50 protein-coding genes, 1 tRNA gene and 1 pseudogene are annotated in these 56,146 nt (G+C 72.2%); 27 read left to right on the forward strand and 25 right to left on the reverse strand.

What is annotated here, in order from left to right:
• Nucleotides 1-244, reverse strand: a 244-nt coding sequence (locus QCN29_RS22050) for a homocysteine S-methyltransferase family protein (RefSeq protein WP_279930247.1), incomplete at its 3' end; no start/stop codon positions are given.
• A gap of 274 nt (nt 245-518) precedes the next feature.
• On the opposite strand from QCN29_RS22050, the gene QCN29_RS22055 reads away from it, so the two are divergent.
• The 6 genes from QCN29_RS22055 (at nt 519) to QCN29_RS22080 (ending at nt 7,769) form a co-directional block, all read left to right on the forward strand.
• Nucleotides 519-1,283 carry an IclR family transcriptional regulator gene (locus tag QCN29_RS22055; protein ID WP_240136600.1) on the forward strand — a complete coding sequence of 255 codons (765 nt, stop codon included), beginning with the start codon at nt 519-521 and terminating at the stop codon, nt 1,281-1,283.
• A gap of 295 nt (nt 1,284-1,578) precedes the next feature.
• Nucleotides 1,579-2,337 carry an MIP/aquaporin family protein gene (locus QCN29_RS22060; protein WP_279930249.1) on the forward strand — a complete coding sequence of 253 codons (759 nt, stop codon included), beginning with the start codon at nt 1,579-1,581 and terminating at the stop codon, nt 2,335-2,337.
• A gap of 34 nt (nt 2,338-2,371) precedes the next feature.
• On the forward strand, nt 2,372-3,907 hold the full coding sequence (gene glpK, locus QCN29_RS22065; protein ID WP_279930252.1) for a glycerol kinase GlpK: 1,536 nt from the start codon (nt 2,372-2,374) through the stop codon (nt 3,905-3,907).
• 16 nt (nt 3,908-3,923) lie between these two features.
• Complete coding sequence (locus QCN29_RS22070) at nt 3,924-5,534, forward strand: glycerol-3-phosphate dehydrogenase/oxidase (RefSeq protein ID WP_279930254.1); 1,611 nt, start codon at nt 3,924-3,926, stop codon at nt 5,532-5,534.
• Nucleotides 5,535-5,716: 182 nt separating this feature from the next.
• Nucleotides 5,717-6,391 carry a FadR/GntR family transcriptional regulator gene (locus QCN29_RS22075; protein WP_279930256.1) on the forward strand — a complete coding sequence of 225 codons (675 nt, stop codon included), beginning with the start codon at nt 5,717-5,719 and terminating at the stop codon, nt 6,389-6,391.
• 355 nt (nt 6,392-6,746) lie between these two features.
• A complete protein-coding gene (locus QCN29_RS22080) occupies nt 6,747-7,769 on the forward strand; it encodes a PAC2 family protein (RefSeq protein WP_240136590.1) in 1,023 nt (340 codons plus the stop codon).
• A 91-nt stretch (nt 7,770-7,860) separates the two neighbouring features.
• Here the strand turns inward: QCN29_RS22080 and mshC are convergent, their stop codons facing one another.
• The 6 genes from mshC to QCN29_RS22110 all read right to left on the reverse strand — a co-directional run bounded on the left by mshC (nt 7,861) and on the right by QCN29_RS22110 (nt 14,025).
• Nucleotides 7,861-9,090, reverse strand: a complete 1,230-nt coding sequence (gene mshC / locus QCN29_RS22085) for a cysteine--1-D-myo-inosityl 2-amino-2-deoxy-alpha-D-glucopyranoside ligase (protein WP_279930257.1) — start codon at nt 9,088-9,090, stop codon at nt 7,861-7,863.
• Nucleotides 9,091-9,417: 327 nt separating this feature from the next.
• A complete protein-coding gene (locus tag QCN29_RS22090; protein WP_279930258.1) occupies nt 9,418-10,257 on the reverse strand; it encodes an SCO1664 family protein in 840 nt (279 codons plus the stop codon).
• Entirely contained in the window at nt 10,221-10,811 is a 591-nt protein-coding gene (locus tag QCN29_RS22095; protein ID WP_279930259.1) for a DUF3090 domain-containing protein, read from the reverse strand. Before QCN29_RS22095 ends, QCN29_RS22090 begins: the two co-directional genes overlap by 37 nt.
• A 60-nt stretch (nt 10,812-10,871) precedes the next feature.
• Nucleotides 10,872-11,579 carry a histidine phosphatase family protein gene (locus tag QCN29_RS22100; RefSeq protein ID WP_279930260.1) on the reverse strand — a complete coding sequence of 236 codons (708 nt, stop codon included), beginning with the start codon at nt 11,577-11,579 and terminating at the stop codon, nt 10,872-10,874.
• Between the two features lie 329 nt (nt 11,580-11,908).
• Nucleotides 11,909-12,694 (reverse strand): ferritin-like domain-containing protein, encoded by a 786-nt coding sequence (locus QCN29_RS22105; protein WP_279930342.1) that lies wholly within the window; start codon nt 12,692-12,694, stop codon nt 11,909-11,911.
• Nucleotides 12,695-12,975: 281 nt separating this feature from the next.
• Nucleotides 12,976-14,025 carry an LLM class F420-dependent oxidoreductase gene (locus QCN29_RS22110; protein ID WP_279930261.1) on the reverse strand — a complete coding sequence of 350 codons (1,050 nt, stop codon included), beginning with the start codon at nt 14,023-14,025 and terminating at the stop codon, nt 12,976-12,978.
• A 137-nt stretch (nt 14,026-14,162) separates the two neighbouring features.
• Between QCN29_RS22110 and QCN29_RS22115 the strand changes: the two genes are divergently transcribed.
• A complete protein-coding gene (locus QCN29_RS22115; RefSeq protein WP_240136583.1) occupies nt 14,163-15,146 on the forward strand; it encodes an aldo/keto reductase in 984 nt (327 codons plus the stop codon).
• Nucleotides 15,143-17,446 (forward strand): helix-hairpin-helix domain-containing protein, encoded by a 2,304-nt coding sequence (locus QCN29_RS22120; RefSeq protein WP_398859683.1) that lies wholly within the window; start codon nt 15,143-15,145, stop codon nt 17,444-17,446. Before QCN29_RS22115 ends, QCN29_RS22120 begins: the two co-directional genes overlap by 4 nt.
• A gap of 143 nt (nt 17,447-17,589) precedes the next feature.
• Here QCN29_RS22120 and QCN29_RS22125 read toward each other — a convergent pair whose 3' ends face one another.
• Nucleotides 17,590-18,228 carry a hypothetical protein gene (locus QCN29_RS22125; RefSeq protein ID WP_279930262.1) on the reverse strand — a complete coding sequence of 213 codons (639 nt, stop codon included), beginning with the start codon at nt 18,226-18,228 and terminating at the stop codon, nt 17,590-17,592.
• 48 nt (nt 18,229-18,276) lie between these two features.
• Between QCN29_RS22125 and QCN29_RS22130 the strand changes: the two genes are divergently transcribed.
• Nucleotides 18,277-18,465 (forward strand): DUF5703 family protein, encoded by a 189-nt coding sequence (locus QCN29_RS22130; RefSeq protein ID WP_137990344.1) that lies wholly within the window; start codon nt 18,277-18,279, stop codon nt 18,463-18,465.
• An 81-nt stretch (nt 18,466-18,546) separates the two neighbouring features.
• Here the strand turns inward: QCN29_RS22130 and QCN29_RS22135 are convergent, their stop codons facing one another.
• The 4 genes and pseudogenes from QCN29_RS22135 to QCN29_RS22150 form a co-directional block, all read right to left on the reverse strand.
• Nucleotides 18,547-19,326: a chaplin gene (locus tag QCN29_RS22135; RefSeq protein WP_279930264.1), complete on the reverse strand. Its 780-nt coding sequence runs from the start codon at nt 19,324-19,326 to the stop codon at nt 18,547-18,549.
• Nucleotides 19,263-19,871, reverse strand: a pseudogene (locus QCN29_RS22140) (chaplin); the annotation flags it as partial. The gene QCN29_RS22135 and the pseudogene QCN29_RS22140, both read right to left, overlap by 64 nt.
• A 147-nt stretch (nt 19,872-20,018) precedes the next feature.
• Nucleotides 20,019-20,252 carry a chaplin gene (locus tag QCN29_RS22145; RefSeq protein WP_279930265.1) on the reverse strand — a complete coding sequence of 78 codons (234 nt, stop codon included), beginning with the start codon at nt 20,250-20,252 and terminating at the stop codon, nt 20,019-20,021.
• A gap of 187 nt (nt 20,253-20,439) precedes the next feature.
• On the reverse strand, nt 20,440-21,810 hold the full coding sequence (locus tag QCN29_RS22150; RefSeq protein ID WP_398859686.1) for a M20/M25/M40 family metallo-hydrolase: 1,371 nt from the start codon (nt 21,808-21,810) through the stop codon (nt 20,440-20,442).
• A 161-nt stretch (nt 21,811-21,971) separates the two neighbouring features.
• Between QCN29_RS22150 and QCN29_RS22155 the strand changes: the two genes are divergently transcribed.
• Nucleotides 21,972-22,059 (forward strand) — tRNA-Leu (locus QCN29_RS22155).
• A gap of 116 nt (nt 22,060-22,175) precedes the next feature.
• A complete protein-coding gene (locus tag QCN29_RS22160; RefSeq protein WP_279930267.1) occupies nt 22,176-23,120 on the forward strand; it encodes an RluA family pseudouridine synthase in 945 nt (314 codons plus the stop codon).
• Nucleotides 23,121-23,210: 90 nt separating this feature from the next.
• Here the strand turns inward: QCN29_RS22160 and QCN29_RS22165 are convergent, their stop codons facing one another.
• Together QCN29_RS22165 and QCN29_RS22170 are read right to left on the reverse strand one after the other, a co-directional pair.
• Nucleotides 23,211-25,892 carry a SpoIIE family protein phosphatase/ATP-binding protein gene (locus tag QCN29_RS22165; protein ID WP_279930268.1) on the reverse strand — a complete coding sequence of 894 codons (2,682 nt, stop codon included), beginning with the start codon at nt 25,890-25,892 and terminating at the stop codon, nt 23,211-23,213.
• A 156-nt stretch (nt 25,893-26,048) separates the two neighbouring features.
• Nucleotides 26,049-27,134 (reverse strand): S-(hydroxymethyl)mycothiol dehydrogenase, encoded by a 1,086-nt coding sequence (locus tag QCN29_RS22170; RefSeq protein WP_279930269.1) that lies wholly within the window; start codon nt 27,132-27,134, stop codon nt 26,049-26,051.
• Nucleotides 27,135-27,142: 8 nt separating this feature from the next.
• Between QCN29_RS22170 and QCN29_RS37155 the strand changes: the two genes are divergently transcribed.
• Entirely contained in the window at nt 27,143-27,478 is a 336-nt protein-coding gene (locus tag QCN29_RS37155; RefSeq protein WP_398859705.1) for a hypothetical protein, read from the forward strand.
• 20 nt (nt 27,479-27,498) lie between these two features.
• On the opposite strand, the gene QCN29_RS22180 is transcribed toward QCN29_RS37155, so the two are convergent.
• The 3 genes from QCN29_RS22180 to QCN29_RS22190 form a co-directional block, all read right to left on the reverse strand.
• Complete coding sequence (locus QCN29_RS22180; protein WP_279930270.1) at nt 27,499-28,182, reverse strand: cytochrome b/b6 domain-containing protein; 684 nt, start codon at nt 28,180-28,182, stop codon at nt 27,499-27,501.
• Entirely contained in the window at nt 28,124-28,813 is a 690-nt protein-coding gene (locus tag QCN29_RS22185; RefSeq protein WP_279930347.1) for a molybdopterin-dependent oxidoreductase, read from the reverse strand. The genes QCN29_RS22180 and QCN29_RS22185 overlap by 59 nt, the downstream gene beginning before the upstream one ends.
• 125 nt (nt 28,814-28,938) lie before the next feature.
• A complete protein-coding gene (locus QCN29_RS22190) occupies nt 28,939-30,594 on the reverse strand; it encodes an FAD-binding dehydrogenase (protein WP_279930271.1) in 1,656 nt (551 codons plus the stop codon).
• Between the two features lie 107 nt (nt 30,595-30,701).
• On the opposite strand from QCN29_RS22190, the gene QCN29_RS22195 reads away from it, so the two are divergent.
• The 8 genes from QCN29_RS22195 (at nt 30,702) to QCN29_RS22230 (ending at nt 37,224) form a co-directional block, all read left to right on the forward strand.
• On the forward strand, nt 30,702-31,292 hold the full coding sequence (locus tag QCN29_RS22195) for an NUDIX domain-containing protein (RefSeq protein WP_279930273.1): 591 nt from the start codon (nt 30,702-30,704) through the stop codon (nt 31,290-31,292).
• A gap of 18 nt (nt 31,293-31,310) precedes the next feature.
• Nucleotides 31,311-31,703 (forward strand): YidH family protein, encoded by a 393-nt coding sequence (locus QCN29_RS22200; protein ID WP_240136561.1) that lies wholly within the window; start codon nt 31,311-31,313, stop codon nt 31,701-31,703.
• Nucleotides 31,700-32,041: a DUF202 domain-containing protein gene (locus QCN29_RS22205; RefSeq protein WP_240136560.1), complete on the forward strand. Its 342-nt coding sequence runs from the start codon at nt 31,700-31,702 to the stop codon at nt 32,039-32,041. Before QCN29_RS22200 ends, QCN29_RS22205 begins: the two co-directional genes overlap by 4 nt.
• A gap of 505 nt (nt 32,042-32,546) precedes the next feature.
• Nucleotides 32,547-32,843 carry a hypothetical protein gene (locus QCN29_RS22210; RefSeq protein WP_279930274.1) on the forward strand — a complete coding sequence of 99 codons (297 nt, stop codon included), beginning with the start codon at nt 32,547-32,549 and terminating at the stop codon, nt 32,841-32,843.
• A gap of 168 nt (nt 32,844-33,011) precedes the next feature.
• A complete protein-coding gene (locus tag QCN29_RS22215) occupies nt 33,012-33,944 on the forward strand; it encodes an MBL fold metallo-hydrolase (RefSeq protein WP_279930275.1) in 933 nt (310 codons plus the stop codon).
• A gap of 152 nt (nt 33,945-34,096) precedes the next feature.
• Complete coding sequence (locus QCN29_RS22220; RefSeq protein ID WP_279930277.1) at nt 34,097-35,122, forward strand: phosphotransferase family protein; 1,026 nt, start codon at nt 34,097-34,099, stop codon at nt 35,120-35,122.
• Nucleotides 35,123-35,131: 9 nt separating this feature from the next.
• Nucleotides 35,132-36,346, forward strand: coding sequence for an acyl-CoA dehydrogenase family protein (locus QCN29_RS22225; protein WP_279930279.1), 1,215 nt, complete (start codon nt 35,132-35,134; stop codon nt 36,344-36,346).
• Nucleotides 36,347-36,633: 287 nt separating this feature from the next.
• Complete coding sequence (locus tag QCN29_RS22230; protein WP_279930280.1) at nt 36,634-37,224, forward strand: TetR/AcrR family transcriptional regulator; 591 nt, start codon at nt 36,634-36,636, stop codon at nt 37,222-37,224.
• Nucleotides 37,225-37,247: 23 nt separating this feature from the next.
• Here QCN29_RS22230 and QCN29_RS22235 read toward each other — a convergent pair whose 3' ends face one another.
• Nucleotides 37,248-37,847: a TetR/AcrR family transcriptional regulator gene (locus tag QCN29_RS22235; protein ID WP_279930281.1), complete on the reverse strand. Its 600-nt coding sequence runs from the start codon at nt 37,845-37,847 to the stop codon at nt 37,248-37,250.
• Between the two features lie 40 nt (nt 37,848-37,887).
• A complete protein-coding gene (locus QCN29_RS22240) occupies nt 37,888-38,691 on the reverse strand; it encodes an SDR family oxidoreductase (RefSeq protein ID WP_279930282.1) in 804 nt (267 codons plus the stop codon).
• Nucleotides 38,692-38,868: 177 nt separating this feature from the next.
• Here QCN29_RS22240 and QCN29_RS22245 point away from each other — a divergent pair, with 177 nt between their 5' ends.
• From QCN29_RS22245 to QCN29_RS22260, 4 genes are all read left to right on the forward strand, one after another.
• A complete protein-coding gene (locus tag QCN29_RS22245; protein ID WP_279930348.1) occupies nt 38,869-40,116 on the forward strand; it encodes an exo-beta-N-acetylmuramidase NamZ family protein in 1,248 nt (415 codons plus the stop codon).
• Nucleotides 40,117-40,315: 199 nt separating this feature from the next.
• On the forward strand, nt 40,316-40,789 hold the full coding sequence (locus tag QCN29_RS22250) for a hypothetical protein (protein WP_279930283.1): 474 nt from the start codon (nt 40,316-40,318) through the stop codon (nt 40,787-40,789).
• A 224-nt stretch (nt 40,790-41,013) separates the two neighbouring features.
• Complete coding sequence (locus QCN29_RS22255; RefSeq protein ID WP_279930284.1) at nt 41,014-43,344, forward strand: MMPL family transporter; 2,331 nt, start codon at nt 41,014-41,016, stop codon at nt 43,342-43,344.
• A complete protein-coding gene (locus QCN29_RS22260; protein WP_279930285.1) occupies nt 43,341-44,108 on the forward strand; it encodes an LmeA family phospholipid-binding protein in 768 nt (255 codons plus the stop codon). The genes QCN29_RS22255 and QCN29_RS22260 overlap by 4 nt, the downstream gene beginning before the upstream one ends.
• A 356-nt stretch (nt 44,109-44,464) precedes the next feature.
• On the opposite strand, the gene QCN29_RS22265 is transcribed toward QCN29_RS22260, so the two are convergent.
• Both QCN29_RS22265 and QCN29_RS22270 read right to left on the reverse strand, forming a co-directional pair.
• The gene (locus QCN29_RS22265) at nt 44,465-45,148 is read right to left on the reverse strand and encodes a TetR/AcrR family transcriptional regulator (RefSeq protein ID WP_279930286.1); all 684 of its coding nucleotides are present in this window, start codon (nt 45,146-45,148) and stop codon (nt 44,465-44,467) included.
• A gap of 69 nt (nt 45,149-45,217) precedes the next feature.
• A complete protein-coding gene (locus tag QCN29_RS22270) occupies nt 45,218-48,046 on the reverse strand; it encodes a penicillin acylase family protein (RefSeq protein ID WP_279930287.1) in 2,829 nt (942 codons plus the stop codon).
• Between the two features lie 279 nt (nt 48,047-48,325).
• Here QCN29_RS22270 and QCN29_RS22275 point away from each other — a divergent pair, with 279 nt between their 5' ends.
• Together QCN29_RS22275 and QCN29_RS22280 are read left to right on the forward strand one after the other, a co-directional pair.
• Nucleotides 48,326-49,012, forward strand: a complete 687-nt coding sequence (locus QCN29_RS22275; protein WP_279930288.1) for a hypothetical protein — start codon at nt 48,326-48,328, stop codon at nt 49,010-49,012.
• Between the two features lie 153 nt (nt 49,013-49,165).
• Nucleotides 49,166-49,627, forward strand: coding sequence for a MaoC family dehydratase (locus tag QCN29_RS22280; protein ID WP_240136545.1), 462 nt, complete (start codon nt 49,166-49,168; stop codon nt 49,625-49,627).
• A gap of 43 nt (nt 49,628-49,670) precedes the next feature.
• Here QCN29_RS22280 and QCN29_RS22285 read toward each other — a convergent pair whose 3' ends face one another.
• Nucleotides 49,671-50,294, reverse strand: coding sequence for a TetR/AcrR family transcriptional regulator (locus QCN29_RS22285; RefSeq protein ID WP_279930290.1), 624 nt, complete (start codon nt 50,292-50,294; stop codon nt 49,671-49,673).
• Between the two features lie 145 nt (nt 50,295-50,439).
• Between QCN29_RS22285 and QCN29_RS22290 the strand changes: the two genes are divergently transcribed.
• Nucleotides 50,440-51,084 carry a TetR/AcrR family transcriptional regulator gene (locus tag QCN29_RS22290; protein WP_279930291.1) on the forward strand — a complete coding sequence of 215 codons (645 nt, stop codon included), beginning with the start codon at nt 50,440-50,442 and terminating at the stop codon, nt 51,082-51,084.
• Between the two features lie 113 nt (nt 51,085-51,197).
• Here QCN29_RS22290 and QCN29_RS22295 read toward each other — a convergent pair whose 3' ends face one another.
• The 3 genes from QCN29_RS22295 to QCN29_RS22305 all read right to left on the reverse strand — a co-directional run bounded on the left by QCN29_RS22295 (nt 51,198) and on the right by QCN29_RS22305 (nt 56,036).
• Nucleotides 51,198-52,277 (reverse strand): Zn-dependent alcohol dehydrogenase, encoded by a 1,080-nt coding sequence (locus QCN29_RS22295; RefSeq protein WP_279930292.1) that lies wholly within the window; start codon nt 52,275-52,277, stop codon nt 51,198-51,200.
• A gap of 17 nt (nt 52,278-52,294) precedes the next feature.
• Nucleotides 52,295-53,689 carry an aldehyde dehydrogenase family protein gene (locus tag QCN29_RS22300; RefSeq protein WP_279930293.1) on the reverse strand — a complete coding sequence of 465 codons (1,395 nt, stop codon included), beginning with the start codon at nt 53,687-53,689 and terminating at the stop codon, nt 52,295-52,297.
• A gap of 136 nt (nt 53,690-53,825) precedes the next feature.
• A complete protein-coding gene (locus tag QCN29_RS22305) occupies nt 53,826-56,036 on the reverse strand; it encodes a molybdopterin oxidoreductase family protein (RefSeq protein WP_279930294.1) in 2,211 nt (736 codons plus the stop codon).
• Nucleotides 56,037-56,146: the final 110 nt, after the last annotated feature.

Below are 56,146 nucleotides of genomic sequence, written 5' to 3' on the forward strand. Positions count from 1 at the left end.
CCTCATGCACCGACCGCACAATGTCCGGCCGCGTCACATTCAAGATCTCATTACAGCCCTCAAGCCCCTGGAAATCCTCCAGCGACGGATCCTGCGCCTGCAACATCGTGCCCATCGCACCATCAGCCACCACCACACGCGAAGCCAACGCTTCACGGAGGGCTGCTGCTCGGGTCCTGCTGTCCGCGGAGGCAGAGGCGGCGGAGGCAGAGGCGGCGGGGGACGGGGTCGGCGACGAGGCCATGGAATGTACTCCCTGGGATGCGACGGCTGTCGGCTTTGCGTCTTCCTGTGGAAGTCGCACGAGGCCAGAGTAGCCGGGCAGCCCCCTGGAGGGTCGAGTGCGTCCAGCGGGCGGACGCCATCCTGTCGTGCGGGTTTACCGTTCCAGCGGTCCCGGCGGACGCGTGGTGCGGTGACAGAAGGTCGACATGGACCGATACTGTTCAGCATTGTCGAACCCTGCCGGGGCCGTCATGAGTCCTGCAGTTGAGAAGCGGAGAGAAGAGGCCGAGCCGATGGCGAAGAACATCCAGTCGCTCGAGCGTGCCGCAGCGGTGCTGCGTCTGCTCGCGGGCGGGGAACGGCGACTGGGCCTGTCCGACATCGCCTCCTCGCTGGGGCTGGCCAAGGGCACGGCCCACGGCATCCTGCGCACCCTCCAGGCCGAGGGCTTCGTCGAGCAGGAGGAGATCTCCGGGCGGTACCAGCTGGGCGCGGAGCTGCTCCGGCTCGGCAACAGCTACCTCGATGTGCACGAGCTGCGGGCGCGCGCCCTGGTGTGGACGGACGATCTGGCCCGCTCCAGCGGCGAGAGCGTCCATCTGGGCGTGCTGCACCAGCACGGAGTGCTGGTCATCCACCATGTCTTCCGCCCCGACGACAGCAGGCAGGTCCTGGAGGTGGGGGCCATGCATCCGCTGCACTGCACCGCCCTGGGCAAGATCCTCTCCGCCTACGACCCCGTGGCGCACAGCGAGGCGATCGAGGCGGACCGCAAGGCCCTGACCCCGCGCACCGTCACCGGGCTAGAGGAGTTCGAGCTGCTGCTGGACGAGACGCGCGCCCGCGGCTACGCCTCCGATGTGGAGGAGACCTGGGAAGGCGTGGCATCCGTGGCCGCTCCGATCCACGACCGACGCCGGATGCCGGTCGGGGCGGTCGCCATCACCGGCGCCGTGGAGCGGGTGTGCAACTCCGGCGAGCTGCGTTCCGAACTGATCGCAGCGGTGCGGGAGTGCGCCAGAGCGGTGTCCCGTGATCTTGGAGCAGGTCGCTTTTAGGCCAGGTGGGGAGCCCTTGGGGTGTCTGGCGCGACCCCTTGAGGGGATATGCCCGACTTTGGCAGACGATCAGTAACGACGATAACGATCGGGGTTTCAGCCACCGGAACCCTTGACGTCCTGTTAACCCGAGGGCAAAACTTCCGTTCATCGGTCGGCATTGTCGAACACCTACCGGCAATACGCGCTAGAGTGTGGCAACGCCAAGGGCCGGCATCGCCCTCACCTGAGGGCGCGGACCACCGGAGGGACCCGGGGTTCGCCTTCCCCTGGACGAAGGACAAAGGAGTCGCGGGTGTCCAGCTCCGACATCTTCATCGGCGAGATCATTGGTACCGCCGTACTCATCCTGCTCGGCGGTGGCGTCGTGGCCGCCGTCGTACTGAAGCGCTCCAAGGCGCAGAACGCCGGCTGGGTGGCCATCACCTTCGGGTGGGGCTTCGCCGTCATGACCGCCGTCTATATGACGGGAACGCTCTCCGGAGCGCATCTCAACCCAGCCGTCACCGTCGGCATCGCGATAAAGGACGGGGACTGGAGCAACACCCCGGTCTACTTCGCGGGCCAGATGGTCGGCGCCATGCTCGGTGCGGCCCTGGTGTGGCTCGCCTACTACGGCCAGTTCCAGGCGCATCTGCGTGACCCGGAAATCGCGGACAAGCCGGCCGACGCCGGTCCCGGTCCGGTGCTCGGCGTCTTCTCCACCGGCCCGGAGATCCGCAATGTCTGGCAGAACCTCACCACCGAGGCCATCGGCACGCTGGTGCTCGTGCTGGCCGTGCTCACCCAGGGCCTCAACGACAGCGGCAAGGGCCTGGGCCCGCTCGGCGGACTGATCGTCGCGTTCGTCGTGGTCTCGATCGGCCTCTCTCTCGGCGGTCCGACCGGTTACGCCATCAACCCGGCGCGTGACCTGGGCCCCCGGATCGTGCACGCCCTGCTCCCGCTGCCCAACAAGGGCGGCTCCGACTGGAGCTACGCGTGGATTCCCATCGCCGGTCCGCTGATCGGCGCGGCCGCCGCCGCGGGTATCTACAACATCGCGTTTGCCTGAGCCGACCGTCACAGACTTCTGAGGAGCACTTCTCATGACTGCCACCGCCTCGCACGGCACCGGCCCGTTCATCGCGGCCATTGACCAGGGCACCACCTCCAGCCGCTGCATCGTCTTCGACCGCGACGGGCGCATCGTCTCCGTCGACCAGAAGGAGCACGAGCAGATCTTCCCCAAGCCCGGCTGGGTTGAGCACGATGCCACCGAGATCTGGGAGAACGTCCAGGAGGTCGTCGCCAGCGCCATCGAGAAGGCGGGCATCACCGCCGCCGATGTCAAGGCCATCGGCATCACCAACCAGCGTGAGACCACTGTGCTGTGGGACAAGAACACCGGTGAGCCCGTCCACAACGCCATCGTCTGGCAGGACACCCGCACCAACGCGCTCTGCAAGGAGCTCGGCCGCAACGTCGGCCAGGACCGCTTCCGCCGGGAGACCGGCCTGCCCCTGGCGTCCTACTTCGCCGGACCGAAGGTCCGCTGGCTGCTCGACAACGTCGAGGGCCTGCGCGAGCGCGCCGAGCGCGGCGAGATCCTCTTCGGCACGATGGACTCCTGGGTCATCTGGAACCTGACCGGCGGCGTCGAAGGCGGCCACCACGTCACGGACGTCACCAACGCCTCCCGCACCATGTTGATGAACCTCCACACCATGGAGTGGGACGACAAGATCCTGGAGTCCATGGAGGTCCCGGCCGCAGTCCTGCCGGAGATCCGCTCGTCCGCCGAGGTGTACGGGCACGTCAAGGGCGGCGTCCTGGACGGCGTGCCGGTCGCCTCCGCACTGGGCGACCAGCAGGCGGCCCTGTTCGGCCAGACCTGCTTCGCCGAGGGCGAGGCCAAGTCGACCTACGGCACCGGCACCTTCATGCTGATGAACACCGGCGACAAGATCATCAACTCCTACAGCGGGCTGCTGACCACCGTCGGCTACCGGATCGGCGACGAGAAGCCGGTCTACGCCCTGGAGGGTTCGATCGCCGTCACCGGCTCGCTGGTGCAGTGGATGCGCGACCAGATGGGCCTGATCAGCACCGCGGCCGAGATCGAGACCCTGGCCTCCTCGGTCGAGGACAACGGCGGCGCCTACTTCGTGCCCGCGTTCTCCGGCCTGTTCGCCCCGTACTGGCGCTCCGACGCCCGCGGCGTGATCGCCGGACTGACCCGCTATGTCACCAAGGCGCACATCGCGCGCGCCGTGCTCGAGGCCACCGCCTGGCAGACCCGCGAGATTACCGACGCCATGACGAAGGACTCCGGCGTCGAGCTGACCGCGCTCAAGGTCGACGGCGGCATGACCTCCAACAACCTGCTGATGCAGACCCTCTCGGACGTCCTGGACGCACCCGTGGTGCGCCCGATGGTCGCCGAGACGACCTGCCTCGGCGCTGCCTACGCCGCCGGCCTGGCCGTCGGCTTCTGGCCGGACACCGACGCGCTGCGCGCCAACTGGCGTCGGGCCGCCGAGTGGACCCCCCGCATGGACGCGGAGATCCGCGACCGCGAGTACAAGAACTGGCTCAAGGCCGTCGAGCGGACCATGGGCTGGATCGACGAGGACGAGAGCTGACGAGGAGCTAGCGACAATGACCACCCTGCAGAGCGTCCCCGCACTGGGTACGCACCCGGCCTCCGGTTCCCTGCCGAGCCGCGCCGAGACTCGGGAGCAGCTTTCCCAGGCGACCTACGACCTCCTGGTGATCGGCGGCGGCATTCTGGGCATCTCCACCGCCTGGCACGCCGCGCAGTCCGGGCTGCGGGTGGCCCTGGTGGACGCCGGCGACTTCGCCGGCGCCACCTCCTCCGCCTCCTCCAAGCTGCTCCACGGCGGTCTGCGCTATCTGCAGACCGGCGCGGTCAAGCTGGTGGCGGAGAACCACTTCGAGCGCCGTGCGGTCTCCCGGGAGGTGGCCCCCCACCTCGCCAACCCGCTCACCTTCTATCTGCCGGTCTACAAGGGCGGGCCGCACGGCGCGGCGAAGCTGGGCGCGGGTGTGTTCGCCTACTCTGCGCTGTCGGCGTTCGGCGACGGCGTAGGGCATGTGATCTCCCCGGCCAAGGCGCAGCGCGACGTGCCGGAGCTGCGCACGGACAACCTCAAGGCCGTCGCCGTGTACGGGGACGACCAGATGAACGACGCCCGGATGGCGCTGATGACGGTCCGCGCGGCCGTCGAGGCCGGCGCCACCGTGCTCAACCACTCCGAAGTCACCGGCCTGCGCTTCACCAAGGGCCGGGTCACCGGCGCGGACCTCAAGGACCGGCTGGACGGCAGCGAGTTCGGCGTGAACGCCCGGCTGGTGCTCAACGCCACCGGCCCCTGGGTCGACCACCTGCGGAAGATGGAGGACCCAAATGCGGCTCCCTCCATCCGGCTGTCCAAGGGCGCGCACCTGGTCCTGAAGCGGACCTCCCCGTGGCGCGCGGCGCTGGCGACCCCGATCGACAAGTACCGCATCACCTTCGCCCTCCCCTGGGAGGACATGCTGCTGCTGGGCACCACGGACGAGGAGTTCGAGGGCGACCCGGCGGATGTCGCGGTCAATGAGAAGGACATCTCCCAGATCCTGGACGAGGCCGCCTTCTCCGTCCGCGACCAGCAGCTGTCGCGCGATCTGATCACCTATGCGTTCGCGGGTCTGCGGGTGCTGCCGGGCGGCCCCGGCGACACCTCGAAGGCCAAGCGCGAGACGGTGGTCACCGAGGGCCGCGGCGGCATGCTGTCAGTGGCCGGCGGCAAGTGGACGACCTTCCGCCACATCGGCCGCACGGTGATGAACAAGCTGGCCGAGCTGCCGGGACAGCCGCTCACGGACGACATGGAGCCGATGTCCTCGCTGCCCAAGAAGCTGCCGCTGCCGGGCATATCCAACCCGAACGCGGTTGCGCACCGGCTGCTCATCGACGGCGGCACCCCCGGCCCGCGCATGGCCGCGGACACCGCGCGCCATCTGGCCACGCACTACGGTTCGCTCTCCTTCGACATCGCACGCCTGGCGTACGACAACCCGGAGCTGGGCGAGCGCATCCACCCGGACGCGCCGGAGATCTGGGCGCAGGTCGTGTACGCGCGTGACCACGAGTGGGCCGCGACCGCGGACGACGTGCTGCGCCGGCGCACGACGCTGACGATCCGCGGCCTGGCGGACGACACCGTCCGCGCCGGGGTCGAGGACCTGCTGGCCAAGAAGGGCTGACGGCCCGGCCTGACCCGACGGGCCCGCCGGTCCGTCACACCACAGTGGCCACGGGACAAGGTCACGAAAAAGGATCACCATCACGAGGGCGGCTCCTGAGGGGGCCGCCCTCGTTGTACGCTCAGAGATCGACTTAGACATCGGATGTCTAGCCGATAGGTCCGAGCGACAAGGGGGATGCCATGGCCGTAACGGACGAGGCCATCGAGAAGATCAAGGAAATGATCGTCTCCGGTGCGCTGCGCCCGGGCGACCGCCTTCCCAAAGAGAGCGAACTGGCCGCGGATCTGGGCCTGTCGCGCAATTCGCTGCGTGAGGCGGTACGCGCCCTGTCCCTCATCCGCATCCTGGACGTACGCCAGGGTGACGGCACCTACGTCACCAGCCTCGATCCCCAACTGCTGCTCGAGGCCCTGGGCTTTGTCGTCGACTTCCACCGGGAGGACACCGCGCTGGAGTTCCTCGCCGTCCGCCGCATCCTTGAGCCGGCCGCGACCGCGATGGCGGCGCACCGCATCGGCGACCGGGAGTTGGACGCGCTGGAAGCACAGCTGGACCTGCTCGCACGGGCCGCGGCGGCGGACGAACTGGTCGCCGCCGACCTGGAGTTCCACCGCACCGTCGTGCAGTCGTCCGGGAACGGCGTGCTCTGCTCGCTGCTCCACGGACTCTCCGGGCCTTCCACCAGGACCAGGATCTGGCGCGGGCTGCTCGAACAACACGCCGTCGATCGAACGCTGTACGAGCACCGGGCGATCCTGACCGCGCTGCGGGACCGGGACGCGGAGGCGGCCCACGCCTGGGCGACGGTTCATGTCGCCGGGGTGGAGCAGTGGCTGAGGTCCATGCTCGAGTGACGCCCGAGGGCTGGACGAGCACGGCCCGGGAAGTGTCGGAGCACTGTCAAAGCGCTGCCCGAGCGGCGTTCGTGGCGCCGTGGCTCGACCGCAGAGGTCCACTCGCCATCGGATGTGTAGTGGGTTCTGCAATCGGGCCTGCCGTGCGGGAAGCCCCCTCCGTCGAAGCTTTCCGGCCACACTCCAAGGATAGCTCGGATGATTCTAGAGTCGGCTGTCCCAGTTATCCGATGTCTTTTCTCCTTGTGCCCTCCTTCTCGAAGTTCACCCGGGCGTGCACGGGGGCTGCGGAGGGGCCGCGGGTACGCCGTAAGGTTGGGGCGTACGAACAGGGAACTTCGGAAGGAGGCACTGGGTGATCGAGCTCGAGGGGGTTCCCGAGCTGATCGACCCGGTCATGGTGGCCGCGTTCGAGGGCTGGAACGACGCCGGCGACGCCGCCTCCACCGCGGTCGCACACCTGGACCGGGAATGGAAGGGCGAGGTGTTCGCGGCGCTCGACGCTGAGGACTACTACGACTTCCAGGTCAACCGGCCCACAGTGTGGCTGGACGGCGGGGTACGGAAGGTCACCTGGCCCACCACCCGGCTGTCCGTGGTCCGGGTCGGCGGCGACAAGCCGCGCGACCTGGTGCTGGTCCGCGGCATAGAGCCGTCCATGCGATGGCGATCGTTCTGCAATGAGCTTCTCGGCTTCGCACATGAGCTGGGCGTCGAGATGGTCGTCATCCTCGGGGCGCTGCTCGGCGACACCCCGCACACCCGGCCGGTGCCGGTCACCGGCATCACCTCCGACCCGGATCTGGCGCGGACGATGGATCTGGAGGAGACCCGCTACGAGGGGCCGACCGGAATCGTCGGCATCCTCCAGGAGGCGTGCACCCACGCGGGCGTTCCGGCGGTCAGCCTGTGGGCGGCGGTGCCGCACTATGTGTCGCAGCCGCCCAACCCGAAGGCGACTCTGGCGCTGCTCAACCGTCTGGAGGATCTGATCGGGCTGCGGATCCCGCTGGGCGAGCTGCCCGAGGACGCACGGGCCTGGCAGCTGGGAGTGGACCAACTGGCCGCCGAGGACAGCGAGGTGGCGGAGTACGTCCAGACGCTGGAGGAGGCGCGGGACACGGCGGAGCTTCCGGAGGCGTCCGGCGAGGCGATCGCCCGCGAGTTCGAGCGCTATCTGCGGCGGCGGGACGGGGGCCCCGGTCAGCAGGGCCCGGGCCAGCCGCCGGGGCCGGGGCACGCCACGGACGGCGGCGAAGGGGGATCGTATCTCCGGGACCCGTCGAGCGGGCGGACGCGGCCGCCGAAACCGCCGAAGCAGGACCCGGAGCCCGAGCCGCCCGAGTCGAATCCGGACGAGGACTCGTCGGACGACTGAGCGTCAGCAGTACGCAGGCAGGTCAGCACGCAGGCAGAGAGGCAGGAGAGCAGCGGGGCGGCGGCCGGAGCGGCCGCCGCCCCGCTGCACGTCAGAGCGCCACGCCCAGCAGGGCGTCGACGGCCCGGGAGACAAGACCGGGTGCGGACTCGTCCGCACCGCCGTCGGACTGCTGGACGGCGACCCAGCGGTCCACCGCGAGCAGCGCGGACGGGGCGTCCAGGTCGTTGGCGAGGGCCTCGCGGATCTCCTCGACGAGCCCGTCGGTCCAGGGCCCGTCGGGACGGGAGACAGCGGCGCGCCACCGGCCGAGACGCTCGACCGCCGTGTCGAGGACCCGGTCCGTCCACTCCCAGTCGGCGCGGTAGTGGTGCGAGAGCAGGGCGAGCCGGATGGCCGCCGGGTCGACGCCGTCACGCCGCAGGGCGCTCACAAAGACCAGGTTTCCCTTGGACTTGGACATCTTCTCGCCGTTCAGGGCGACCATGCCGGCGTGCACATACGCCTTGGCGAAGGGGTGTTCGCCGGTGAGTGCCTGGGCGTGCGAGGCGCCCATCTCATGGTGCGGGAAGGCGAGATCGGAACCGCCCCCCTGGACGTCGAAGCCCATGCCGAGCCGGTCGAGGGCGATCGCGACGCACTCGATGTGCCAGCCGGGGCGTCCGGGCCCGAGGGCGCCGCCGTCCCAGCTGGGCTCGCCCTCGCGAGCCGCCATCCAGAGCATCGGGTCCAGGGGGTTCTTCTTCCCTGGGCGCTCCGGGTCGCCGCCGCGTTCGGCGGACAGCAGTCTCATCGCCCCCGCGTCGAGGTGCGACACCTCGCCGAAGTGCGGGTCGGCCTCGACGGAGAAGTAGACGTCCCCTTCGAGTTCATAGGCGGCCCCGGCGTCCCGGAGGCGCTCCACGAGAGGCACGATGCCGGGTATCGCCTCGACCGCGCCGATGTAGTCGCGGGGCGGGAGCATACGCAGGGCGGTCATGTCCTCCCGGAACAGGGCGGTCTCACGCTCGGCGAGCTCCGTCCAGTCCTGCCCGTCGCGGACGGCCCGCTCGAGGAGCGGATCGTCCACGTCGGTGACGTTCTGGACGTAGTGAACCTGCCGCTTGGTGTCGAGCCACACGCGCTGAACGAGGTCGAACGCGTTGTAGGTCGCCGCGTGACCCAGGTGGGTCGCGTCATACGGGGTGATCCCGCAGACGTAGATGCGGGCGACGGGACCGGGGTCGAGGGTCACCAGACCACCGGTCGCGGTGTCGTGGATCCGAAGGTCGCGGCCCTTGCCGGGCAGGGCGGGGACCTCAGAAGCGGGCCAGGCATGCATGTCTCGAGCCTAACCGGACGCCAGTTCCGGATACGAACCGGAGGACGCCTGTTGGCCGAATAGGCACGCTTGACCCCACTCGCCCGCCCTTGTATGTGCGGGCTTCGCCCCCACGCCCCCTGGCCGCCCGGTGCTGAGCGTGGCTCTGCCCTACCCGCCCTGCTCCACCGGAGGTGGGGTATCCCGAGCCTGACGGCCCGACGCAGAGCGTCACAGGCTCTCCCCCACCCGCCCCGCCCACACACAACTCCGGCCCGCCCCACACCGCCGGCAGCCGCGCGGGGTCGCCGCCGGTCAGGCTCCGCGACCGGCGCGAGCGCGCAGCCGTCAGACGGGGGGCCAGGGGATCGCCGGCCAGTCGCCGGACGGCGAGGGATGGCGGCCGTCCGCCGTCAGGGAGCTCACACGGGCACGGAGGGCGTCCACCTCGGCGGAGGTGAGGAGGTCGGCGAGGCGTGCGGACAGCCGGGCTCCGGGGCGGAGGGCGGCGGACAGGCCGCGCAGGGCGTCCGCCGCCTCAGCGGGGAGAGGCTCGCCCGCCCACCCCCACAGCAGCGTCCGCAGCTTGGGCTCCACATGGAAGGTGACCCCGTGGTCGATGGCGTACAGATGTCCGTCCGCCGTGGGCAGCAGATGCCCGCCCTTGCGGTCACCGTTGTTGATCACCGCGTCCAGCACCGCCAGCCTCCGCAACCGGGGGTCGTCCGCATGCACCAGCAGGGCGGTGCGCCCCTCGCCGACGTCGGCGAACCCGACCGCCTTCCAGCCGTCCCCCGGCTCGTCCGTCTCCACCAGCTCCAGCAGCGACCCGGCCGGGTCTGCGTCCACCCAGAGCTGGACCATGCCCTCGCCGTAAGGCCCGTCCCGCAGCACTGTCGGCGGGACCAGGTCCCAGCCCAGCGCCTCGGACAGCTCGTACGCCGCGACCTCCCGCTGGGCGAGCGTTCCGTCGGGGAAGTCCCACAGGGGCCGCTCCCCCGCGACGGGCTTGTAGACGCAGCGCACCTCCTCGCCCTCGTATGAGACCGAGCAGTACAGCACGGCGTTCGACGCCTCGCGGACCCGGCCGCGCACGGTCAGCTCGCCCTCGGCCAGCGCGTCGGCCGCGTTCCGGGCGGCGTCGGCCGTCGTCACAGGCCGCGGCGGTATCCGTTCTGACGCGGGCATACATGTCCTTCCGGGTCGAGCGGCAGACTGCACAGCGGACACGGCGGACGCCCCGCGTTCACCACGTCCAGCGCACGCTTGGCGAAGGCCCTGGCCTGCGCGCCCGTGAGCCGCACGCGGAGCATCGGCGGGCCGTTCTCCTCGTCCTGCAGCAGCCGCTCCTCGGCCTCCGCGAGGTCCTCCTCGGAGTCCGCGTCCAGCTCCACCAGCGCCTGCGCTTCAACGATCATGCGCTGCTCCTCGCCGTCCCAGGCCAGCGCCATCGTGCCGACCCGGAACTCCTCCTCCACCGGGGAGTCCAGCGGCGCGGAGTCGGCGATCTCCGCGGGGGCGACCGCCGGCACCGGCGCATTGCCCCCGGTCCGGCGCACCACCTCGTCCAGGAGTTCGTCGATCCGCTCGGCGAGCGCGGCCACCTGGGCCTTCTCCAGGGCGACGCTGGTGACACGTCCCCCGGCGGATGCCTGCAGGAAGAACGTACGGCGTCCAGGCAGCCCCACCGTCCCGGCCACAAAGCGCTCCGGAGGGTCGTAGAGGAACACCTGACGGGACACGTCCTGTCTCCCTTGAGAGTCAGCGGGCTTTCGGCCCGTCCACCCTACTGCGCGAACCGATCACGGTGCGCCCGCACCGCCCCCGACGACGGCGGCCCCGTTCTCTCCGTCCTCCTCACCCTTCTCCTTGGCCTTCCGGGCGGCCAGCGGACGCAGGTCGCCGGTGTCGCCGAGACGCAGCAGAAACGGGCGGGTGCGGGTGTAGCGGACAGCGGTCACGGAGCACGGGTCGACATGAATCCGCTGAAAGAGGTCGAGATGCATCCCCAGGGCGTCCGCGACGATCGACTTGATGATGTCGCCGTGTGAGCACATGAGGTAGACGGCGTCCTCGCCGTGGCGTTCCTCGATGCGGGCGTTCCAGTCCCGCACGGCGTCCACGGCCCGTGCCTGCATGGCCCGCATCGACTCGCCGCCCGGGAAGGCCGCGGCGGACGGGTGGCGTTGGACGACGTCCATCAGCGGCTCATCGGCCAGCTCCGCGAGCTTGCGGCCCGCCCATTCGCCGTAGTGGCACTCGCCGATCCGGTCGTCGGTGTGCAGCGGCAGGCCCGAGCGGGCCTCCAGCAGCGGCTGCAGGGTCTGGACGCAGCGGTCCAGCGGGCTGGTGACGGCGGCGGCGAGCGGCACCTCGGCGAGCCGCTGCGGCAGTGCGGCGGCCTGCTCGGCGCCGCGCTCGTCGAGGGCGACGCCGGGCGTCCAGCCGGCCAGGACGCCCGCGGTGTTGGCGGTGGACCGTCCGTGACGTACGAGGATCAGGGTGGCCATGACGGCCAGCCTAGTGCCGCGATGGGCAGTGTCTGCCCGTCGAGGAGCCTCGTCCGGCGCCGGGGCGACCCCGCGCCCGAAGGGCTGCGGGGGAGATCGCAAGACGGCCGGAAGTCCTCGCAGCGGAGCTGCTCGGGCTTTCGGCCGACGCAGCGTGCGGGCGCCTCCCGGGCCCGCAGGGCCCGGGAGGTGGGGGTTCTGCCCACGCCGGAGGCTGTGGCGGAGCGTGCAGGGCGGCGCGACCGGGCAAAGCCTGAAACCGGGGGCAGGGCCCCCGAGAGTCGGCCTCGCCGGATACTGAGGCGCAGGGTCCGGGGGCGGAGCCCCGGTCAGATGGCCGGCACGGGGCTCGGCGGGCCGTCCAGCGCGCCACGGCGCTCAGGCATCCGAAGGCTGACCATCCGGTGCCAGCCGCCGAACCGCTCGTATGCGTACATCCCGTGGATGCCGGCCGTGAGCGCCGCGGACTTGGCCTTGGGCCAGTGCAGCAGGCGTCCCATGTGGGACATCACGGCGATGCTCACATCGCGGTAGACGCGGATCTCGGCGAGGGCGCTCTCGCGGAGCACGCGCTGGATGGCGCGCCCGTGGCCCTCTGCCGCCAGCCGCAGCAACTCCTCATGGCAGTAGGCGAGGTGGTTGTCCTCGTCGCCGGAGATCATATGGATGGCCTTGCCGACGTCGGGGTGGTCCCCGAAGTACTTGACCAGCATGTCCATCTGGTCGGCTGCGCGCTGCTCGGTGACCCGGCTGTGGGAGAGGTAGACGACGATGTCCTCTTCGGTCAGCGGTTCGTCGCGGCGCAGCTTGTCGTGGGCGAGGCCGATGCCCGCCTTCTCCAGGAGCATGGTGTAGTCGGTCTCGGGCGGGACCGGGACCGGCTCCAGATTCCGCTTCTTCAGCAGCGCGTTGAACAGCCGGCCGTGTTTGTCCTCGTCCGCGCCATGGCGGATGATCTTGGGTGCGAGGTCGCGCATGCTCTGGGGGACGAGCGCGGCGATGCGGCCGTTCTCCCAGCCGCCCTGGGTCTCGCCGCTGGCCGCGATCGAACAGAAGAGCTGGAAGGAGTCGTCGGTGTCGAGGATCTCCTGGAACAGGCTCTGGGCCGAGAGCATTGCCGCCACCTCCATGAAGGCATCAGAAGGCATCCGCCATCCGCAAAGAACGAGTCAAGTGCGGTCCAGGGGGCGAGGCAACAACTGGGGCGGTCAACTCCGCCGAACGGGGGATCGTACGGAAGGCCGCGGGGGCGCGAGCGGGGCGCGCCGCGGGCCGTAACCGGAGCGGGGCGTCGGGCGTTGTGCTGCATGACGGCCGTGGCGGGGAAGACCCCCGAGCCCCCACCACGGCCGCAGTCCTGTCCGGACGCCGCCCCGGGAGAGGGGCGACGCCGCTGCTACGCGAGCCCGGCGGCCTCGAGGGCTTCGACGCCGGCCCGCAGGGCGCCGATCCGCTCGTCGAGCGTGAAGCCGGCCGGGGCGAGGGTGAGCGTGGTGACGCCGGCCGCAGCGTACGCCTGCATCCGGTCGGCGATCCGGCTCACCGTGCCCAGCAGCGCGGTCTGGTCGATCAGCTGCTGGGGGACGGCGGCGGAGGCGCCGTCCTTGTCGCCCGAGAGGTACCTGTCCTGGATCTCGGCGGCTTCCTTCTCGTATCCCATGCGCTGTGCGAGCTGGTTGTAGAAGTTCTGCTTGCGGCTGCCCATGCCGCCGACGTACAGCGCGGTGTACGGGCGGAACATGTCGGCGAGCGCGTTGACGTCGTCGCCCAGCGCGAGCGGCAGGGTGGGGCAGACGTCGAAGCCCTCCATCGTCCTGCCCGCCTTCTCGCGGCCCGCGCGCAGATGCCGGAGCGCGGTGTCCTCCAGATGCTCGGCGGACGGGAAGATCAGCAGAGCGCCGTCGGCGATCTCGCCCGTCTGCTCCAGGTTCCTGGGGCCGATGGCGGCGATGTAGAGCGGGATGTGTTCACGCTGCGGATGGACGGTCAGCTTGATCGGCTTGCCCGGCCCGCCGGGGAGCGGCAGGGTCCAGTGCTCGCCCTCGTACGTCAGCCGCTCCCGGGTCATCGCCTTGCGGACGATCTCGACGTACTCGCGGGTGCGCGACAGCGGCTTGTCGAACTTCACCCCGTACCAGCCCTCGGAGACCTGGGGCCCGGAGACGCCGAGGCCGAGGCGGAACCGGCCGCCGGAGAGGGAGTCGAGGGTGGCGGCGGTCATGGCGGTCATGGCGGGCTGACGGGCCGGGATCTGCAGGATCGCGGAGCCGACGTCGATGCGTTCGGTCTGCGCGGCGACCCAGGACAGGACGGTGGGTGCGTCGGAGCCGTATGCCTCCGCTGCCCAGCAGACGTCGTAGCCGAGCCGGTCGGCCTCCTGCGCGACCGCGAGATTGTCCGCGTCCATCCCCGCGCCCCAGTAGCCGAGGTTGATGCCGAGCCGCATAAGCGTTCCCTCTCACTGCTCTTACCGATGAGTAACGTCACGTTCCGCGGACTCTAGCGCTCCGATGCCCGATCCGTCATAGGAAGGTTGTCCACAGGCTCTCTCAGGGTGCGCCCTTGGCCAGTAATCTCGCGGCCATGGAGCAGAGGCATCTCGGCCACACCGGCCTGCGCGTGTCCCGGATCGGGCTCGGCACCCTCACCTGGGGCCGGGACACCGACGAGCATGACGCGGCCGATCAGCTCAAGGCGTTCTGGGAGGCGGGCGGCACGCTCGTCGACACGGCGGACGTGTATGGCGCGGGGGAGGCCGAGTATGTTCTCGGGCGGCTGATCGACGGACTGGTGCCGCGTCAGGAACTGGTCATCGCCACCAAGGCGGGCGGGGTGCCCGACCCGGACCGGAGGGTCGACGGCTCACGCGGCCATCTGCTGGCCGCGCTGGACGCCTCGCTGGAGCGGCTCGGCACGGACTACGTGGACCTTTGGCAGGTGCACGCCTTCGACTCGCAGACCCCGCTGGAGGAGACGCTCCAGACCATGGACCTCGCGGTGAGCAGCGGACGGGTCCGGTACGCGGGCGTGTCGGACTTCTGCGGCTGGCAGCTGGCGAAGGCGGCGACCTGGCAGCTCGCCGCGCCCGGTCTGCGCACCCGGCTCGCCAGCACCCAGATGGAGTACTCCCTGCTCCAGCGGGGCGTGGAGCGGGAGGTGCTGCCGGCGGCCCTGGATCTCGGCGTGGGGCTGCTGCCGTCGTCCCCGCTGGGCCGCGGGGTGCTGACCGGGAAGTACCGGGCGTCGACCCCGCCGGACTCCCGGGCCGCCTCGGAGCAGTGGGGGCCGTTCGTCGAGCCGTATCTCGACGACGCGGCGAGCCGGGTGGTGGACGCGGTGGCGACGGCGGCCGACGGGCTGGCGAGCACGCCGCTCGAAGTGGCGCTGGCGTGGGTCCGGGACCGGCCGGGCGTCGTCGCCCCGATCGTCGGGGCGCGCAACGCGCAGCAGCTCACGGCCGCGTTGTCAGTGGAGACGCTTAGTCTTCCTGACGAGATCTGCCAGGCGCTGGACGACGTCTCCGCGCCGGTGCACCGCTATCCCGATCAGGACTGGAGCACGCTGTGACTGTGCCTTCCCGGGGGACCGACCCCGACGCCCCGGCCGCCGCCGGATCGCCGGAGGGAGGCCCCGAGGCCGCCGAAGCCCCCGAAGCCGCGCAGCCCGCGGAGGCAGCGGAAGCCGCCGGCGCGGGGGAGGCTGCCAAGACGGCCGCCGCCGCGGGGCCCGAGGCCGCGGAGCCCCAGGCAGGTGCTTCGGGCTCGGGGCAGCAGACCGGGGACTCGGAGTCCGAGGCGTCCGAGGACGGACGCCCCGCGGCGGGAGAAGCGGGTTCCGGAGCGGTCCGGGAAGCGGGCGCAGAAGACGAGGAGACCGGGCCGGAGGCCGGAGCGCCGTCCGAGGCCGAGGCGGAGCTCGCGGCGCAGCGGGAGCTGCGGGCGCGGATCGAGGAGCGGAAGGCCGCCAAGGGCGGCCCCGTCGACAGCGGCGGCAAGCTGAGCGGCACGGCCGCCGAACTGCTCGCGGCGGTGCGGGCCGTGGAGAGCGGCGAGAAGTCCCCGACAGAGTTCTTCGACTCCCCCGCGTTCCCGCCGCGCAGGCCCTCCCCGGCTGCCGCTCCGTCGGCACGGCCCCGGGCCGCCGAGGCCCCGCGGAGACCGCCCTCGCCGGACCCGCTGACGGTGCGGGGTGCGGCGGCCGTGCTGGCCGAGGGCGGTGCACCCGAAACGCTGGCCGGGCAGGTCGCGGGCGTGCTCGGGGAGCGGTCGGCTCAGCTGCTGCGCGAGGACCCGTGGCGGCTGCTGTCCGTGCCCGGCGTCCGGCCGGAGCAGGCGGACGCCTTCGCAAGGGCGCTGCTGGGCGCGGAGTGCGGCCCGGGTGACCGGCGCAGGGCCGTGGCCCTGGTCTCCTGGCTGCTGGAGCGGGCCGCGCTCCAGGGCCATACCGCGCTGGAGACCTCGGCGGTGCGTGACGCACTCGCCGGGCAGTCGGTCCCCTCCCCGGAGGAAGCGCTCCAGCAGGCCGTCGCAGAGGGGGCGGTGCTGGTGTTCCAGGACGGCCTGGAGGACGAGGCCGGCGCAGCCGAAGAGCCCGGTGCGCCTGAGGGGGCGGGCGCTTCCGGAGAGGCCGAACCCGACGGACCCCCGGCGCCGGTCCTCCTGGGGCTCGACCGTTACGCCCTCGCGGAGGAGAGCCTCGCCGACGGGCTGGCCCGGCTCATCAGGACCGGACACGGCGAAGTGTGGGAGGGGCCGGAGCTGGTGCGCGCCGTCGGCGCGCACGGCGTCGTCCTGCACACCGGCGGTGAGGCGGCACGTGCCGAGGCGGTCGCCGTGGCACAGGCGGCGCGGGAACGCGGACTGCGCGCCGCGGTCGCGGTCCACAGCGAGAACGGCCGGCGCAGACTGGGTTCCGAGGCCGTCACCATGGCCGGGCTGCTCTCCGGAGAGCAGGGGCCCGCCCGCGACGACGAGGGCGGATTCGCCCTCGACGTGCTGGCCGTCCTCGACGCGCCCCAGCTGGATGTGGAGACCGCGGCCATGCTGGTGGAGTCACTGCCCGACGGGTGCCGGCTGCTGCTCTCCGGGGACCCCGCGGTGCTGGGCTCCGCGGGTGCGGGCCGGGTCTTCCAGGACGTCCTGACCGCGGAGGTGTGTCCGAGGATCGCCTCCCGCACTCCGGATCCCGGACCGATCGGCGAGCTGGTCTCGGGTATCGGCGCGGGCGAGCTGAACGAGGTCGCCGCGCCCGGCAGGGAGGTCGTCATCGTGCCCGTGCACGACGCGGGCGAGGCGGTCCACCGTACGGTGCAGCTCGTCGCGGACTCCGTGCCGCGGGCGCTGGGGGTTCCTACGGAGGACACCCAGGTGATCGCCGTTGCGCATGGGGGCGCGGCGGGGACGCGCGCGCTGAATGCCGCGCTCAAACAGCGGCTCAACCCCGGTCCCGGGCGCTTCGGGGGCTTCGATGCGGGTGACCGGGTGGCCTACGCCCCGGCGCCCGGCCGGACAGTGCTGGGCACGGTGGTCTCCGCGGACGCGGAGGGAATGCGCCTGGAGTGCGAGAGCGGGCGCGTCACCGTGCCGAGGGAACGGGTCGGCTCGGCGCTGCGGCACGGCTGGGCGGTGACGGCACACCAGGCGTCGGCGATGCGGTGGGCGGCGGTCGTGGCGGTGGTGCCCGGCGACGCGGGGGCAGCGCTGAACCGGGCATGGGCGTATACGGCGTTCAGTCGCGGGGAGCGGCATCTGTCCGTGGTGCACGGCGCGGACAAGGCGCTTGCGGAGGCGGTGGCGTCGCGGTCGGCGCCGGCGCGCACGACACGGCTGCGGGGACTGCTGGTGCAGCTCCTGGCGGCGGCGGAGTAGTCCGGCGGCGGGCCCCGGGGACTGCGGGCAGGACCTTCTCCTCCTTCTCCTCCTTCTGCTCCTTCTGCTCCGCCGTTGCCGCGCCGTGGGGTGGCCCCCTGCACCGGTGACAGACGGGATGGGGCCACCCGCGGGAGCGGGGCTTACGAGGGGGCCTCGGGGTGGTCTTCCTCGTCGAAGACGGAGCTGACGTCGAAGCGGCAGACCACGCGTTCGGGGTCCGCTTGGTCGAAGGGGGTGGTCAGCCACTCGCCGGGTTCGGGGAGCTCCTCCGCGGCGGAGACCCAGAGTGTGGAGTCGCCTTCCTCCAGGCCGAACTCCTTGTGCCGGCTGGCGATTTCGTCCGGTTCGAACTCGCCGAACAGCACGCCGAGCGCGGCGTGCACGCTCTCGCCCACGGTGGGGGCGTTCTCCCGGCGGTCGTCATCGGCGTCCAGGTCGGCGATGCGCTGTGCCTGTGCGAGCAGTCGCTGCGGCTCGACCACCGCGTAGTCCCGGCGGATCAGCACGCTGAGGGCGCTCGGTTCCTCGGGGCCCGTGTACGGCGGCAGGGAGTCGTCCGCGCCGGGGATCTCGAAGGGTGTCACTTCGTCGTAGCGGTCGTACAGCCGCTCGTCATACGCCTCCGCCGCCGCGGCGAGGGCGTTGAAGGCGTCGTACACGGCCGGGTCGTCCTCACCGGTGCGGCGCTCGACCGCCAGCAGGTGACGGTCCAGCGCGGCTTTGAGCGCCTCCGCGGCGGCGCGTACCTCGGCAGCGGTGGGCTGCGCAGCATCAGACATAGTGCAGACGCTATCCGTACCGGGGCACTGGCGTCACAATAGATTGCGATGCCGGAATACGAATTTGTCGACGTGTACGTACCGCGCGGGGTTTCCCGCAAGGAGGCGACACGTCTGCTGACCGACCATGCCGAGTACGGTCACTGGGAGTTGGACCGACTGACGTTGCGCCGGGACGGCAGCCGCAGGGTGCGGCTGCGCCGGCGCATCATCCGTCAGGTTCGCGCCACCTGGTGACCTGAGGAGACAGCGCGAGACGGAGCGGGCCCCGCAGACGCGGGGCCCGCTCCGTCGCACCGGCGGTGAGGTCCTCTCCGGTCAGGCGGCGGCGCGGGCGCGGCGGTACAGGACCGCGCCGCCGAGCAGCAGCCCGGCGCCCGCCGGGATGATCAGTCCCATCCCGTTGGTGCCGGTTCCGGCGAGCTCCGCGGCGCTCTCGGCTCGGGCGATGTCCTGCCCGCCCGAGGCACCGGCCTCGTCCCGGGCCTCGCTCTCGACCTCGACCTCGACGCCGGCCTCGGACTCGACGCTGTCGCTGTTGTGCTCCCCGGCGGTGCTGGAGTCGTCCGAGCCGCCGATGCCCTCGGAGCCGCCCTCGGACTCGTCGCCGCCCTCGGACTCGACGCTGTCGCTGTTGTGCTCCCCGGCGGTGCTGGAGTCGTCCGAGTCGTCGGCGCCCTCGGAGCCGGTCTGGTCGGAGGTGCCGGAGTCCTCCGAGTCGTCGGCGCCGCCCGGGTTGTCGGCCTGGGCGGGACCCGCCACGTTGGCGCAGCCGTTGCCCGTCGTCGCGTTGCCGAGCCCGCCGACCGTGACGGTGTTGCCGCAGGCGCCGACGGGCACGTGGATGGGCGCCTGGACGTTGTTGCCGGACGCGACGCCCGGCGAGTCGGCGGTGCTCCCGGTCGCCTGCGCCCCGCCGCCCTGCTGACTGCTGCCCTCGCCGTAGGCGTCNTGCTCCCGGTCGCCTGCGCCCCGCCGCCCTGCTGACTGCTGCCCTCGCCGTAGGCGTCGCCGCTCCCGGACGAGGACGAACCGTTGGCGCAGGCGTTGCCCATGGCGGGGTTCAGCAGCGCCACCGCGTTGACGGTGGTGCCGCACACGCTCACCGGCATGTGGACGGGCGCCTGGACGTTGTTGCCGGACGCGACGCCCGGCGAGTCGGCGGCGCTCCCGGTCGCCTGCGCCCCGCCGCCCCCGCCGCTCCCGGACGAGGACGAGCCGTTGGCGCAGGCGTTGCCCATGGCGGGGTTCAGCAGCGCCACCGCGTTGACGGTGTTGCCGCACACGCTCACCGGCACATGGACGGGCGCCTGGACGTTGTTGCCGGACGCGACGCCCGGCGAGTCGGCGGCGCTCCCGGTCGCCTGCGCCCCGCCGCCCCCGCCGCTCCCGGACGAGGACGAGCCGTTGGCGCAGGCGTTGCCCATGGCGGGGTTCAGCAGCGCCACCGCGTTGACGGTGTTGCCGCACACGCTCACCGGCATGTGGACGGGCGCCTGGACGTTGTTGCCGGAGAGGATCCCCGGGGAGTCCGACGCGCCGCCGATCGCTCCGGCCTCGGCCTGTGCGTATCCGCCGCCGAGGGCGACGATTCCGCCCGCGGCCGCCATGGTCATCAAACCCTTGCGAGTGACCTGTCGCATTGGTTGATCTCTGCCTTCCGTTTCAGCACTGGTCCGGGTCCAGCCTGACCCGGATGGAAAGCCAGACGGCCCCGGAGCGCATGGCGCGCATCCCGGGCCGCCCGGTAAGACTTCTGGCCCCGGCCCCTGACGGGCCGGGTCAGCACGTCACTCGTTGACGCAGGTGTTGCCGAAGGCGGGGTTCAGCAGTCCGACCACGTCGATCGTGTTGCCGCACACGTTCACCGGCAGGTGGGCGGGCACCTGGACGACGTTGCCCGAGAGCACGCCGGGGGAACCCACGGCGGCACCCTGGGCGCCGGCGTCGGCCATGGCCACGCCCGCACCCGCGAGCACCAGACCACCGGTGGCAGCCGCAGCGGCGACGACCTTCTTGATCATTATTCCTCCTTGTTGGCAGTGCGGTCCCAGCCGCGGACCGCACTGCCTGTAACGAGGAGTGAATGTGCGGGGCCACGCCCCCGGGCGCACATTCACTCTTTCCAGCAAGGAGCGCACATGATCACGATTATGGAAGTTTCGTTTCAGCGGACGATGTCCTTCGGCCGTACCCGGTCGAACCGGGCTTTCAGCAGGCGTCGAGGAAGCGGTCGAGCACCCGTACGCCGAACTTCAGACCGTCGACGGGCACCCGCTCGTCGACCCCGTGGAACATGCCTGCGAAGTCCAGCTCGGGGGGCAGCCGCAGCGGCGCGAATCCGAAGCAGCGGATGCCAAGGTCGTCGAAGGACTTGGCGTCCGTGCCGCCGGAGAGCATGTACGGCACGGCGCGGGCGATCGGGTCCTCGGCGCGCAGCGCCGTCTGCATCGCGTCCACGAGTGATCCGTCGAAGCTGGTCTCCAGCGCCTTGTCGGCGTGCACGTCCTCGCGCCGCACCCGCGGACCCAGCAGCCGGTCGAGGTCGGCCAGGAACTCCTCCTCGTAGCCGGGCAGGAAGCGCCCGTCGACATGGGCGGCAGCCTGGCCGGGGATGACATTGACCTTGTATCCGGCGCCGAGCATGGTCGGCGCGGCGGAGTTGCGCAGGGTGGCGCCGACCATCTTGGCGATGCCGCCGAGCTTGGCGAGCGTCGCGTCCATGTCCTCCGGGTCCAGCGGGGTGCCCAGGGCGTCCGACAACTCGTCCAGGAAGGACCGCACGGTCTTGGTGACCCTGACGGGCCACTGGTGCCGGCCCAGGCGTCCGACCGCCTCGCACAGCTCGGTGATGGCGTTGTCGTCGTTGGTCATGGAGCCGTGCCCGGCGGTGCCGTCCACGGTCAGGCGCATCCAGTGCATGCCCTTCTGCGCGGTCTCGACGAGATAGAGCCGCAGCTTCTCGTTCACCGTGAAGGAGAAGCCGCCGACCTCGCCGATGGCCTCGGTGACGCCCTCGAAGAGGCCGGGGTGCCGGTCCACGAGATACCGGGCCCCGTACGTGCCGCCGGCCTCCTCGTCGGCGAGGAAGGCGAGCACCACGTCGCGCGGGGGCTTACGGCCGCTGCGCAGCCGGTCCCGCACGACCGCGAGGGTCATCGCGTCCATGTCCTTCATGTCGACCGCGCCCCGGCCCCAGACGCAGCCGTCGGCGATCTCGCCCGAGAAGGGGTGGTGGGTCCAGTCGTCGGCGTCGGCCGGCACCACGTCCGTATGGCCGTGGATCAGCAGGGCGGGCCGGGACGGGTCCTCGCCCTCGATACGGGCCACGGTGGAGGCCCGGCCCCGGTGGGACTCGACGATCTGCGGTTCGAGGCCGACCTCGGCGAGTTTCGCGGCGACGTACTCCGCCGCCGCCCGCTCCCCCGGCCCCGAGTGGTCGCCGTAGTTGCTGGTGTCGATCCGGATCAGTTCCCGGCACAGGTCGACGACCTCGTCCTCGCCGGAGACATGCCCCTGGACGGGCCCTGAGGCAGGCCCCGAGACGGGCGCGGCCTTGTCCGCACTGGTCGACTCGCTCACGCCGATTCCTCCCGCTGTCGCTGTGTGGCCCCCGGTGGTCCCCCTCATCCTCCTCCTGTCCCGGGGCGGACCCCAAGGGAACCGGCCGTGATCGAGCACCCTCGATTGTTTGCTATGGTTTTCCACGTCGGAACGGCCCAGGGCCGCGCGACAGACACCTTGTCCGGGTGGCGGAATGGCAGACGCGCTAGCTTGAGGTGCTAGTGCCCTTTATCGGGCGTGGGGGTTCAAGTCCCCCCTCGGACACCAGTGAGAACCTCGGCTCCGCCGGGGTTCTCGGCGTTTTCCGGGACTCTGCCGGACGCTGTCAGGGCATTCCCGCCATCGGCCCCGCCCGTGCCTCACGCCTCACGTACAGTCTCGACGTGAGACGCAGACCCGGCAGACGCGCCGCCCGGCCGTCGCCGCTCGCACAGCGTGACGGGATCGATCCTGTGCACATCCGGCTGCCCGCGGATCCGGCGGGCGGCTGGGGCACCGTGGGTGCGTACCTCGCCGCACGCTACGGCCGCGCGATCGGCGCCGACGGTGTGGCCGCGCTGTTCCGCGACGGGCGGATCGTCGGCGAGGAGGGGCGTGGCGTCCCGGCCGACGAGCCGTATGCCGAGGGGTTGCACCTGTGGTTCCACCGGGACTTCGCCCCGGAGGAGCGGGTGCCGTTCGAGGTGGGGGTCGTGTACCGGGGCGAGCGGCTCGTCGTGGCCGACAAGCCGCACTTCCTCGCCACCACGCCGCGAGGCGGACATGTCACCGAGACGGCGCTTGCCCGGCTCCGCGCGGAGCTCGGGATTCCCGCCCTCCAGCCGGCGCACCGGCTGGACCGGCTCACCGCCGGACTGGTGCTGTTCGTCGTACGCCCCGAGGACCGCGGCGCGTACCAGACGATGTTCCGGGACCGGCGGGTGCGCAAGGAGTACGAGGCGATCGCGCCGTACGACCCCGGTGTGGCGCTGCCCCGGACGGTGCGCAGCCGGATCGTCAAGGAACGGGGCGTGCTCGCCGCCCGTGAGGTGCCGGGCGGTGAACCGAACAGCGAGAGCCGGATCGAGCTGGCGGAGCAGCGGGGCGGGCTGGGCAGGTACCGGCTGTCCCCGGCGACGGGCCGTACGCATCAGCTGCGGGTCCATATGAACGGCCTCGGGCTGCCCATCCTGCACGACCCGCTGTATCCGGTGGTACGGGACGAGGCCCCGGACGACTATGCGCGTCCCCTGCAACTGCTGGCGAAGGTCCTGGAGTTCACGGACCCGGTCACGGGCGAGCCGTGCCGCTTCGAGAGCCGCCGTGAGCTGTCGAGGCTCCCCCTGTGACCTCGGGCGCGGTCCCGCAAGCGGAGTGCGCCCCGCCCGCGGGAGGTGTCTGCCGGTGCGCCGTGGCCGCTGTCGGCACGCCCGTCGCCCTCACTCCTCGGGCAGTGGCTGTTCAGCCCAAATGATCTTGCCGTCGGCCGTGTAGCGCGTGCCCCAGCGGTCGGCGAACTGCGCGACCAGGAACAGCCCACGGCCGCCCTCGTCCATGGTCGCCGCGTGCCGCAGATGCGGCGAGGTGCTGCTGGAGTCCCACACCTCGCAGATCAGCGTACGGTCCCGGATGAGCCGCACCCTGATGGGACCGGAGGTGTACCGGATCGCATTGGTGATCAACTCGCTGAGGACCAGTTCGGTGGTGAACGCCAGCTCGTCCAGCCCCCAGGCGGCCAGCTTCTCCGTCACCGCCTCCCGCATCGTGCGGACGGCGGAGGGGTCGGATGCCACGTCCCAGTCGGCGACCTGGTCCTCGGCCAGCACCATGGTGCGGGCGACGAGCAGCGCCACATCGTCGGTTGGCTGGTCGGGCAGCAGGGCGTCGAGGACCGCACCGCAGGTTCCCTCGGGTGTCGGCGGCGCGGTCGCCAGAGCCCGGCGCAGCAGCTCCAGTCCCGTGTCGATGTCACGCTCACGGCTCTCGATCAGGCCGTCGGTGAAGAGGACCAGCCGACTGCCTTCCGGCAGCTCCAGCTCCGTCGTCTCGAAGGGCATTCCGCCGAGGCCGAGGGGCGGGCCTCCGGGCAGTTCGGGGAACTCCACGCCGCCGTCGGGGCTCACCAACGCCGGTTCGAGATGCCCGGCCCGCGCCATGGTGCACCGCCGGGAGACCGGGTCGTAGATCATGTACAGGCAGGTGGCGCCCGTCATCGCCGCCCGCGCGCCGCCGGCCTCGTCCTGGTCGATGCGGGTCACCAGCTCGTCCAGGTTCCACAGCAGCTCGTCGGGCGACAGATCCAGAGCGGCGAAGTTGTGCACGGCCGTGCGCAGGCGGCCCATCGTCGCCGCCGCGTGCAGGCCATGGCCGACGACGTCGCCGACGACCATGGCCACGCGCGCTCCGGACAGCGGGATGACGTCGAACCAGTCGCCGCCGACGCCGCCGACTGCCGCATGGGCCGGCATATAGCGGTGCGCCACGTCGAGCGCCCGCTGCTGGGGCAGCACGCTGGGCAGCAGGCTGCGCTGGAGCGTGACCGCCATCGTGTGTTCCCGGGTGTAGCGCCGGGCGTTGTCGACGGCCAGAGCCGCGCGGGCGACGAGCTCCTCGGCGACCGACACGTCGTCCTGGTCGAACGGCTGGGGTGTCCGAGAGCGCCAGAACGTGACCACGCCCAGGACGTCGCCCCTCGCCCGCAGCGGAACACTGATCATCGAGTGCAGCCCGTAGTGCACCATCCTGCGCGCCCGGACGGGGTCCTGCTCCTGCCAGCCCGCATAGGCGCCCAAGTCCGCTTCCAGGATCGCCCGGCCCCTGTGGAAGCCGGTGGCCTGGGGCGTCGCGGAAACAAAGTTGATCAAGGATCCTTCCGGGTAGATCGGAGGATCACTGCGGACTCCGGAGAGGGCGACGCGCCGCATCGGGTAGGAGTTCCGCCCCGTCGCGATCGGCTCGTCGCCCGTGAGTATCCGCTCCAGCAGATCCACGGTCGCGAAGTCCGCGAACCGGGGGACGGCGAAATCCGTCAGCTCCCCCGCGGTCTGCACCACGTCCAGGGTGCTGCCGATCTTCAGTCCGGCCTGGTAGAGCAACCGGAGCCTGGCGTGGGCCACGTCCGCGCGTCCCGACAGCTCACGCAGTTCGGTGGTGTCACGCAGGGTCGCGACGCTGCCGGGCGGACCGCCGCTCTCGCCGGTCGCCCGCTGGTTGACGGCCAGCAGCAGGTCACCGGCCGGATACACCTCGTCGGTCACCGACCGTCCCGACTCCAGCAACTCGGCGATGGGCGGGCTCAGGTCGTACTCTGCGACCCGCCGGCCCTCGGCGCCGGGGGGCAGACCGAGCAGGCGGCGCGCCTCGTCGTTGACGAGAACCAGGCGCCGTTCGCCGTCGACGATGATCACGCCCTCCCGGACGGCGTGCAGCACGGCGTCGTGGTGGTCGTACATCCGCGTCATCTCGGTCGGGCCGAGGCCGTGCGTCTGCCGGCGCAGCCGGGTGCTGATCAGGGCCGCGCCGCCGGTGGCGAGGACGAGGGCGGCTCCGCCGGCGCCGACCACCACGGGCAGCTGCTCGTTCGCCCTGCCGGTGACGTTCTCGACGGTGACCCCGGACGTCACGGTCCCGATGACGGTGCCGTCGTCCTCGGTGACCGGAACAATGGCCTGGACCAGGGGGCCGATGGTGCCGGTGATCCACTCGACGACCACTTCGCCATCCAGGGCGGGCTGGATGTTGCCCACGAACTGCTTGCCGATGCGGTCCGGGATGGGGTGGGTGTAGCGGATCGCGTTCGTGTCCGTCACCACGAGGAAGTCGACGTTGGCGGTCCTGACCACGTTGTCGGCGATCGGCTGGAGCACCTGGGTCGGGTCGGGGCTCTTCAGGGCGGTCTGGATGCCCGGCGACTGCGCGAACGTCTCGGCTACGGCCACGGAGCGGTCGCGGGCCGCCATGTTGACGTCGTTCCGGGACTGCAGCAGCAGGGCGACGACGGCCGCGACCACGAGGAGCAGCACGATCGCGATCTGCAGCACGAACACCTGACCGGCGACGGTGCGCACACCGGGGATCGAGCGTATTCGCCCGAAAAGCCCCTTGGTGCGGCTTTGCTTCATGTTTCCCGTTCTACCACTTCGGGCTTGGCGACCGGGAATGCCTCGGACGGGGCCCGGCCCTGCCCGTGCGCGTATCCGTGCGCGTATCCGTGCGCCTGCGGCCGCCGTCGAGGGTGAAGACGCCCGCGGTGACGAGCCGGTCGATGCGGATTGCCATCAGAGGACCACCACCGAGCGCAGCACGTCTCCCTCGTGCATCCGGGCGAACGCCTTCTCCACCTCGCCCAGTGAGATGGTCTCGGTGACGAAGGCGGCGAGATCGATACGGCCCTGCTGATGGAGATCGATCAGCATGGGGAAGTCACGGGAGGGCAGACAGTCGCCGTACCAGGACGACTTGAGCGCTCCGCCGCGGCCGAACACGTCCAGCAGGGGCAGTTCCAGCGTCATGTCGGGCGTGGGGACGCCGACCAGGACGACGGTGCCCGCCAGATCGCGGGCGTAGAAGGCCTGTTTGTACGTCTCCGGGCGGCCGACGGCCTCGATGACGACGTCCGCGCCGAAGCCGCCGGTGATTTCGCGGATGGCCTCGACGGGATCCGCGGTGCGGGAGTCCACGGTGTGAGTGGCGCCCATCGTCCGTGCGATGTCCAGTTTGCGGGCGTCGACGTCCACGGCGATCACCTTCGCCGCGCCCGCCAGCCGCGCGCCGACGATCGCCGCGTCCCCGACGCCGCCGCAGCCGATGACGGCCACGGTGTCGCCGCGGCCGACCTGGCCGGTGTTGACGGCGGCGCCGATGCCCGCCATGACGCCGCAGCCGAGCAGTCCGGCCACGGAGGGCGCGACGGCCGGGTCCACCTTGGTGCACTGGCCCGCGGCGACGAGGGTCTTCTCGGCGAACGCGCCGATGCCGAGCGCCGGTGAGAGCTCCGTGCCGTCGCCGAGAGTCATCTTCTGCCGGGCGTTGTGGGTGTCGAAGCAGTACCAGGGGCGTCCGCGCAGACAGGCGCGGCAGCGCCCGCACACGGCACGCCAGTTGAGGACCACGAAGTCGCCGGGCACCACATCCGTCACCCCGTCGCCGACGGACTCCACCACGCCCGCGGCCTCATGGCCGAGGAGGAAAGGGAAGTCGTCGTTGATGCCGCCCTGTTTGTAGTGCAGATCGGTGTGGCAGACACCGCAGGCCTGCACCCGGACCACGGCCTCTCCCGGCCCCGGGTCCGGCACGGTGATCGTCTCGACTCGCACCGGCTCGTCCCTGCCCGGGGCGACCACGCCTTGCACCTGCTGCGGCATCGCAGAACCTGCCCTTCCTCAACGGCCGACGGATCCCGTCGATTGTCGGCCGTCCGTTGGGGCCGGGAGGGGATTTTCGGCCTTCTGGCGGCATCCCGTACGGTCGTATCCATGGCAGTGGGCTCAAACGGCGACGTGGTGGCCGTGATGGGCGTGGCGGGGAGCGTGCGCTCGTCGAGGCGCGGACGGCGGCGCGCCGGGGGCACTTCATGACGGTGGCGCTGCTGGATTCGCAGTTCGCGGCGTTGGAGCCGCTGGAGGGCGATGAGGCAGGCGTGGCGGTTGAGGTGTCGGGGACGCCGGAGGAGGTCGTGGTGCGGGCGGTGCGGGCGCTCGCACGCTGAGGTGTTTCCCCCGTCCGTCCTCAGGCGTCGTCCGTCTCGTCCGCCGTCCACAGCGCGTGCTCCCTGCGCGCCCACCCGCGCTCGACCCACCCCGTCCGCATCCCCCGGCGCGCTTCGGGGTCCGCGAGGGCCTTGGCGACATGGCCGGCGACGACGATGCCCACGGCGAGCGCGAGCCAGTCGTGGACGAAGGTCGCGCTCGTGCGCCACACCAGCGGCGTGAGCGAGGTGAACCACATCATCAGCCCGGTGGCGAGCATCACCAGCACCGCGCCGGCGATCCAGCTCGCATAGACCTTCTGTCCGGCGTTGAACTTCCCCGCGGGCCGGGACTCCGGGCTGCGGTCGCGCCGCCGTGCTGCGCGCAGCCAGGTCCGGTCATGCGCCCCGAAGCGGTTGAGCCGGCGCAGATCGGCGCGGAAGGCGGGTGAGGCGAGTCCCAGCAGGAACGGCGCGGGCGTCAGCAGGCCCGACCACTGGTGGAGGGTGACCACCAGGGGGCGGCGGCCGACGAGTTCGGCGAGCTGCGGCACATACAGGGCGGCCGCGGTGGCGATGCACAGCAGCATCAGCGCGGCCGTGGTGCGGTGCACCCAGCGCTCCGCCCGGCTGAACCGCCGTAGCTTCCCTTCGTTTTCCGGCCGTTCAGACGGTGGGGGCGTCGGTGCGGCCGTTGGAACGGCCGACCCAGGCGTCGACGTCATAGCCTCGCTCCTCCCAGTAGCCGGGCCGGACGTCGGATGTGACGGTGATCCCGGAGAGCCATTTCGCCGACTTGTAGAAGTACATCGGCGCCACATAGAGCCGGACGGGGCCGCCGTGGGAGTGGCTGACCGGCTTGTCCTGCATCCGGAGCGCCACCAGGACGTCGTCCCGGCGGGCCTGCGACAGGGTGAGGCTTTCGTTGTAGACGCCGTCGAAGCAGGTGAAGCGGATCGCCTTGCCCTCGGGCCGTACGCCCGCCGCGTCCAGCAGCGCCGACAGCTTCACCCCGGAGAACGGCGTCTGCGGCACGCGCCAGCCGGTGACGCACTGGACGTCCCGTACGGTCCGGGTCTGCGGCAGCGCGCGCAGCTGGTCGAGGGTGTACGTCGCCGGGCGGTCGACCAGTCCGTCGACGGTCAGCCGGTAGCTCGACTCGTCCTTGCGGGGCACCGAGGAGACGACGGAGTAGTAGCGGAACCCTCCGCCGTTGGGGAGGAGTTCGGTCAGTCCGGTGGGGTCCTTGTCGGCCGCCGCGCCCAGGAAGGCCTCAAGGCCGCGCTGGAGCTGCGGCGCTGCGACGACTCCGGCCGCGCCCAGGCCGAGCATCGACAGCACGATGCGGCGTCCCATGGGCGCGCCCGCGGCGTCGGGGTGGTGTCTGCTCACGCCTCGATTCGAACACCCTCGGGCCGTGTAGGCCAGGGAGGGACGGAAGACGTCAGACTTCCGTCATACCTCGTCACGGCCGGGCGGCGTCATGCAACCGCCTTCGCGGCGGCGCGGCCCGCCGTACGGCCGGAGAAGAGGCAGCCGCCCAGGAAGGTGCCTTCCAGGGACCGGTAGCCGTGGACGCCGCCGCCGCCAAAGCCGGCCGCCTCGCCCGCCGCATACAGTCCCGGCAGCACCTCGCCGCCGCCGTCGAGGAGCCGCGAGGACAGATCGGTCTCCAGGCCGCCGAGGGACTTGCGGGTGAGGATGTTCAGCCGTACGGCGATGAGCGGTCCGGCCTTGGGGTCCAGGATGCGGTGCGGGGCCGCGGTGCGGATCAGCCGGTCGCCGAGGTAGTGGCGGGCGCCGCGGACGGCGGTCACCTGGAGGTCTTTGGTGAACGGGTTCGCGATCTCCCGGTCCCGGGCGACGATCTCGCGCCTCAGGTCGTCCTCGTCGATGAGCCGCTCCTTGGTCAGGGAGTTCATGCCGCGCGCCAGGGCGGGCAGGTCGTGCGCCACGACGAAGTCGACACCCTGGTCCATGAACGCCCTGACCGGGCCGGGCACTTCGGCGCGGGCGCGGCCGATGACGCCGCGCACCGACTTCCCCGTCAGATCGGGGTTCTGCTCGGAGCCGGAGAGGGCGAACTCCTTGCCGATGATCTTCTGGTCGAGGACGAACCAGGTGTGGTCATGGCCGGACCGCATGATGTGTTCGAGCGTGCCGAGGGTGTCGAAGCCGGGGAAGAGCGGCACGGGCAGTCGGCGGCCGCGGGCGTCGAGCCAGAGGGAGGAGGGGCCGGGCAGTATGCGGATGCCGTGGCGGGCCCAGATCGGGTTCCAGTTCTCGATGCCCTCGGTGTAGTGCCACATGCGGTCGCGGTTGATGTGGCTGGCGCCGGCGCGCTCGGCTATGCCCAGCATCAGCCCGTCGACATGGGCGGGGACGCCGGAGAGCATTCTCTTGGGCGGGGTGCCGAGCCGCTCGGGCCACTGGGCGCGGACGAGGTCGTGGTTGCCGCCGATGCCGCCCGAGCAGATGATCACCGCTTGGGCGCGGTATTCGAAGGCGCCCGCCACCTCCCGGCTGCTGGCGGCGCCGCGCGGCGCGGACGACTCCTCCAGGACCTCGCCGCTGACGGTGTCCAGCACGCCCCCGCTGCCGCCGAGGCCGGTGACGCGGTGCCGGAAGCGCAGAGTGACCCGACCGCGGGCGGCGCCCTCGCGGACCCTGCGCTCGAAGGGGGCGACGAGGCCCGGGCCCGTGCCCCAGGTGATGTGGAAGCGGGGCACGGAGTTGCCGTGGCCTCGCGCGCCGTAGCCGCCGCGCTCAGCCCAGCCGACGACGGGGAAGAAGCGCACGCCCTGAGCGCGCAGCCAGGCCCGTTTCTCCCCGGAGGCGAAGTCGACGTATGCCTCCGCCCACTGCCGGGGCCAGTGGTCCTCGTCGCGGTCAAAGCCGGCCGTGCCGAGCCAGTCCTGGAGGGCGAGAGCCTGGCTGTCGCGGACGCGCATCCTGCGCTGCTCGGGCGAGTCGACGAGGAAGAGCCCGCCGAAGGACCAGTGGGCCTGTCCGCCGAGGGACTGCTCGGGCTCCTGGTCCAGCAGGATGACGGTGCGTCCGGCGTCGACGAGCTCCGCCGTGGCGGCCAGCCCGGCGAGCCCCGCCCCGATCACGATCACATCAGCGTCGTACGCCATGGCTCCACCCTCGTCGGCTCGTCGTCGCCCGCGGGCCCGGGCAAGTGGTCCGATCTTCCGTACGCGCCAGTAACGAGTCAACAGGTGTGACGGGGCATGCTGTCCGCATGAGTTCTGCTGACGAGATCCTGGACGTCGTCGACGCCGCCGACCGGGTGGTGGGGCAGGCCCCGCGCGGGGAGGCGTATGCCCGGGGGCTGCGCCACCGCTGTGTGTTCATCCAGGCGAAGGACGCGCAGGGACGCGTCTTCGTGCATCGCCGCACACCGGGGAAGCTGGTGTTCCCCTCCTTGTACGACATGTTCGTCGGCGGCGTCGTGGGTGCGGGCGAGAGCTACGGCGAGGCGGCGCTGCGCGAGGCGGAGGAGGAGCTGGGGGTCTCGGGGCTGCCCGCTCCGGAGCCGCTGTTCAAGTTCCTGTACGAGGGAGGGGGCAGCCCTCGGCAGAGCTGGTGGTCGTATGTGTACGAGGTGCGCTGCGAGTTGCCCGTGCGGCCCCAGGCGGAGGAGGTCGCCTGGCACGCCTTTCTTCCGGAGGAGGAGCTGGAACGGCGGATCGGCGAGTGGACGTGGGTGCCGGACGGGCTGGCGGCGTACGAGCGGCTCAAGGCGTTCCGGTCCGGCGGATCCGCGGGTGGTGCGGGCGGGAGCGGCGGGGGCGGGACCCGCGGCAGGGGCGGGACGGCGGAGCGTGCGTAAGGTGCGTAGGGTGCGAGCGTGAGTGACTTCCTACAGGGCCTGCGGCTGTGGTTCGCGCCCCGGCGCATCAGCGAGGAGGGCGACACCCCCGACTACCGCTTCTCACTCGCCAACGAGCGCACCTTTCTGGCCTGGCTGCGGACGGCGCTGGCGCTGGTCGGCGGCGGCTTCGCGGTCGACCAGTTCCTGCCGGACCTGCGCTGGGGCGTACGGGTGGGTCTGGCGCTCGCCCTGATCGGCGCGGGCGTGCTCTGCGCGGTGCGGGCTGTCAATCACTGGGTGCGCTGTGAGCGCGCGATGCGCCGCGGCGAGGACCTGCCGGTGTCGCGCTTTCCCGTGCTGCTGGCCCTGGCCGTCGGGGTGGTGTCGCTGACGATGGCCGCGGTGGTGGCGTGGGAGGGCGCGGGGTGAGCGGACGGGGGCCGGGCGACGGCCCGGCACCCGCGCGCGACCCCGGGCTACAGCCGGAAAGGACCCGGCTGGCCTGGCGGCGCACCACGCTGACCTGCACGGTCGTCGCCGTACTTGCGGGCAGGGGCGCGCTCCGGTCGGACCCTGCGGCCGTCGGCGGTGCGGCGGCCGCCGTGACGGCAGCGGTGTGGCTCTGCTTCCTCGCGGTGGCCCACCGCCGGATGCGGTCGACGGCCCCACCGCGCCCAGCCGCCCTCTCGCACCGGGCGGCGCTCGCCGCGACGGGATGCGTGTTGGGGCTGGCCCTGGCCGGATGCCTGATGGCCGTGATCGGCTGATCGCGCCCCTGTGCCGCTGCCGCCGCGCGAACACGCGGGCACGGCCGTCGGCGAGGTGACCGGCGCCCCATTCGTGCCCTGCCGCGCCAGGGTTCCGCGGCCGGCCTCCATGGCAGCCGGCCCGAGGTCGGCGCACATGGCGGTTGCCGACCGAGGTCAAGCGGCGGGGCGGCGCATCCGGGAGGGCCGACCCAGACTCAGCCGGCCGGCACCGACCAGACGCCACAGCTCGCCCTGCGGCGCAGGCGGGTCGCCGCACCGGCCGGGGGCATGGCGGCGGGGCGGCGCATCCGGGAGGGCCGACCCAGACTCAGCCGGCCGGCACCGACGAGACAGCACGGCCCGTCCTGCGGCGCAGGCGGGTCGCCGCACCGGCCGGGGGCATGGCGGCGGGGCGCGCGCGGGCAGGGGGTTCACCGGGGCGGGCCTTCGTCCGGCCGACACAACGCAGGGCGACTAGCCTTGATTGACACAGAACATCACCATTCTCAGCAAGGTGAGGGCTATGACCGTTCTGCACCATGAACACGACGCCCATGAGCACGCCCACGGCCCCAGATGCGGCCACCCCGAGGTCCCGCACGGCGACCATGTCGACTACGCCCACGACGGGCATCTCCACCGGGCGCACGCCGGGCACTGGGACGAGTGCGAGCCCGGCGAGCACGTCGAGCACAGCGGGCACGCCCATGAGCACGGCGACGGGTGCGGCCATCCGGCCGTGGTGCACGGCGATCATGTGGACTACGTCCACGACGGGCACCGGCACGCCGCACACCACGGACACTGGGACGACCACTGACGCCCCGGCTGCCCCACAGCACCGCCGACGCGGGGGCGGACGGACCGACGCGGGCGCGAACGGGCCGGCACCGGGCTGCCCGCCCGCCGGAAGCCCGCCTTCCCTCGGGGTTGCGCCGACTGGCAGTCTTGACCGGCCAGTTCACTGACGACACCCCGGGGGACCGCCATGCCCGCCGCAGACCCGTACACCGTCCGGCTCACGCCCGACGCCCGGCAGGACGCGCAGGTCTTCGCCTATGTCCAGCCCGACGGCGGCTGGTGCCTGAACAACGCGGGGTTCGTCAGCGACGGGGAGACGACCGTGCTCGTGGACACCGCCGCCACCGAGCGGAGGGCGCGGGCGCTGCGCGAGGCGGTGCTGGCGAGCGGCGTGCCGCTGCCGCGCACCGTGATCAACACTCACCACCACGGCGACCATACGTACGGCAACGGCGTCTTCACGGACGCCGCGGTCGTCGTCGGCCATGAGGCCTGCCGGAGCGAGGCGCTGGCGGCGGGCCGTCAGCTGCATCTGTTCTGGCCGCAGAACGACTTCGGCGACATCCGCATCACCGTTCCGTCCGTGACCTACCGCGATCGCCTGATCCTGCACGCAGGCGACGTCGAAGTGCATCTCATCCACCCCGGCGGGCCTGCGCACACCCGCGGCGACACCCTGGTGCACCTGCCCCGCCAGCGGATCGTCTTCACCGGCGACCTGGTCTTCCAGGGCGGCACCCCCTTCGTGCCGGCAGGCTCGCTGAGCGGGTCGCTGCGCGCGCTGGACGTGCTGCGCTCGCTGGACGCGGACATCGTGGTCCCGGGCCACGGCCCGGTGACGGACCCGTCCGCCTACGACGCGACCGAACGCTATCTGCGGTTCGTGGCCGGTCTGGCCGAGCAGGGCCGGGCAAAGGGGCTCAGCCCGCTTCAGACGGCCCGCGCCGCAGACCTCGGGGCCTTCGCCGCGCTGCAGGAGAGCGAGCGCCTGGTGGCGAATCTGCACCGGGCGTACGCGGAGCTCGAGGGCGCGCCGGAGGGGTCCCCGCTGGATCTGGCGGCGGCGTTCGGGGACATGACGACGATGAACGGCGGAGCGCCGGTGGCCTGCCACGCGTAGCCCGGCCGGGCCGGCGGCGAGATCGCTCTCACCCGCGCCGCAGGAGCGGTCCGTCTTCCTCTGCGGGACCCCTCTGGACGACATACCGACTGGTCGGTCATCATGGTCGGGATCTGTCGGCCGTCCACCCGCACCGCATCGGAGGTACGCGTATGAGCTCCGCGCCCCATCACCCCGGCCTCGACCCCGAGGAGCTCCGGCAGGTGCTGGACCGTGAGCGGCCCGGACTGGTGGGAGGGCCGCTCACCGCGCAGCTGGTGCAGGGGGGCCGGTCCAACCTCACCTACGCCGTTACGGACGGGACGAGCCGGTGGGTGGTCCGGCGGCCCCCGCTCGGGCATGTGCTCGCCACCGCCCACGACATGAAGCGCGAGCACCGGGTGATCAGCGCGCTGCACCAAACGCCCGTGCCGGTGCCCGCGCCGGTGCTGCTCTGCGAGGACACATCCGTGCTCGGCGCGCCGTTCTACGTCATGGAGTTCGTGGCCGGCACGCCCTACCGCACCGCGCAGCAGCTGGCCCCGCTGGGCCCGGATCGCACCAGGGACGCGGTGTTCCGGCTGGTCGACACCCTGGTGGAGCTGCATGCGGTCGATCCCGAGGCCGTCGGCCTGGGCGACTTCGGCCGGCCCGACGGCTTCCTCGACCGACAGCTGCGCCGCTGGGGCAAGCAGCTCGACGCCTCCCGCAACCGGGAGCTGCCGGGCATCGACGAGCTGCACGCGGCGCTCGGCCGGACCCTCCCCCGCTCCCCCGCGCCCACCGTGATCCACGGCGACTACCGGCTCGACAACGTCCTCATCGACGAGGACGACCGGATCACCGCGGTGCTGGACTGGGAGATGTCGACGCTCGGGGACCCGCTCACCGATCTCGGGCTGCTGGCGATGTACAGCACGCCGCTGGAACTGGCCTCCTCACCCGTGAGCACGACCGCGGAAGCCCCGGGGCACCCCTCGCCCGCCGAGCTGATCGAGCGGTACGCCACGCGTTCCGGCCGCGACACCTCCGCGGTGGCGTGGTACACGGCCTTCGCCTGGTTCAAGCTCGCCGTGATCCTCGAGGGCATCCACTATCGCTACACCCTCGGCCAGACCGTCGGGGCGGGCTTCGACAGGATCGGCGAACTCGTCCCCGTCTTCATCGAACACGGACTGACCACCCTCCAGGAAGGCTGAGACGACCTCATGGACTTCGCATTCGACGCACGTACCGAGGACCTGCGCGGCAGGCTGCTCGCCTTCATGGACGAGCACGTCCACCCGGCCGAGGAGGTCGAGCGGGAGCAGCGCGCCGCGCTCGCGTCGCCCTGGGACACCCCGGCCGTCATGGCGCAGCTGAAGGCCGAGGCCCGCAGGCAGGGGCTGTGGAACCTGTTCCTCCCCGACGCGGAGTACGGGGCGGGGCTGACCAACCTCCAGTACGCGCCGCTCGCCGAAATCACCGGCCGCAGCCCGCATCTGGCGCCCGCCGCGCTGAACTGCGCGGCACCGGACACGGGGAACATGGAGCTGCTCGCGCAGTTCGGCAGCGAGGAGCAGAAGAAGCGGTGGCTGGAGCCGTTGCTGGCCGGTGACATCCGCTCGGCGTTCGCGATGACGGAGCCGGAGGTGGCCTCCTCGGACGCCGTGAACATCGAGACGCGGATCGAGCGCGACGGCGACGAGTACGTCGTCACCGGCCGCAAGTGGTACATCTCCGGGGCGATGAACCCCGACTGCCGGGTCTTCATCGTGATGGGCAAGACCGACCCGGACGGCGCCGACATCCGGCGTCAGCAGTCGATGGTCCTGATCCCGCGGGACACGCCGGGCGTCGAGGTCCGCCGGGCCATGCAGGTGTACGGGTACGAGGACCACTCCCACGGGGGTCACGCCGAGGTCGTCTTCGACGGGGCGCGGGTGCCGGCGTCCTTCCTCGTCGGCGAGGAGGGCGGCGGCTTCGCCATCGCCCAGGCCCGGCTGGGACCGGGCCGCATCCACCACTGCATGCGGCTGATCGGCATGGCCGAGCGGGCCGTTGAACTGATGTGCCGCAGGGCGGTGTCCCGTACGGCCTTCGGCAAGCAGCTCGCCCGGCAGGGCGTCGTCCAGAACTGGATCGCCGACGCCCGCGTGACGATCGAGCAGCTCCGGCTGCTGGTGCTGAAGACGGCCTGGCTGATGGACACGGTCGGCAACCGGGGCGCGCACACCGAGATCCAGGCCATCAAGATCGCCACACCCCGTGCCGTGGTGGACATCCTCGACAAGGCGGTGCAGGTGCACGGCGCGGGCGGGGTGAGCCAGGACTTCCCGCTGGCGGAGCTGTGGGCGGCGGCGAGGACGCTGAGGTTGGCGGACGGGCCGGACGAGGTGCACCAGAGGTCGCTGGCACGGCGGGAGCTGAAGCGGTACGCCTAGCCCCTAGCCCCTGATCCGGAAGGGCGGGTCCGAAGTCCCCCTCCCGGCGGACTTCGCCCCTGGCGCGCCGCCCCGCGCACACGTTCCTTCGTCGGCGGGCACCGCCGGGCGCCGCCGACCGTCGAGACCCGGCACGGCGGCGGCCGGCGCCGCGACTGTCATGCGCGGCCGCGTCGACGCCGCTTGGCCGCCGGTCACCGGTCTGCCATCATGAGCGAATCGGAACCTCGCTCCGGTATCGATGCCGGCGCTCTTCCGCACAGCCGGCTCATGGAAGGAACGTCGCGGTGAACGACAGCGGCCGGAGCACCGGGAGCTCCGCCGGATCAAAGCGCAAGGACGCCCGGCGCAACCAGCAGACCCTGCTGGACGCGGCCGCCGCGGTCTTCGTCGCCTCGGGCGTGGACGCGCCGGTGCGCGACATCGCGGCCAAGGCCGGCGTCGGGATGGGGACGATCTACCGCCACTTCCCCACCCGGGCCGACCTTGTCATCGCCGTCTACCGCCATCAGGTCGACGCCTGCGCCGAGGCCGGACCGGCGCTGCTGGCGGCCGGCCCGACACCTCACGCCGCCCTCGGGCGGTGGGTCGACCTCTTCGTCGACTTCCTGGTCACCAAGCACGGACTCGCGGCAGCGCTGCAGAACGACAACGCCGGCTTCGAGACGCTGCACGCCTACTTCCTCGACCGCCTGCTGCCGGTGTGCACCCGGCTCCTCGACGCCGCGGCCGCCGCCGGCGAGATCCGCCCCGGCCTCGACGCCTACCAGCTCATGCGCGGCATCGGAAACCTCTGCATCGGCGCCGAGAGCGACGCCCGCTACGACGCGCGGCGACTCGTCGCGCTGCTGGTCGCAGGACTGCGCCGGCCCGACTGACCGGCACTCCCGACTGACCGGCGCTACGGGCGCAGCGCCCTCATCAGCAGGTCCGCCAGATGGTCCGCCACCTGCCGGGCGCTCAGCGGACCGTCGGGACGGTACCAGGTGGAGAGGTGGTGGACGGAGCCGAAGTGGTAGTCGACGACCAGGTCCGCCGGTGTGGCGGAAGAGAACACCCCGCTCTGCTGGCCCTCCTCGATCAGCGCCCGGAACCGCTCGTGGTAGCGGCGGCGCTCCGCGCGCACCTGCTTGTGCTTCTCGGGGCTCAGATGGTGCATGGAGCGGAAGAAGATCGCGGCGTCGTCGAGGTTGGCGATGGTGGTGACGACGACGTCCGCCGCGGCCGCGCGCAGCCGCGCCTCCACCGGCTCGTCGGCGCCGGCGAAGGCGTCCAGCCGCTCCTGCTGGAGGCGCAGCATACGGGCGTAGACCTCGTGGAGGAGGTCCTCCTTGGAGCCGAAGTAGTGGTAGAGCGCGCCCTTGGTGACGCCCGCGGCCTCGACGATCTCCTGGACTGAGGTGCGGTCGTAGCCCTGTTCGGCGAAGAGCCGGGTGGCGGTGGCCAGCAGCCTCTGCGGGACCGGGGCGCCGCTCCCGTCCGTCGTCCTGGCTGTCGCCATTGCCGCTACCTGCCTTTCGTCGAGTGTCCGTTCGCTGTGCTTACCGACGGAAACCTGGTTCCCGCCCGGGAATCTTCCCATCCGTCAGCGTCTCTTCCCACTTCTGCTGGATCTGGTTCATCGCGGTGAGCCAGCGGTCCGGGTCGGTCGCACGGTTCTCGTAGTATCCGGCGACCTCGGGGTGGGGCAGAATCAGAAAGCGGTCAGCCTCGATGCCTTCGAACAGGGCGTCGGCCACGTCCTCCGGTTCGATCGCGGTGGGCGCGAGAACGAGCTCGCCGGCCGATCCGGCGGCGGTGAGCATATCGGTGCGCACACCCTGCGGGCAGATGGCGTGCACCTTGATCCCGCGGTGGCGGTAGGTGAGGGAGAGCCACTCCGCGAAGGCGTAGGCGCCGTGCTTTGACACGCTGTAGGGGGCGGCGCCCACCATGGTGAGCAGCCCGGCCGCGGAGACGGTGGAGACGAAGCGCCCGCCGCCGCGCTCCAGCCAGTCGGGCAGCAGCGTGCGGGCGGCGCGCACATGCGCCATCACGTTGACGTCCCAGGCCGCCGCCCAGGTGTCTTCGCCGGCGAAGGCGTCGCCCGCGGAGGAGAGTCCCGCGTTGGCGCAGTAGACGTCGACGGTTCCGCCGAGGGCCTCGCGGGCCTCCTCGACGATGTGCGAGGCGTCGCCGGGGACGGCGAGTGCGCCCGTCTCGTCGGCGACGGCCTTGACGCGCTCCGGGTCGAGGTCGTTGACCACGACATGCGCTCCTTCGGCCGCGAACCTGCGGGCGAGCGCCGCGCCGATGCCGCCTCCCGCGCCCGTGACCACGACCCTGGCGCCCTGCACCCTGCTCATCACGGCCCGTCCTTCCTCATCGCCCGCGTCTGCTTCCAGCGACAGACTAACCGGTCGGTATGCCAAGAGGAAGAGTGCGCGAGCACGCCGCCCGGATCGTTCCGCCCGGGGCTTGTTCACGCTAGCGTGCGTGGCCATGACAGAGCGTGCATGACGGCGGCAGCGGAGGTGGACCGTATGGATCTGTCCAGACGAGGACTGCTGGCGACGGGCGGGGCGCTCGCCGCGGTCACGGCCGGCGGCCCGGGGACGGCTCGGGCGCACTCCGGCCACCGGCTGCGCACCGGCTTCGAACGGCTCGCGGACGAAGGCTATGCGCCCCTGGCCGGCTACCGCGTCGGCGTGGTCACCAATCCGACCGGGATCACCCGCGACGCCCGACACATCGTGGATGTGATGCATGCCGACGAGCGGGTGGACCTCGTCGCCGTCTTCGGCCCGGAGCACGGCTTCCGCGGCACGGCGCAGGCGGGCGGCTCCGAGGGCCGCTATGACGATCCGGCGACCGGACTGCCCGTGTACGACACCTATCTGAAGCGGGGCCAGCCGCTCGCCGACATCTTCACCGCGGCGGACGTGGACGCCGTGGTGTTCGACATCCAGGACGTGGGCGCGCGTTTCTACACGTACATCTGGACGCTGTACGACTGCATGGAGGCCGCGGAGCTCGCGGGGAAGCGGTTCGTCGTGCTGGACCGCCCGAACCCGGTCACGGGCCGGGCGGCCTGCGGCCCGGTGCTCGACAGGGAGTTCGCGTCCTTCGTGGGGCGCGAGCCGATCGCGCAGGCGCACGGGATGACGGTCGCCGAGCTGGCCCTGCTGTTCAACGCGGAGTTCCTGGCCCGGCCCGTGGAACTGGAGACCGTCCCGATGGCGGGCTGGCGGCGCTCTGCGTTCTATGACGAGACCGGGCTGCCGTGGGCGCCGCCGAGCCCCAACATGCCCACCCCGGACACGGCGCTCGTCTACGCCGGCACCTGCCTGTTCGAGGGCACCAACCTCTCGGAGGGCCGCGGCACCACCCGCCCCTTCGAACTCCTCGGCGCCGAGGGCGTCGACCGCCGCTGGGCCGAGGCGGCCAACGCGCTCGGCCTGGCCGGGGTGCACTTCCGCGAGGCGTACTTCACCCCCGTGTTCTCCAAGTTCCAGGGCACGACCGTCGGCGGCGTCCAGCTCCACGTCCACGACCGGCAGGCGTACGATCCCGTCCGCACCGGGGTGGCCCTGCTGGTGACGGCGAAGCGCGTATGGAGCGGATTCGCCTGGCGGCCCGATCACTGGATCGACAAGCTGACCGGCTCTACGACGGTCCGAACGCTGATCGACGCGGGCGCGGACCACGACGAGGTCGCCGCGGCATGGCAGGAGAAGCTCTCGGAGTTCCGGCGGGTACGGCGGCGGCATCTGCGCTACCCGCACCGCTGAGCGGCGCCCTGCGCCCGTCGCGCCGACGCCGCCCTTGAAGCCCCGAAGGCCTCAAGGCCTCAAGGCCTCAAGGCCTCAAGGCCTCAAGGCCTCAAGGCCTCAAGGCCTCAAAGGGAATTCTCAGGGCGTTCCCATGTTCCGCACAGCCGGACGCCCCATCGTCGATCACGTCACAGTGACCGGACGCTGGAGGTTCTCCATGAAGACCAAGCGAGCCCGTGTGGGCCTCGCCATCGCAGGAATCGCGGGCCTGGGACTGCTGTTCCCGGCCGTGGCCCTGGCGCAGGACGACGGGCAGTCCGCCGCGAGCGAGTCTGCGTCGGCGCCTGCGTCTGCGTCTGCGTCTGCGTCGGACGACCGAGCGGAGCACCGCAAGGATCGCAGGCAGCAGGGCAAGGAGCGGCGGGAGGAGCGGCAGCAGGAGCTGGCCTCCGCGCTGGCGAAGGAACTCGGCGTCTCCGAGGACAAGGTGACCGCGGCGCTCGAGAAGATCCACGGAGAGAAGCAGCAGGAACGCAAGGAGGACAGGCAGCAGCGGCTGTCGGAACGCCTCAAGAAGGCGGTGGAGGAGGGGACCCTCACCCAGGAGCAGGCCGACGCCGTCCTTGAGGCGGCGGAGAGCGGCGTACTGCCCGGCGGCCACGGAGGGGGGCCCGGACATCCCCGCGGCTGACACCCCGCCGACGGGCGGCCGGCCGCCCGTCGGCCGGGCGCGGATCGTGCGGAGCTGACGCCCGGCAGGGCGTGGGCCGGCGAGCCGGCCCACGCCGTACCCGCATTGACATTATTGCACTCGCGATGCAACGTTAATTCATGCACCGCGAGTGCAATTTTTTGTTGTGTGCGGACCGGGAGCGCGGCCGGCGGCGGTGCACCGGACGAAGGGAGACATGCGAGATGCTGCTGGCCCTGGGGCGCACCTGCGCCCGCGCGCCGAAACGTGTGATCGGCGCATGGCTGCTGCTCCTGCTGGCTCTCGGCGCCGCGGTGGCCGTCCTCGGCCGGGTCACCAGCGAGGCGGTCACCATTCCGGGAAGCGACAGCCAGGCGGCGGCCGACGCCGCCCGCCGGTTCCCCGGCCCGGTCTCCGGGCCGCAGCCGCTGGTACTCCACACCGGTCCGGACGGCGCACGGCTGACCGACGACGGCGCACGTGCCGCCGTCGAGGAGGCGGCCCGCGCCATCTCGGCCGTGCCGCACGTGTCCTCGGTGAGCACGCCGTACGGCGCTTCGGCGGCGGCCCACGCCGTCAGCGCGGACGGACGCACCGCATACCTGACCGTCGGGCTCGACGTCACCGGCCGCGACATCACGGCCGAGACTGCGGACGACATCGTGGCCGCGGCCGCGCCCGCCCGCGCCGTCGGCATCTCGGTCACCCCCGGCGGCGACCTGGCCGCCGCCGTCGACAAGCCGGACACCGGGCACAGCGAGCTGATCGGCCTGGCGGCCGCCTCGGTCATCCTCCTCCTCGGCTTCCGCAAGGCGGCGGCAGCGGCACTGCCCCTTGCCGTCGGGGTCACCGGGCTGGCGGTCTCGGTGGCCGCCGTCGGGCTCGCCGGCCATCTGACGGACATGCCGGCCTCGGGCACCACCCTCGCGGCGATGATCGGTCTGGGTGTCGGCATCGACTACACCCTGTTCTGCCTCACCCGGTTCCGGGAGCTGCGGGGCAGGGGGCAGGGCGTCGTCGAGGCGGCCGCGGCTGCCACGGCCACCGCGGGACGGGCGTGCGTCTTCGCCGGCGGAGCGGTGATCGCCGCCCTCGGCGGCCTCGCCCTCGGCGGACTCCCCCTGCTGTACGCGCTCGCCCTGGCGCCCGGGGTCGCGGTGCTGGTGGCGGTGGCCGCCGCCACCACACTGCTGCCCGCCCTGCTGAGCCTGCTCGGGAGGCGTCTCGGGGCAGAGCCGCCGCTGACGGACGAGCGGGACGGAGACCGGCAGGCCGGCCGCCGCGGCTGGCGGCGGCTGGCCGCTCATGTCGCCGCCCGGCCCTGGCGTCATCTGCTGACCGGCGTCGCCGTGGTTCTCGTGCTCGCCGCACCCGCCGCCCAGCTCGCGTTCGGCCTGCTCGACGGGGGGACCAAGCCCGTCGGCTCCGCCGCCCGCACCTCCTACGAGCGGCTCGCCGATGCGTTCGGGCCCGGTGTGAACGGCGCGCTCCAGGTGACCGACACCCTGCCCACCCCGGCCGCCGGACCCACCGACGCACGCGTGGCGGCGGTCGGCGAGGCCCTCGCCGAGACGCCGGGAGTGGCCGCGGTCGGCACGGCGCAGCTCGCGCCTGACGGCCGGACCGTGCGCTGGCAGGTCACACCCGCCACCGCGCCGGGCGACGCCCGGACGGCCGAGCTGGTGGACCGGCTGCGGGCTGACACCCTGCCCGGCGCAACCGACCGGGGGCGCGACGGAACCGCCCATGTGGGCGGCATGACGGCGACGCAGACGGACCTCAACGACCGGCTGGCCGCCCGGCTGCCGCTGGTCATCGGCGTCGTCGTCCTGGTGGCGGCGCTGCTGCTCCTGACAGCGTTCCGCGCTCCCGTCCTGGCAGCCAAGGCCGCCCTGATGAATCTGCTGTCGGTGGCCGCCGCCTACGGCGTGCTCACCGCGGTCTTCCAGTGGGGCTGGGGCGCAGAGCTGATCGGGCTGGAGGGAGCGACGCCCATACCGGGATATGTGCCGCTGGTGCTGTTCGCCGTGCTGTTCGGACTCTCGATGGACTACGAGGTCTTCCTGCTCACCGCCGTCCGCGAACACCGCATGGCCCATGGGGACAACCGGCGCGCCGTGGTGGCCGGACTGGCCGGCACCGGACGGATCATCACATCCGCCGCGCTGATCATGATCAGTGTCTTCCTGGCGTACCTCCTCTCCCCGGACCCGGTGGTCAAGATGTTCGGCCTGGGGCTCGCCGCCGCGGTGGCCCTGGACGTCACGGTGGTCCGCGGGCTGCTCGTCCCCTCGGCGATGGTGCTGATCGGTGAGCGCAGCTGGTGGCTTCCGCGGTGGCTGGACCGACTGCTGCCGCACCTGGACCCCGAGGGCGGGGCACGACCGGAAGCCGGTGGGACGACCGGCGGCCCGGCCTCTGCGACACACGACGCCGCGGCCGGCGAAGCCGCCGCACCCGGACCCGGACCCGGGCCGAATCCGGAGTCGCAAGCTCAGTCGCAGTCGCAGTCGGACGGCGTCGGGCTCACCGTGCGGCGCGGAGGACTGTCGTGACCCCGCGGCGCGCAGGGGCCGCCGCGGCGCCGCGGCGGCCGCGTACCGCCGGCCGGCACCCGGCCGCCGGAAGGCGACGTCGGGTCGGGGCCGCGGCGGCGGTCCTGGCCCTGGTTCTCGCGGTCGGCCTGCCCGTGGCCGACGGGGTCAGCCGCCGCGTCGCCGAGGGGCGGCTGGCCGACCGGGTCGCCGCAGAACGGCCCTCGGTGAGAGGCGAGCCGGACGTCGACATCGCCGGCAGTCCCTTTCTGCTGGAGGCTGCGCGGGACCGCTACCCGGAAGTCCGGGTGCAGGCGGACGCCGTCACGGAGAGGGGCCGTCCCGTCCGGGCAGACCTGACCTTCCGCGACGTCTCCGGCCGGCCGGACGGCTACCGGGCCCGCTCGGCCGACGCCCGGTTCACCGTGTCCTACGACTCCCTCGGGGCGACCGGCATCGGCGCCCAGGGGCAGGGGCGGGCTCCTGCGCCCCGGCTCTCCTATGCCGGGGACGGGCAGGTGCTGGTCCACAGCACCGTCCTCGGCATGACCGCCGAGGTCACCGCGGACGTCGTGCTGGCCGAAGGAGCCGTCGCGCTGCACCCGGTCTCGGTGTCCGTGGCCGGGCGGGCCGTGGACCCCTCGGGTCCCCTGGTCGCCCGGGCGTTCACCGGCGCCCGGCTGCCGCAGCCCGCGCTCCCGCTGGGCCTGACGCCGTCCGGCGTCTCGGCCGGGCCGGAGGGAGTGACACTGTCGGCCGACGCCGGCCCGGTCGCCCTCTCCTGACCGCCCGCACCCGCACCCTGGCCGGGGCGTACAAGCCGGGGATCCGAGCGAAACTCCCCGGCGCCCCGCGGGAACGCCGCGATGGGCCGCCGAACGCACACGGGCACATCGTGGCCGATCGCACCCACCCGGCGGAGCCGCACATCGACGCAGCCCCACGCCCCTGGAGACACCGCCGGACCCCGCCGAATCTGAAGCGGAATCTGAACGGCAAGGACGCGGAGGCGGCCACATGCAAGGGTCCGGACGCCACGGCGGCGGGCCGTGGCGCACGCAGCCGCACGCTCCTCGGCGTATGCGGCTGCACGCTGCGGCGCGACCCGCGACGGCGGGCCCGGGGCGGTGCGGGCCGGACGTCAGTCCCGCGCCGCTCCCGGCTCCCGGTCGGCGGCGGCCAGCAGGCTCAGCACCGTTTGCTCCATCACCCGGCGGGCCTGCGCGGGCGTCTTGCCCGTGGAACGCCAGTGGTGCCAGGCGCCCCAGGTGGTGACGGCGTCGAGGCCGTCCAGCAAGAGGGCCCGGGGGTCCTCGGCAAGGCGGCCCAGTTCCTCGGCGAAGATCTCGGCGATGCGACGCCGGCCGTCCGCAAAGATCTCTTCCGCTGCCTGCCGGACCCTCGGCGACGGATCCTCGATCCGCAGCATCGTCAGCCGGGTCGGCGTGATCCACTCCAGGATGCGGGCGCGCTGTTCCGCCAGGGCCGCGACCCGGACCTCCCGCGACCCCTCCTCGGGCAGCGGCCGGATCTGCTCGGCCAGCTGCTCCAGCCGCCTGCTGACGGCGGCGTCCACCAGCTCCGGCATATCGGCGAAGTGGTGGAAGACCAGCCGCCGGGAGACGCCTGCCCGTTCCGCGACCAGGTCGGCGGGGAACTCCGTCACCCCTTCGTCCACCAGCTCGAGCAGCGCGTCGACGATCCTCAGACGGGTCCGGCGGCCCCGCTCGGTCCGGCCGTCGCCACGCCGCGCCGCCGCGGCCCGCGCCGTGCCCGTGTCCCGGCCGGCGGTCCGTCCGCCCGCCTCCGCATCGACCTCGGCCACCCGTGCTCCTTCCCTCGCCGCCATCATCCCACCGCCGGACTCTCGCCCCGCTTGCGCCGGCGCCGGGGTTCAGCGGTGCGAGGGAAACTCGACGACCTGCTGATAGGTCGGGCGGTTCTGCCAGTGCGCTGCGGGGTGGGTGATGCCGCCCAGCGGGCGGTGGACCAGCGCGTCCGAGCACCACTGGTCGCCCGCCGCGCAGTCGTCGTCTCCCGGATAGACCTCGGTCGCCGGAGTGGCGGCCGCCTGCCCGAGGGTGGTCAGCAGGGCGTCACGGCATGCGGTGAGCGACCCGCCGCCGCAGTAGGTGCGGGCCAGCGGTCCTTCGACCCGCTCCCCCAGGACCTGCCGGAGGTCCTTGTCGGCGAAGCCCCACCAGCCGTACTGGAACGCGGAGCCGCCGTGGGCGCCCGCAGCGCCGTGGCGGGCGGCCGGGGACTCGTCGACCGCGAGGTTCGCGGTGAACGCGCCGTACAGCTCCTCTCCCAGACCCGGCTTGAACTGCTCCTCGATCAGCAGCGGCCACCAGGCGTCCATGGTGCGCACCGCGTCTGCGTGGGCGTAGCGCCGCGATCCCTGCGTGGTCTCCTTGCGCTGGGCGCCCGCTGTCCGCCAGGACTCCAGCTGCCGTACGACGGCGTCGAGCCGGGGGTCGGTGACCGGCTGGGACCGCAGCACGGCCAGCAGCTCGGGCAGCAGCTGCTCGCCGCGCAGATCGGTCAGGCCCGCCTCGGCCATGGCTCGGGTGAGCGACGCCCGGGTGACCCCGCCCCGGGCGACGAGAGCGGCCACCCGGTCGTCCAGCAGATCCCCGCGGTGCACCGAGCCGAAGCCGAATCCCGCGGCGGCGTAGCCCTCGGCCTGCCGGTTGTTCCACGAGATGTAGTAGTCCTGGCCTGCCGACTGCGGGTGCTCGGCGAACGGCGTGTACGCGGCGGTGTTGTGGACCGGGTCGAAGTCCCGCCACTCGTAGGCCTCTTCGGCCCGCACCGGCAGCGCGGGGTCGACGCCCTCGGCCCGCACCGGGTTCATGCCGCTGTTGAAGTACCCGGCGGTGCGGGAGTCGGCGTAGAACCAGTTGAAGGCGTAGTCGATGTGGTGCGCCGCCTGTTGGAAGGACGCGGCGTCCGTGACGTAAGAGGGGTCGTTGAGCAGCTGGAAGCCGATGATGGAGTCGGCTTCGTGCCGGTAGGTGGAGCGCAGCGAGGTGTAGGCGACGGGAGCGCCGTCGATGGTGGCGCGGTGGGTCACCATGCCGTACTCGGTGCGCCAGACCTGCATCCGGTAGGAGCCTTTCGCCGTGGAGTCGGCGACGGTGGGCTTCCAGGCGTTGCGGCGTTCCAGCTTCTCCATGGGGGTGCAGCGGCCGCGGTGGAGGTAGTGGTCTGCGGTCTGCTTGTCGGGGACGCCGCCGTCGGGCGCGCACAGTTCGACGGCGTAGGTGTCGGTGATGTCCTGGGCGGCGGAGGTGGCTGACCAGGCGTAGTCGGGGCCGCGGCCCATCTGCACGTACATGCCGACCCCGGCGAAGGAAACCCCGCGGGCGGAGATGCCGGGCCCCTGGAGCTCCTGGAGCATCAGCAGCTGCGGGGCGAAGTAGCCGGTCTGCGGGCCGAAGACGGCGATGGGGTGGCCGCTCGCGGTGTGGGCGCCGGAGACGAGGAGCGCGTTGGACATGCCGCGCCGGGGGTCGAGGGCGCCGGGCGGGAGCACGCCGTCGTCGTATATGCCCTGGGCGGGCCGGAGGAGTTCGGGGGCGCGCACGGGGCTCTTGGCCCCCGTTCCGGCCGAGCCTGTCCTGTCGTAGACGAGCTGCTCGGGAACGACGGAGCCGGGGTCGGGCAGCGCGCCGCCGCGGGGGTTCTCCGGACGGGTCGCGTACGGGAAGCGGGTGCCGTCGTGGACGGTGAGCACGGCTTCGGGGTCCTCGCGCTGCCGGAACGACTCCCAGACGCGGGTGCCTTCCACGACGCCGTACTTCTGCTGGGCGGCGAGGAGGGAGAGCGCAGCCTGGACCTCGCCGCCCCCTCCGCCGCCGAACTGGCCGCCGACGACGGAGGCGATGGCGATCAGATCGGTGAGGGAGAAGGGTTTGATCTCCCCGATGTTGGTGATCGCGTCGACATGGCCGGTGAGGACGTACTCGCCGGGGAAGTAGCGTCCGTCCTTGGCGGCCTTGCGGTAGGCGTTGACGCCGTCGACGTAAGCCTGGGCGTCGGCCATGGCCAGTTCGCCGCGGGCGCCTTCGGTCTGTCTGATCCGTTCGATCTGGGACCGGTAGTCGGCTTCCGTGTACGGGGCCTGCGGCCAGAACTGCTGCTCCATGGCCTGGTTGGCGAGCGCGCCGCCGGCGAAGGAGGTGAGCGATCCGCGACCGATGTGCCGGAAGAGGTCCATCATCCACAGGCGGTCCTGCGCTGCCGCGTAGCCGGCGCCGAAGGCGGTGCCGTAGCGGGTGTCGCCCTTGATGTGCGGGACGCCCGTCTTCTTGTCCCGGGTGATGGTGACGTCGTTGCGGGGGCGGGTGACGGACTCGACCTGGTCCTCAGGAACACCGAAGGAGGCGTCGTTGAAGAACTCGGTGAGCGCGGCGTCGGTGAGGCCGCTGTAGCCGCCCGTCAGTGACTCGTAGCGGGCGAGTTGGTCGGAGCTGTGGGCGGGACGGGTGCCGAAGAGCTGATGGGCAAGGATCTGGACGAGGGTGGCGTTGCCGTTCTGGCCGGGCGGCAGGATGTCCGCGCACTGCCCCCGGCAGTGGTCGGCCGGGGCTGCCTCATGGTTGACGCGGTCCGGCGGGGCGGCGGCCGCGGAGTGCGGGGCGGGGGCTGCGAGCCCCGCGCCGAGTGCGAACACCGCCACGGCGGTCGCGGCGGTCAGTCTTCCGGTGCGTCGGCGCATGGCTGCTCCTCGTGGGGGGCCGGTGCGACGGAGGTTACTGACGGTATGACGCGGCAGTAAGGTGAGTGCCCGTCAGATTTTCTGAATTCCCACAACGGGCTTGCGCCGCCGAACGCCGGACTGCCGGGGCCCGCCGGGGTCACCGGGTCACCGGGTCACCGGGGGCACCGGGGGCACCGGGTGACTGATGGCGGCCATCGGATTTTCGATGGAGCCGGATCGGGCACTCGTACGTCCATTCCTTGACGCCGAAGTACGAGCGACGGAGGTGGCAGTGCGATGGCCGGTTTCCGGAGTCTTGCGAGACAGGTTCGCGACACACGGTGCGATCTGGCGCTGCGGCGCTACTCGCTGCGCAAGTGCCTTGAGCGGTTCGCCCCTTATGGGCACCGTGCGACCTGGGACCATCTGTGCACGAGGCACGGTTTCGGACCCGAGGACAGGCAACCCGATCCGGCGCGGCTGGTGGCCGCGCTCGAGGAACTGGAAGAGGCGCGGGCCGTCTGGCTCGCGTACGAGAAGAACTTCGCCGTCCGCCGCAGGCGCGAGAAGCATGCGGGGCTGCGCAGACCGGGGTTCGTCGACGACTGGCACCGCAGGACCTGGGGCGGCAACGGGATCGCCCGCTGCGACAGCCCCGCGGACCATCCGAAGGCGCCGCTCGGCGAGGTGCTGCGGCGGCTGACGGCGGCACTGGAGGCCGAGCCGGGGGCGGCCTGTCCGGTGTGCGGGGGCACGGACGTCGTCTGGCGTCAGGATCTGAGCTGTGAGCCGTCGTTCGGCCCGGTGTGCACGGGGTGCGGCATCGTCGTGCCGCAGCCGGTGCTCACGCGCCAAGCGGTGGACGCGGCGAAGCGGGCGGCGGCGACACGGGGGACGACGCCGGACATGCGGGGCACGGCACGGGGGGAACGGGCCGATCGGGGCCCGCGGGGGACGCAGGGGGCATTGGCGTCGGTGGCGTGAGCCGGCGCCGCCGGGGTGCTGAACGAACCGGCGCGGGGCGCAGCTGCGGCGTCGTCGTACCCCGCGCCGGCCGGGCCCGTTGACAGGCCCCGGCCCGACCCGCATGCTGAGCAAGCGCTTGCACAGTGATCGCGAGAGTCAGGGAGCAGGGACATGGCCGAGCCGAGGGTCTTCACCTCCGCCGACGAGCTGCGCGCCGGGGTCGGGGAGCAGTTGGGGCACAGCGACTGGCTGGAGATCGAGCAGAAGCGGATCGATCTGTTCGCCGAGGCGACCGGCGATCACCAGTGGATCCATGTGGACCCGGAGCGCGCGGCGGCAGGCCCGTTCGGCGGCACCATCGCCCACGGCTATCTCACGCTGTCCCTGCTGCCGGTGTTCGTGCCGCAGATCCTGCGCGTCGAGGGCATGACCATGGGTGTCAACTACGGGGCCAACAAGGTGCGCTTCCCCGCACCCGTGCCCGTCGGCTCACGGCTGCGCGCGTCCGCCGTGCTCGAGGACGTCACGGAGGCGGGAGGCGGGGTGCAGGTGACGGCGGTGGTCACCGTCGAACGGGAGGGCGGCGACAAGCCTGTGTGCGTGGCCGAGACGGTGTCCCGCTACTACTTCTGACCCGCTCCCGACGCGCGGCCCGGCGCGACTCAGCTGCGCGCCGTCACTTCTGCGCGCGGACCATGCGCAGCACGAGGTCGGCGTAGAGCGCGCCGACCTCGTCCGGCGTACGCCTGCCCGCGACGTTGAACCAGCGCGCCACGTCGATGCAGAGCGAGAGCACCGCGACGGTCGTCCCCGGCACGTCGGGGACGTCGAACTCTCCCGTCTCCACACCCTCGTCGAGGATGTCCCGCACCACCGCGTCGCTCCGGCGGCGCAGGCCGACGATCTCCGCGCGGTGTTCGTCGCTGAGAGCGTCCAGCTCGTACTGGACGACCCGCGCCGTGTCATGCCGCCCCGCATGCCAGCGGACGAAGGAGCGCACAGCCTCGGCGAGCCGCTCCGAGGGGGTGCCTCCCGAGGCGTCGGCGGCCTGGAGGATCTCCAGCGCCTTGTCGTGGCCGATGCGGCTGATCCGGTGGAGCAGCTCTTCCTTGGTCTTGTAGTGGATGTAGAGCGCGGCCGGGCTCATCCCTGCCCGGCCCGCGATGTCGCGGGTCGTGGTGGCGTGGTAGCCGCGCTCCGCGAAGGCCGCTACGGCGGCGACGAGCAGCTTCCTGGCCGCCTCGGGAGTGACCTCGCCCCACGGCGCGTCCTCGCGGGCCGTCTCCTCCGCCGCAGTCATCGTCCTTTGCCCCTTCCGCACTGTCAGGACGAACACCATACCGCGACGGTGAGCAAGCGCTTAGGTCTGCGCAGGTCAGCGTGCGTCCAGATCGCGCCAGAACGCGCCGGAACGCAAAGACCCCGGTCAGGGCAGAATGTGTCGCATGGCCCGACCGCGCAAGCCCCTGCTCAGCCGACAGCTCATCGTCGAGACGGCGAGCGCGCTAGTGGACGCCGAGGGGCTCGACGCCGTCTCCACCCGACGGCTCGCCGCGGAGCTCGGCGTCAGCGGCCCCTCCCTCTACAACCACTTCCGCAACAAGGACGAGATCCTCGACGCCGTCGCCGACGCGATCAGCGCCCAGGTCGATCTGTCGATGTTCGACGAGGACGACGGGCGGGACTGGCGCACCGCGCTGCACGACTGGGCCGTCTCCTACCGCGCCGCCCTGCTGGCGCACCCGCACACCGTCCCGGTGCTGGCGCGCGGCCCCGGCCGCCGGCCGGCCGGGCTGCGCCTGGCGGACGCCGTGTTCGGCGCGATGGTCCGCGCGGGCTGGCCGCCCGCCCAGGCGACCCGGGTCGGGGCGCTGATGCGGTACTTCATCACCGGCTCGGCGCTCGGATCCTTCACCGCCGGATTCGTCGGCGACGCCGCCGCGTACGACCCCGCCGACTATCCGCACCTGGGCCAGGCGCATCTGCTGGCCGACCGCGGGGAGGGGATCGACGAGGACGCCTTCGAGACCGGCCTGCGCGCCCTGCTGGACGGGCTGGAGCTCCAGCACCGGGCGCTGATCCGCAGCTGACGCTTCGGCCGCGTCCGGGGCTCGCCCCCCGGTATCCGCGCTCCTCAGGCTCCAAAGAGCCCGATGTGCCGGCTGCCCGGAGGGGGTTCACACGGCAGCCCGCCGGAAGGCCGTCAGAAGACCACCAGCGCACGGCCCCCCTTGCCGGCCGTCATGTCGGCGAACGCCGCGGGGATTCCTTCCAGCCCGATCCGCTCCGTCACCATCGCGCTCAGGTCCAGCCGCCCCGCGCGGATGTGGTCCGCCAGCACGGGAAGGTCGGCGGCGGGATCGGAGTTGCCGTACACGCAGCCGGAGAGGGTGCGCCCCCAGTGGAAGATCTCCAGGGCGTTAAAGGTGACCTGCTGGTCCTTGCCGCCGATGCCGACCACCGTGGTGCGGCCGCCGCGACGGGTGGACTCCCAGGCGGAGCGGATGGCGGCGGCCCGGCCGGCGCATTCGATCGAGACGTCCACGCCGTGGCCCGCCGTGAGCGCCCGGATCTCCTTGGGCGTGGTCTCGGAGGCGAGGAGGAAGTCGGTCGCGCCCGCCGCGCGGGCGAGTTCCTCCTTCGCGGGGGACACGTCGACGGCCACGATCGTCTCCGCGCCGGCGATCCGCGCGGCCTGGAGCGCGGCGAGGCCCACTCCGCCGACGCCGAAGACGGCCGCCGACTCGCCCTCGCGCAGCCGGGCGGAGTGGTGCACCGCTCCATAGCCGGTGAGGACGGCGCAGCCGAGGAGGGCGGCGTCGGCGAGGGGGACGGAAGCGGGGGCGGGCAGGACGCAGTTCGCGGCGACGACGGTCTCCTCGGCGAAGGCCGCGACATTGAGGCCGGGGTGCAGTTCGACGCCGTCCGCGGTGACCGCGTGGACGTCGCCCACCCCCGCGAGGGCCTTGGCGCACAGCCACACTTCGCCCAGGGAGCAGTGGTGGCAGCCGCCGCAGGACGGCGCCCAGTTGAGCACCACGCCGTCGCCGGGGGCCACATGGCCGACGCCCGGCCCTACGGCCACGACCGTGCCCGCACCCTCGTGGCCGAGCACCGCAGGCACCGGCACGCGCATGGTGCCGTCGGACAGCGACAGGTCGGAGTGGCAGACCCCGGCGGCGGCCAGGCGGACCCGCACCTGGCCGGGCCCCGGCTCGGGCAGTTCGATCTCGGTGATCTCCAGCGGGGAGCCGATGGAGGGCAGAACGGCGGCGCGGACCATGGCGGTGGAACTCCCCGTCAGTGCTGGAGGGACTTGGTCTGGAGGTATTCGGCGAGCCCGTGCGGGCCCAGTTCGCGGCCGACCCCGGACTGCTTGTAGCCGCCGAAGGGGGCGAGCGGGTTGAACCGGCCGCCGTTGATGTCGATCTGGCCTGCGTCCATCCGTCGGGCGAAGGCGACGGCCTCTGCCTCCTCCCCCGCCCAGACGCCGCCCCCGAGCCCGTAGACGGTGCCGTTGGCGATGCGTACGGCCTCGTCCTCGTCCGCGTACTCGATCATCGCGAGGACGGGGCCAAAGATCTCCTCCTGTGCGATGGTCATCTCGGGTGTGACATCGGCGAACAGGGTCGGGCTGACGTAGTAGCCGGTCTCAAGCGGGGCCTCGGGGCCCCCGGCGACCAGCCGTGCGCCCTCGGCGATTCCCTTCCGGATGTAGGCGAGCACCCGCTGCTGCTGCTCGGCGTTGACCAGCGGGCCGATCCGCTCGCCTGGCACATACGCGGCGATCGCGGCGGCGGCGAGGGCGACGGCCTCCTCGTAGCGGTCCTTGTGGACCAGCATCCGGGTCCAGGCGCTGCACTTCTGGCCGGAGTTGGCCATGACGTCGGCGACGCCGGCCTTGACGGCCTTCTCCAGATCGGCGCTGGGCAGGATGACGTTGGCGGACTTGCCGCCCAGCTCCAGGGCCACGCGCTTGACGGCGCCGCCCGCCGTCGCGCCGATCTGCCGGCCGACGGCGGTGGAGCCGGTGAAGGAGACCAGATCGACGTCGTCATGGGCGGCCAGCGCCTGGCCGGCGACCGGCCCCAGCCCGGTGACCAGGTTGAACACCCCGGCGGGCAGGCCGGCCTCATGGACCGCCTCGGCGAAGAGCCGGGCGGTGAGCGGGGTGTCCTCCGCCGGCTTGAGGACGACGGTGCAGCCCGCGGCCAGCGCGGGGGCCACCTTGGCGACGATCTGGTGCAGCGGAAAGTTCCACGGCGTGATGGCCGCGACCACGCCGACCGGCTCCATGAGCACCGTGGAGTTGCCGATGGTCTCCTCGAAGCGGTACGAGGCGGCGAGCTCCGCGTAGGAGCCGGCGACCAGCAGCGGCAGCCCTGCGTGGACCCTCTGGGAGAACGCGAGCGGCGACCCCAGTTCGGCGGTCACGGTCTCGGCGATCTCGTCCTTGCGGGCGGCCAGTGCATCGCGCAGCGCGGTGAGCTTCGCCGCGCGCTCGGCGGGCGGAGTGGCGGCCCAGGCGGGGAAGGCGGCGCGGGCGGCGCGCACTGCGGCGTCGACGTCCCCGGCGTCGCCTGCCGGCACCCGGGCGATGACCTGCTCGTCCGCGGGGTTCACCACGGCGATGGACTCCGGTCCCGCCGCGGGCGTCCACCGGCCGTCGATGTACATGCCGTCGTGCACCTTCATCGCGTTCCCTCCGAAGCTTCTGGGCCGACCGAAACGATGCGCCCGCATCGTACGGGCGCATCGGGCCGCACCGTCAAACTAACACCGTTAGTTTTCTGGCGCGTGTGTTCGCCTCTCCACCGGGGGCGCCCCCGGCTCAGGCAGGCGTGATCTCGACGGGGAAGCCGTTGAGCACGGCGGTGCCGGACAGCGGGTCCAGCCGGGAGCCGTCGAGGAGCTGGTTGACGTTGACCCCGGGACGCGCCGCGGCCACGCCCATCCGGGTGCCGGGCCGGTCGTGACCCCAGCCGTGGGGCAGGCTCACCACTCCGGGCCGCACCGCGTCCGTGATCTCCACCGGGGCGGTCACCTCTCCGCCGTCCGCAGCGATCCGGGCCGGTTCGCCGTCGCGGAGGCCGAGCCGCTGCGCGTCCGCCGGGTGGACATGGAGCGTGCAGCGGTTGGACCCGCCGTTCAGCGAGGCCACATTGTGCATCCAGCTGTTGTTGGAGCGCAGATGGCGGCGGCCGACCAGGACGGTCCCGGAGGCCCCCCCGGCCAGTGCGCTCCGCAGCCGCGGCAGGTCGGCGGCGATCGGGGCGGGCAGCAGCTCGATCCGGCCGCTGCGGGTCCTGAGCACCTCGGGCAGGCGGGGCCGCAGCGGGCCGAGGTCGATGCCGTGGGGCCGCTCCAGCAGGCGCTGGAGGGTGAGGTCGTACGGCCCGAGACGCAGCATCATGTCGAGCCGCCGCTCGGGCCCGGTGCGGCCGGTGAGTCGGGCCGCGACCTCGTCGGGGTCCTGGCCGTGAACGGGCGAGCCGGGGTCGCCGACCGCCTTGCCCAGGGTCCTGGCGATGACCATGTCGTCGACCCCGGAGGGATCCTGGCCGTGCATCCCGCACACGGCGAGGACGAGCCGGGCGTGGATCTCGCATTCGTCCATCCGCCCGGGCTCGAGCGGCACGGGGGCGCGGGTGTAGCGCACCTGGTTGCGGACGGCGAAGGCGTTGAAGGCGAAGTCGAAGTGAGCGCTCTGGGAGGGCGGCGGCGGAGGCAGGACGACATGCGCGTGGCGTGAGGTCTCGTTGAGGTACGGATCGACGCTGACCATGAAGTCGATCCCGGCCAGGGCACGGTCGAGGCGGTCGCCGTCGGGGGCGGAGAGCACCGGGTTGGCGGCCACCGCGAGCACGGAGCGAATCCGCCCGGCGCCGGGAGTGTCGATCTCCTCGGCGAGAGCGGCCATGGGCAGTTCGCTCTTGGCTTCGGGGTGGCCGCCGACCCTGCTCGCCCAGCGGCCGAGCGCGAAGCCCTTGCCCGGTCCGGGCGGGCGGGGCGCGCGGTCCGTGGCGGCGAGGGGGAAGAGCGCGCCGCCGGGGCGGTCGAGGTTGCCGGTGAGCACATTGAGGACGTCCACCAGCCAGCTGGCGAGCGTGCCGTGTTCCACGGTGCAGCTGCCGATGCGTCCGTAGACGGCGGCGGAGGGCGCGGCCGCCAGTTCGCGGGCGAGGGAGCGGATGTCCTCGGCGTCGACGTCGCATGCGGGGGCGACGGCGTCGGGCGTGAAGTCACGCAGGGCCTCGCGGAGCCCGTCCACTCCTTCGACATGTTCTTCGAGGGCGCCGAGGCGGGTGAGCTTCTCCTCGAACAGGACATGGGCGATGCCGGCGAGGAGCAGGGCGTCGGCGCCGGGCCGGATGGGGAGATGGCGGGTGGCGAGCCGCGCGGTGCGGGTGCGGCGCGGGTCGACGACGGTGAGGGTGCCGCCGCGTTTGCGGAGGGCTTTGAGCTTGCCGGGGAAGTCGGGCGCGGTGCACAGGCTGCCGTTGGACTCGACGGGGTTGGCGCCGAGGAGCAGCAGATGCCCGGTGCGGTCCAGGTCGGGGACGGGGATGGCAGCGGCGGAGCCGAAGAGGAGACCGCTGGACACATGCTTGGGCATCTGGTCCAGGGTGCTCGCGGTGAAGAGGCTGCGGGTGCGCAGCAGGGAGAGCAGGACCGGCGGGTAGAGCGCCCCGGCCATGGTGTGGACGTTGGGGTTGCCGAGGACGACGGCGACACAGTCCGGGCCGTGCTCGGCGACGAGGGGCGGGAGCCGGGCGGCGATCGTGTCGAACGCCTCGGCCCAGCTCGCCTCGCGCAGCCGTCCACCGGTGCGCACGAGGGGGGTGCGGAGCCGGTCGGGGTCGGCGTCGAGCTCCCCGAACGACGCCCCCTTGGGGCAGATGAATCCCCGGCTGAAGATGTCGTCCCGGTCTCCGCGCGCCCCGGTGACGCGACCGTCCTCGACGGTGAGGCTGAGCCCGCACGTCGCCTCGCACAGGGGGCAGATGCGCAGCGCGGTGCGGGCGGCGGGGGTGCGGGACATGGCTCCTCCAGGGGCGGCGGCAGCGAGACGCACGGGTGCCGCCCACCATACCGACCGGTACGTAGGTGCGGGAACCCCTGCGGCGCGCCCGACAAGAGCACGCCCGTCCC

The organism is Streptomyces chengmaiensis, assembly GCF_029846775.1.
Lineage (GTDB): Bacteria > Actinomycetota > Actinomycetes > Streptomycetales > Streptomycetaceae > Streptomyces > Streptomyces chengmaiensis.

Excerpts from the sequence above, each read along its gene's own strand:
- QCN29_RS22105 (WP_279930342.1), bottom strand. The coding sequence starts at position 12,694 with ATGCTCTCGGCCCAGAGCCTGTTCCAGGAGATCCTCGACACCGACGAC.
- QCN29_RS22100 (WP_279930260.1), bottom strand. The coding sequence starts at position 11,579 with ATGGCCACCCTGATCCTCGTACGTCACGGACGGTCCACCGCCAACACC.
- QCN29_RS22190 (WP_279930271.1), bottom strand. The coding sequence starts at position 30,594 with ATGGCGTACGACGCTGATGTGATCGTGATCGGGGCGGGGCTCGCCGGG.
- QCN29_RS22275 (WP_279930288.1), top strand. The coding sequence starts at position 48,326 with ATGGCCGGTTTCCGGAGTCTTGCGAGACAGGTTCGCGACACACGGTGC.
- QCN29_RS22290 (WP_279930291.1), top strand. The coding sequence starts at position 50,440 with ATGGCCCGACCGCGCAAGCCCCTGCTCAGCCGACAGCTCATCGTCGAG.
- QCN29_RS22245 (WP_279930348.1), top strand. The coding sequence starts at position 38,869 with ATGGATCTGTCCAGACGAGGACTGCTGGCGACGGGCGGGGCGCTCGCC.
- QCN29_RS22255 (WP_279930284.1), top strand. The coding sequence starts at position 41,014 with ATGCTGCTGGCCCTGGGGCGCACCTGCGCCCGCGCGCCGAAACGTGTG.
- QCN29_RS22235 (WP_279930281.1), bottom strand. The coding sequence starts at position 37,847 with ATGGCGACAGCCAGGACGACGGACGGGAGCGGCGCCCCGGTCCCGCAG.
- QCN29_RS22145 (WP_279930265.1), bottom strand. The coding sequence starts at position 20,252 with ATGATCAAGAAGGTCGTCGCCGCTGCGGCTGCCACCGGTGGTCTGGTG.
- QCN29_RS22075 (WP_279930256.1), top strand. The coding sequence starts at position 5,717 with ATGGCCGTAACGGACGAGGCCATCGAGAAGATCAAGGAAATGATCGTC.
- QCN29_RS22285 (WP_279930290.1), bottom strand. The coding sequence starts at position 50,294 with ATGACTGCGGCGGAGGAGACGGCCCGCGAGGACGCGCCGTGGGGCGAG.
- QCN29_RS22170 (WP_279930269.1), bottom strand. The coding sequence starts at position 27,134 with ATGCCGCAGCAGGTGCAAGGCGTGGTCGCCCCGGGCAGGGACGAGCCG.
- QCN29_RS22220 (WP_279930277.1), top strand. The coding sequence starts at position 34,097 with ATGAGCTCCGCGCCCCATCACCCCGGCCTCGACCCCGAGGAGCTCCGG.
- QCN29_RS22070 (WP_279930254.1), top strand. The coding sequence starts at position 3,924 with ATGACCACCCTGCAGAGCGTCCCCGCACTGGGTACGCACCCGGCCTCC.
- glpK (WP_279930252.1), top strand. The coding sequence starts at position 2,372 with ATGACTGCCACCGCCTCGCACGGCACCGGCCCGTTCATCGCGGCCATT.
- QCN29_RS22195 (WP_279930273.1), top strand. The coding sequence starts at position 30,702 with ATGAGTTCTGCTGACGAGATCCTGGACGTCGTCGACGCCGCCGACCGG.
- QCN29_RS22270 (WP_279930287.1), bottom strand. The coding sequence starts at position 48,046 with ATGCGCCGACGCACCGGAAGACTGACCGCCGCGACCGCCGTGGCGGTG.
- QCN29_RS22125 (WP_279930262.1), bottom strand. The coding sequence starts at position 18,228 with ATGTCTGATGCTGCGCAGCCCACCGCTGCCGAGGTACGCGCCGCCGCG.
- QCN29_RS22090 (WP_279930258.1), bottom strand. The coding sequence starts at position 10,257 with ATGCCCGCGTCAGAACGGATACCGCCGCGGCCTGTGACGACGGCCGAC.
- QCN29_RS22130 (WP_137990344.1), top strand. The coding sequence starts at position 18,277 with ATGCCGGAATACGAATTTGTCGACGTGTACGTACCGCGCGGGGTTTCC.
- QCN29_RS22280 (WP_240136545.1), top strand. The coding sequence starts at position 49,166 with ATGGCCGAGCCGAGGGTCTTCACCTCCGCCGACGAGCTGCGCGCCGGG.
- QCN29_RS22110 (WP_279930261.1), bottom strand. The coding sequence starts at position 14,025 with ATGCGGCTCGGCATCAACCTCGGCTACTGGGGCGCGGGGATGGACGCG.
- QCN29_RS22295 (WP_279930292.1), bottom strand. The coding sequence starts at position 52,277 with ATGGTCCGCGCCGCCGTTCTGCCCTCCATCGGCTCCCCGCTGGAGATC.
- QCN29_RS22215 (WP_279930275.1), top strand. The coding sequence starts at position 33,012 with ATGCCCGCCGCAGACCCGTACACCGTCCGGCTCACGCCCGACGCCCGG.
- QCN29_RS22250 (WP_279930283.1), top strand. The coding sequence starts at position 40,316 with ATGAAGACCAAGCGAGCCCGTGTGGGCCTCGCCATCGCAGGAATCGCG.
- QCN29_RS22225 (WP_279930279.1), top strand. The coding sequence starts at position 35,132 with ATGGACTTCGCATTCGACGCACGTACCGAGGACCTGCGCGGCAGGCTG.
- QCN29_RS22055 (WP_240136600.1), top strand. The coding sequence starts at position 519 with ATGGCGAAGAACATCCAGTCGCTCGAGCGTGCCGCAGCGGTGCTGCGT.
- QCN29_RS22115 (WP_240136583.1), top strand. The coding sequence starts at position 14,163 with ATGGAGCAGAGGCATCTCGGCCACACCGGCCTGCGCGTGTCCCGGATC.
- QCN29_RS22210 (WP_279930274.1), top strand. The coding sequence starts at position 32,547 with ATGACCGTTCTGCACCATGAACACGACGCCCATGAGCACGCCCACGGC.
- QCN29_RS22240 (WP_279930282.1), bottom strand. The coding sequence starts at position 38,691 with ATGAGCAGGGTGCAGGGCGCCAGGGTCGTGGTCACGGGCGCGGGAGGC.
- QCN29_RS22305 (WP_279930294.1), bottom strand. The coding sequence starts at position 56,036 with ATGTCCCGCACCCCCGCCGCCCGCACCGCGCTGCGCATCTGCCCCCTG.
- QCN29_RS22300 (WP_279930293.1), bottom strand. The coding sequence starts at position 53,689 with ATGAAGGTGCACGACGGCATGTACATCGACGGCCGGTGGACGCCCGCG.
- QCN29_RS22185 (WP_279930347.1), bottom strand. The coding sequence starts at position 28,813 with ATGGGACGCCGCATCGTGCTGTCGATGCTCGGCCTGGGCGCGGCCGGA.
- QCN29_RS22165 (WP_279930268.1), bottom strand. The coding sequence starts at position 25,892 with ATGAAGCAAAGCCGCACCAAGGGGCTTTTCGGGCGAATACGCTCGATC.
- mshC (WP_279930257.1), bottom strand. The coding sequence starts at position 9,090 with ATGCATGCCTGGCCCGCTTCTGAGGTCCCCGCCCTGCCCGGCAAGGGC.
- QCN29_RS22180 (WP_279930270.1), bottom strand. The coding sequence starts at position 28,182 with ATGACGTCGACGCCTGGGTCGGCCGTTCCAACGGCCGCACCGACGCCC.